Origin of the sequence: Nonomuraea marmarensis, assembly GCF_043197025.1 — a bacterium.
Classification (GTDB): Bacteria; Actinomycetota; Actinomycetes; order Streptosporangiales; family Streptosporangiaceae; genus Nonomuraea; species Nonomuraea marmarensis.
Genome location: NZ_JBICRM010000041.1, coordinates 1 through 56,353, shown reverse-complemented (window position 1 = coordinate 56,353; position 56,353 = coordinate 1). Strand labels below are relative to the sequence as shown.

At 69.2% G+C, this 56,353-nt stretch carries 52 protein-coding genes (1 of these 52 cut by a window edge); 23 read left to right on the top strand and 29 right to left on the bottom strand.

Annotated features, from left to right (window positions below; all coding sequences use genetic code 11):
- Together ACFLIM_RS42900 and ACFLIM_RS42895 are read right to left on the bottom strand one after the other, a co-directional pair.
- Positions 1–279, bottom strand: the 5' portion of a protein-coding gene (locus ACFLIM_RS42900) for a DUF5753 domain-containing protein (protein ID WP_393175279.1). 225 nt of this gene lie to the left of the window's left edge; the window shows 279 of its 504 coding nt (coding positions 1–279); it begins with the start codon at positions 277–279; its stop codon lies off the left edge, out of view.
- A gap of 579 nt (positions 280–858) precedes the next feature.
- A complete protein-coding gene (locus ACFLIM_RS42895) occupies positions 859–2,355 on the bottom strand; it encodes an LCP family protein (protein ID WP_393175216.1) in 1,497 nt (498 codons plus the stop codon).
- Between the two features lie 239 nt (positions 2,356–2,594).
- Between ACFLIM_RS42895 and ACFLIM_RS42890 the strand changes: the two genes are divergently transcribed.
- The 4 genes from ACFLIM_RS42890 (at position 2,595) to ACFLIM_RS42875 (ending at position 7,101) form a co-directional block, all read left to right on the top strand.
- Positions 2,595–3,323, top strand: a complete 729-nt coding sequence (locus ACFLIM_RS42890; protein ID WP_393175214.1) for a hypothetical protein — start codon at positions 2,595–2,597, stop codon at positions 3,321–3,323.
- A gap of 61 nt (positions 3,324–3,384) precedes the next feature.
- Positions 3,385–4,548, top strand: coding sequence for a thiolase family protein (locus tag ACFLIM_RS42885; RefSeq protein ID WP_393175277.1), 1,164 nt, complete (start codon positions 3,385–3,387; stop codon positions 4,546–4,548).
- Positions 4,545–6,632: a 3-hydroxyacyl-CoA dehydrogenase NAD-binding domain-containing protein gene (locus ACFLIM_RS42880; protein ID WP_393175212.1), complete on the top strand. Its 2,088-nt coding sequence runs from the start codon at positions 4,545–4,547 to the stop codon at positions 6,630–6,632. Before ACFLIM_RS42885 ends, ACFLIM_RS42880 begins: the two co-directional genes overlap by 4 nt.
- A gap of 88 nt (positions 6,633–6,720) precedes the next feature.
- Entirely contained in the window at positions 6,721–7,101 is a 381-nt protein-coding gene (locus ACFLIM_RS42875; protein WP_393175210.1) for an SSI family serine proteinase inhibitor, read from the top strand.
- A gap of 34 nt (positions 7,102–7,135) precedes the next feature.
- On the opposite strand, the gene ACFLIM_RS42870 is transcribed toward ACFLIM_RS42875, so the two are convergent.
- Complete coding sequence (locus ACFLIM_RS42870) at positions 7,136–8,593, bottom strand: amino acid permease (RefSeq protein WP_393175208.1); 1,458 nt, start codon at positions 8,591–8,593, stop codon at positions 7,136–7,138.
- A 73-nt stretch (positions 8,594–8,666) separates the two neighbouring features.
- Between ACFLIM_RS42870 and ACFLIM_RS42865 the strand changes: the two genes are divergently transcribed.
- Positions 8,667–9,302: a DedA family protein gene (locus tag ACFLIM_RS42865; protein ID WP_393175206.1), complete on the top strand. Its 636-nt coding sequence runs from the start codon at positions 8,667–8,669 to the stop codon at positions 9,300–9,302.
- On the opposite strand, the gene dxs is transcribed toward ACFLIM_RS42865, so the two are convergent.
- Entirely contained in the window at positions 9,250–11,130 is a 1,881-nt protein-coding gene (dxs, locus tag ACFLIM_RS42860; RefSeq protein ID WP_393175275.1) for a 1-deoxy-D-xylulose-5-phosphate synthase, read from the bottom strand. The two genes, ACFLIM_RS42865 and dxs, sit on opposite strands and share 53 nt — an antisense overlap.
- A 169-nt stretch (positions 11,131–11,299) precedes the next feature.
- Between dxs and ACFLIM_RS42855 the strand changes: the two genes are divergently transcribed.
- Together ACFLIM_RS42855 and ACFLIM_RS42850 are read left to right on the top strand one after the other, a co-directional pair.
- Positions 11,300–12,151, top strand: a complete 852-nt coding sequence (locus tag ACFLIM_RS42855; RefSeq protein ID WP_393175204.1) for a neutral zinc metallopeptidase — start codon at positions 11,300–11,302, stop codon at positions 12,149–12,151.
- 30 nt (positions 12,152–12,181) lie between these two features.
- Positions 12,182–12,925 carry a neutral zinc metallopeptidase gene (locus ACFLIM_RS42850; RefSeq protein ID WP_393175202.1) on the top strand — a complete coding sequence of 248 codons (744 nt, stop codon included), beginning with the start codon at positions 12,182–12,184 and terminating at the stop codon, positions 12,923–12,925.
- On the opposite strand, the gene ACFLIM_RS42845 is transcribed toward ACFLIM_RS42850, so the two are convergent.
- The 5 genes from ACFLIM_RS42845 to ACFLIM_RS42825 all read right to left on the bottom strand — a co-directional run bounded on the left by ACFLIM_RS42845 (position 12,922) and on the right by ACFLIM_RS42825 (position 18,220).
- On the bottom strand, positions 12,922–14,127 hold the full coding sequence (locus ACFLIM_RS42845; RefSeq protein ID WP_393175200.1) for an ROK family transcriptional regulator: 1,206 nt from the start codon (positions 14,125–14,127) through the stop codon (positions 12,922–12,924). The two genes, ACFLIM_RS42850 and ACFLIM_RS42845, sit on opposite strands and share 4 nt — an antisense overlap.
- 35 nt (positions 14,128–14,162) lie before the next feature.
- Positions 14,163–15,425, bottom strand: a complete 1,263-nt coding sequence (locus tag ACFLIM_RS42840) for a sugar ABC transporter permease (protein ID WP_393175198.1) — start codon at positions 15,423–15,425, stop codon at positions 14,163–14,165.
- The gene (locus ACFLIM_RS42835) at positions 15,422–16,186 is read right to left on the bottom strand and encodes an ATP-binding cassette domain-containing protein (RefSeq protein WP_393175196.1); all 765 of its coding nucleotides are present in this window, start codon (positions 16,184–16,186) and stop codon (positions 15,422–15,424) included. Before ACFLIM_RS42835 ends, ACFLIM_RS42840 begins: the two co-directional genes overlap by 4 nt.
- Before the next feature lie 46 nt (positions 16,187–16,232).
- Positions 16,233–17,342, bottom strand: coding sequence for a sugar ABC transporter substrate-binding protein (locus ACFLIM_RS42830; RefSeq protein ID WP_393175194.1), 1,110 nt, complete (start codon positions 17,340–17,342; stop codon positions 16,233–16,235).
- Between the two features lie 149 nt (positions 17,343–17,491).
- Positions 17,492–18,220, bottom strand: coding sequence for a TSUP family transporter (locus tag ACFLIM_RS42825; protein WP_393175192.1), 729 nt, complete (start codon positions 18,218–18,220; stop codon positions 17,492–17,494).
- A gap of 100 nt (positions 18,221–18,320) precedes the next feature.
- Here ACFLIM_RS42825 and ACFLIM_RS42820 point away from each other — a divergent pair, with 100 nt between their 5' ends.
- Together ACFLIM_RS42820 and ACFLIM_RS42815 are read left to right on the top strand one after the other, a co-directional pair.
- Entirely contained in the window at positions 18,321–18,644 is a 324-nt protein-coding gene (locus ACFLIM_RS42820) for a hypothetical protein (protein ID WP_393175190.1), read from the top strand.
- Positions 18,625–18,957, top strand: coding sequence for a type II toxin-antitoxin system PemK/MazF family toxin (locus ACFLIM_RS42815; RefSeq protein ID WP_393175188.1), 333 nt, complete (start codon positions 18,625–18,627; stop codon positions 18,955–18,957). Before ACFLIM_RS42820 ends, ACFLIM_RS42815 begins: the two co-directional genes overlap by 20 nt.
- Positions 18,958–19,288: 331 nt before the next feature.
- Here ACFLIM_RS42815 and acnA read toward each other — a convergent pair whose 3' ends face one another.
- The gene (acnA, locus tag ACFLIM_RS42810) at positions 19,289–22,018 is read right to left on the bottom strand and encodes an aconitate hydratase AcnA (protein WP_393175187.1); all 2,730 of its coding nucleotides are present in this window, start codon (positions 22,016–22,018) and stop codon (positions 19,289–19,291) included.
- Between the two features lie 144 nt (positions 22,019–22,162).
- A complete protein-coding gene (locus ACFLIM_RS42805) occupies positions 22,163–22,891 on the bottom strand; it encodes a metal-dependent hydrolase (protein WP_393175185.1) in 729 nt (242 codons plus the stop codon).
- Between the two features lie 282 nt (positions 22,892–23,173).
- Between ACFLIM_RS42805 and ACFLIM_RS42800 the strand changes: the two genes are divergently transcribed.
- The 3 genes from ACFLIM_RS42800 (at position 23,174) to ACFLIM_RS42790 (ending at position 25,209) form a co-directional block, all read left to right on the top strand.
- On the top strand, positions 23,174–23,905 hold the full coding sequence (locus tag ACFLIM_RS42800) for a PadR family transcriptional regulator (protein ID WP_393175183.1): 732 nt from the start codon (positions 23,174–23,176) through the stop codon (positions 23,903–23,905).
- 52 nt (positions 23,906–23,957) lie between these two features.
- Positions 23,958–24,440, top strand: a complete 483-nt coding sequence (locus ACFLIM_RS42795; RefSeq protein WP_393175181.1) for a DUF1707 SHOCT-like domain-containing protein — start codon at positions 23,958–23,960, stop codon at positions 24,438–24,440.
- Positions 24,441–24,528: 88 nt separating this feature from the next.
- The gene (locus tag ACFLIM_RS42790) at positions 24,529–25,209 is read left to right on the top strand and encodes a DUF6879 family protein (protein ID WP_393175179.1); all 681 of its coding nucleotides are present in this window, start codon (positions 24,529–24,531) and stop codon (positions 25,207–25,209) included.
- Here ACFLIM_RS42790 and ACFLIM_RS42785 read toward each other — a convergent pair.
- The 10 genes from ACFLIM_RS42785 to ACFLIM_RS42740 all read right to left on the bottom strand — a co-directional run bounded on the left by ACFLIM_RS42785 (position 25,199) and on the right by ACFLIM_RS42740 (position 37,279).
- Positions 25,199–27,541: a glycoside hydrolase family 2 protein gene (locus ACFLIM_RS42785; RefSeq protein WP_393175177.1), complete on the bottom strand. Its 2,343-nt coding sequence runs from the start codon at positions 27,539–27,541 to the stop codon at positions 25,199–25,201. The genes ACFLIM_RS42790 and ACFLIM_RS42785 overlap by 11 nt on opposite strands.
- Before the next feature lie 9 nt (positions 27,542–27,550).
- Complete coding sequence (locus ACFLIM_RS42780) at positions 27,551–28,429, bottom strand: ATP-binding cassette domain-containing protein (RefSeq protein ID WP_393175273.1); 879 nt, start codon at positions 28,427–28,429, stop codon at positions 27,551–27,553.
- Complete coding sequence (locus ACFLIM_RS42775) at positions 28,429–29,370, bottom strand: ABC transporter ATP-binding protein (RefSeq protein ID WP_393175175.1); 942 nt, start codon at positions 29,368–29,370, stop codon at positions 28,429–28,431. Before ACFLIM_RS42775 ends, ACFLIM_RS42780 begins: the two co-directional genes overlap by 1 nt.
- Entirely contained in the window at positions 29,367–30,251 is an 885-nt protein-coding gene (locus ACFLIM_RS42770) for an ABC transporter permease (protein ID WP_393175173.1), read from the bottom strand. The genes ACFLIM_RS42775 and ACFLIM_RS42770 overlap by 4 nt, the downstream gene beginning before the upstream one ends.
- Complete coding sequence (locus ACFLIM_RS42765) at positions 30,248–31,243, bottom strand: ABC transporter permease (protein ID WP_393175171.1); 996 nt, start codon at positions 31,241–31,243, stop codon at positions 30,248–30,250. Before ACFLIM_RS42765 ends, ACFLIM_RS42770 begins: the two co-directional genes overlap by 4 nt.
- Before the next feature lie 64 nt (positions 31,244–31,307).
- Positions 31,308–33,065, bottom strand: a complete 1,758-nt coding sequence (locus tag ACFLIM_RS42760; RefSeq protein WP_393175169.1) for an ABC transporter substrate-binding protein — start codon at positions 33,063–33,065, stop codon at positions 31,308–31,310.
- A gap of 365 nt (positions 33,066–33,430) precedes the next feature.
- The gene (locus ACFLIM_RS42755; protein WP_393175271.1) at positions 33,431–34,027 is read right to left on the bottom strand and encodes a response regulator transcription factor; all 597 of its coding nucleotides are present in this window, start codon (positions 34,025–34,027) and stop codon (positions 33,431–33,433) included.
- The gene (locus ACFLIM_RS42750; RefSeq protein ID WP_393175167.1) at positions 34,027–35,124 is read right to left on the bottom strand and encodes a sensor histidine kinase; all 1,098 of its coding nucleotides are present in this window, start codon (positions 35,122–35,124) and stop codon (positions 34,027–34,029) included. Before ACFLIM_RS42750 ends, ACFLIM_RS42755 begins: the two co-directional genes overlap by 1 nt.
- Entirely contained in the window at positions 35,121–36,239 is a 1,119-nt protein-coding gene (locus ACFLIM_RS42745) for a sensor histidine kinase (RefSeq protein WP_393175165.1), read from the bottom strand. The genes ACFLIM_RS42750 and ACFLIM_RS42745 overlap by 4 nt, the downstream gene beginning before the upstream one ends.
- 35 nt (positions 36,240–36,274) lie before the next feature.
- Positions 36,275–37,279: a hypothetical protein gene (locus tag ACFLIM_RS42740; RefSeq protein ID WP_393175163.1), complete on the bottom strand. Its 1,005-nt coding sequence runs from the start codon at positions 37,277–37,279 to the stop codon at positions 36,275–36,277.
- 134 nt (positions 37,280–37,413) lie between these two features.
- Between ACFLIM_RS42740 and ACFLIM_RS42735 the strand changes: the two genes are divergently transcribed.
- The 4 genes from ACFLIM_RS42735 to ACFLIM_RS42720 are packed head-to-tail and all read left to right on the top strand — an operon-like array spanning position 37,414 to position 42,533.
- Positions 37,414–38,328 (top strand): LLM class F420-dependent oxidoreductase, encoded by a 915-nt coding sequence (locus ACFLIM_RS42735; RefSeq protein WP_393175161.1) that lies wholly within the window; start codon positions 37,414–37,416, stop codon positions 38,326–38,328.
- Positions 38,329–38,372: 44 nt separating this feature from the next.
- Positions 38,373–39,854: a 3' terminal RNA ribose 2'-O-methyltransferase Hen1 gene (locus tag ACFLIM_RS42730; protein WP_393175159.1), complete on the top strand. Its 1,482-nt coding sequence runs from the start codon at positions 38,373–38,375 to the stop codon at positions 39,852–39,854.
- Positions 39,838–42,300 carry a polynucleotide kinase-phosphatase gene (locus tag ACFLIM_RS42725; protein WP_393175157.1) on the top strand — a complete coding sequence of 821 codons (2,463 nt, stop codon included), beginning with the start codon at positions 39,838–39,840 and terminating at the stop codon, positions 42,298–42,300. Before ACFLIM_RS42730 ends, ACFLIM_RS42725 begins: the two co-directional genes overlap by 17 nt.
- Before the next feature lie 17 nt (positions 42,301–42,317).
- On the top strand, positions 42,318–42,533 hold the full coding sequence (locus tag ACFLIM_RS42720) for a hypothetical protein (protein WP_393175155.1): 216 nt from the start codon (positions 42,318–42,320) through the stop codon (positions 42,531–42,533).
- On the opposite strand, the gene ACFLIM_RS42715 is transcribed toward ACFLIM_RS42720, so the two are convergent.
- Positions 42,503–43,318: a CAP domain-containing protein gene (locus ACFLIM_RS42715; RefSeq protein ID WP_393175153.1), complete on the bottom strand. Its 816-nt coding sequence runs from the start codon at positions 43,316–43,318 to the stop codon at positions 42,503–42,505. The genes ACFLIM_RS42720 and ACFLIM_RS42715 overlap by 31 nt on opposite strands.
- Positions 43,319–43,587: 269 nt before the next feature.
- A complete protein-coding gene (locus ACFLIM_RS42710; RefSeq protein ID WP_393175151.1) occupies positions 43,588–44,838 on the bottom strand; it encodes a class I SAM-dependent RNA methyltransferase in 1,251 nt (416 codons plus the stop codon).
- 55 nt (positions 44,839–44,893) lie between these two features.
- On the opposite strand from ACFLIM_RS42710, the gene ACFLIM_RS42705 reads away from it, so the two are divergent.
- Complete coding sequence (locus tag ACFLIM_RS42705; RefSeq protein WP_393175149.1) at positions 44,894–46,525, top strand: alpha/beta hydrolase; 1,632 nt, start codon at positions 44,894–44,896, stop codon at positions 46,523–46,525.
- On the opposite strand, the gene ACFLIM_RS42700 is transcribed toward ACFLIM_RS42705, so the two are convergent.
- Positions 46,512–48,557 carry an APC family permease gene (locus ACFLIM_RS42700; protein ID WP_393175147.1) on the bottom strand — a complete coding sequence of 682 codons (2,046 nt, stop codon included), beginning with the start codon at positions 48,555–48,557 and terminating at the stop codon, positions 46,512–46,514. The two genes, ACFLIM_RS42705 and ACFLIM_RS42700, sit on opposite strands and share 14 nt — an antisense overlap.
- A 102-nt stretch (positions 48,558–48,659) precedes the next feature.
- On the opposite strand from ACFLIM_RS42700, the gene ACFLIM_RS42695 reads away from it, so the two are divergent.
- Both ACFLIM_RS42695 and ACFLIM_RS42690 read left to right on the top strand, forming a co-directional pair.
- Positions 48,660–49,325: a potassium channel family protein gene (locus ACFLIM_RS42695; RefSeq protein WP_393175145.1), complete on the top strand. Its 666-nt coding sequence runs from the start codon at positions 48,660–48,662 to the stop codon at positions 49,323–49,325.
- On the top strand, positions 49,325–49,984 hold the full coding sequence (locus tag ACFLIM_RS42690) for a potassium channel family protein (protein ID WP_393175144.1): 660 nt from the start codon (positions 49,325–49,327) through the stop codon (positions 49,982–49,984). The genes ACFLIM_RS42695 and ACFLIM_RS42690 overlap by 1 nt, the downstream gene beginning before the upstream one ends.
- A gap of 177 nt (positions 49,985–50,161) precedes the next feature.
- Here the strand turns inward: ACFLIM_RS42690 and ACFLIM_RS42685 are convergent, their stop codons facing one another.
- Entirely contained in the window at positions 50,162–50,536 is a 375-nt protein-coding gene (locus ACFLIM_RS42685) for a cupin domain-containing protein (protein WP_393175143.1), read from the bottom strand.
- A complete protein-coding gene (locus tag ACFLIM_RS42680) occupies positions 50,530–50,652 on the bottom strand; it encodes a hypothetical protein (RefSeq protein WP_393175141.1) in 123 nt (40 codons plus the stop codon). Before ACFLIM_RS42680 ends, ACFLIM_RS42685 begins: the two co-directional genes overlap by 7 nt.
- Before the next feature lie 148 nt (positions 50,653–50,800).
- Between ACFLIM_RS42680 and ACFLIM_RS42675 the strand changes: the two genes are divergently transcribed.
- The 3 genes from ACFLIM_RS42675 (at position 50,801) to ACFLIM_RS42665 (ending at position 52,873) form a co-directional block, all read left to right on the top strand.
- Positions 50,801–51,391: a DinB family protein gene (locus ACFLIM_RS42675; protein WP_393175139.1), complete on the top strand. Its 591-nt coding sequence runs from the start codon at positions 50,801–50,803 to the stop codon at positions 51,389–51,391.
- A gap of 63 nt (positions 51,392–51,454) precedes the next feature.
- Complete coding sequence (locus ACFLIM_RS42670; protein ID WP_393175137.1) at positions 51,455–51,868, top strand: TIGR03668 family PPOX class F420-dependent oxidoreductase; 414 nt, start codon at positions 51,455–51,457, stop codon at positions 51,866–51,868.
- Positions 51,869–52,873, top strand: a complete 1,005-nt coding sequence (locus tag ACFLIM_RS42665; protein ID WP_393175135.1) for an ABC transporter substrate-binding protein — start codon at positions 51,869–51,871, stop codon at positions 52,871–52,873.
- Between the two features lie 113 nt (positions 52,874–52,986).
- Here ACFLIM_RS42665 and ACFLIM_RS42660 read toward each other — a convergent pair whose 3' ends face one another.
- Together ACFLIM_RS42660 and ACFLIM_RS42655 are read right to left on the bottom strand one after the other, a co-directional pair.
- Complete coding sequence (locus ACFLIM_RS42660) at positions 52,987–53,241, bottom strand: DUF397 domain-containing protein (RefSeq protein WP_393175269.1); 255 nt, start codon at positions 53,239–53,241, stop codon at positions 52,987–52,989.
- Between the two features lie 21 nt (positions 53,242–53,262).
- A complete protein-coding gene (locus ACFLIM_RS42655; RefSeq protein WP_393175133.1) occupies positions 53,263–54,117 on the bottom strand; it encodes a helix-turn-helix domain-containing protein in 855 nt (284 codons plus the stop codon).
- A gap of 255 nt (positions 54,118–54,372) precedes the next feature.
- Between ACFLIM_RS42655 and ACFLIM_RS42650 the strand changes: the two genes are divergently transcribed.
- The gene (locus ACFLIM_RS42650; RefSeq protein WP_393175131.1) at positions 54,373–54,828 is read left to right on the top strand and encodes an ATP-binding protein; all 456 of its coding nucleotides are present in this window, start codon (positions 54,373–54,375) and stop codon (positions 54,826–54,828) included.
- Between the two features lie 394 nt (positions 54,829–55,222).
- On the opposite strand, the gene ACFLIM_RS42645 is transcribed toward ACFLIM_RS42650, so the two are convergent.
- A complete protein-coding gene (locus ACFLIM_RS42645; protein ID WP_393175129.1) occupies positions 55,223–56,173 on the bottom strand; it encodes a hypothetical protein in 951 nt (316 codons plus the stop codon).
- Between the last annotated feature and the right edge of the window lie 180 nt (positions 56,174–56,353).

Here is a 56,353-nt window from a genome sequence, read left to right as displayed (position 1 = left end):
CGATAGGGGGACAACCTGGATCGTGATGTTCGGGTGATCCATCATCGTGAGCAGGTGCGTGAGTTGCTGGTACATGACGGCCTCTCCCCCGACGGGGCGATACAAGATTCCCTCATCCATCACGAATTGCACCATGGGAGGGTTGGGCCGGCCATAAATTGACTGGCGTCGGAGCCGAGCCTTCAGCGCCTCCTCTACTTTCTCCTCCGTCGCGCCCGGTTCCGCGCGTAGGACGGCGCGAGCATATTGCTCCGTCTGGAGTAGGCCGGGGACGAGCAGCGGTTCGACAGGACAATTCCCATTTCTGTTGCGACACGAGCCGCAATTCGGACGCGATCAGGGGCGGTAAACATGCAATCTCGTGAACTGTTAGAGCGGATGGCCGAAACCACACATGCCGGCCTGCTCATGCGACCCCTGCTCTGATGAGTGTGGCGTGGCATCCGATTGGGCCCGGAGCAGCGCATCCACCGACGCGCTGCATTGCCACGCCGCGTGCGGGCGGCCCGGTGACGACTTCCCCGCCGCACCGCACTATCCGGCGCAGGCCGGGCGATTCCTACCGCCAACGCCCAGCCTGCGCCCTTCCCCAACCAATCACGACCCTGTGGAGAAAACGCTTGTGACGACGACCAAGAGGTCCCGGGCTGGGAGATCATGGAAGGCGCCGGAGGCGGCTACATCGCCTTCCGCACCGCCCTGGTGCCGGATCACAGCGGACTCTCCAACGTCACGCTGCGGCGCCAACCTGGACGAACTATTCAGGCACCTGGAACGGGAAATACGCGGTCAGCAGCGGCGGTCTCCGGCAAGCCGATTGCCCGGTGCCGCATGAGGCATCCTGCATGGGCATCCCCGTCAGAGGCAGGGGTTGGTGTTGGTGTCGACGACCTTGTCCTTGAGGGAGTCGGGGATCGCCGAGACCACCCGTACGCCGGGCCAGTCGGTCCCGATGACGACCTGGATGATCGGCCCGTCGGGCACCTGGGTGGCCTTGGACTCGTACGGCTTGGGGTTGACCGGCTTGACCTTGCCCGCCACCGGGGTCCGCTTGTCCTTGGAGAGCCGGGCGGCCACCGCCTCCCCGTACGCGGGGCCGTCCTGGGTGTCGTTCCTGGCGTAGCGGATCGCGGTGGTGGCGGTCGTGGGGGCGTTGCCCACCTGCGTGACCACGAAGCCCTGGGCGGCCAGTTCGTCGGCCACCTTGACGGCCTTGCCCAGCTCGGCGGTGCCGTTGAGGACCTGGAGGCGCACCTGCGCGTTCTCGATCTTGGGCGCGGCGGACTTGCCGGGGGTGGGGCTGGTGGTGACCTCGACGTCGCTGCGTACATTCTCGAAGAAGTCGCCCGCGGCCGGCTGGCTGAACTGCACGCGGTTCTTGTCCGCCGGATAGGGCTCGGTGGGCACCGTGATGCCCTTGAGCTCCTTGGCCGTCAGCCCGCTGACGCTTCTGGCGATCTCCAGCATCCGGTCGAGGGTGAGCCCCTCGTCCACGGTGACGGCGGCGGTGGCGGCCTCCAGGAAGCCGTTCAGCTTGGCGGGGTTGGTCAGCAGGCCGCCGCCGGTGACCTTCTCCAGCACCTTGGTGAGGAAGACCTGCTGGCGCTGGATCCTGCTCAGGTCGCTGCCGTCGCCCAGCGCGTACCTGGTGCGTACGTAGCCCAGCGCCTGCTCCCCGCTGACCACGTGCTTGCCCGCGCCGAGCACCAGCTTGGACTTGGGGTCGTTGACGGGCTTGGGCAGGCAGATCTCGATGCCGCCGATGGCGTCGACGATGCCCTTGAAGCCGGTGAAGTCGACCTTCACGAAGTGGTTGATCTTGATGTTGGTGAGCGATTCGAGGGTCTTGATCGTGCAGTTGATGCCGCCGTCGTTGAAGGCGGAGTTGATCTGGCGCAGGCCGCCGGGGAGCACGCCGCCGGTCCGGCTCTGGCACTCGGGGATCATGACCATGGAGTCGCGGGGGAAGCTGATCATGGTTGCCTTGTCCCGGTTCGGGGAGATGTGCAGCATCATGATCGTGTCGGTACGCTCCCCCAGCCCCTGGGACTTCGCGCCGTACTTCTTGTTATCGCCGTCGCGGGAGTCGGAGCCGACGAGCAGGACGTTGAGCGCCCCGGTCTCCGGCGGGCGGCTCGCGCCGACGTTGATGGCCTCGCGGGGAATGCTGGCCTCGAGGCGCCGGTAATACGCGTACGCTCCGAGACAGGCCGCCACCAGCACGAACGTCAACGCCACGCTCACCCACCCCATGGGCGTCAACGGGTTCCGCCGCGGCCGGGGATCACCCTTCGACCGGCGTGGCGGCGGGGCGACCCGGCGGCCCAGAGCCGCGTCCTCCTGCTGCCCTCTCACGCGGTTCACCCCTTGCGCCATGATCGCGAAGCATAGTCACAAACAGGAACTCACGACATATCCGCTCTTTGCCACGCATGCGGACGGCCCCAGGCTAGTTCGCCGGTCGGTGCCGCGGGAGACTCTGGCTCCGCCGGTACTCCTTCGTCACCCCACGGCGACGGCCACACAGCGAGGGCTCCATCCGAAGAAGGCGAATCCGGGGCGTCACTACGCGCGGTGACGCCATGATGACGTTCATGCTCTTGACCGAGATGGCGCCTCCCCCCGGCGCCGAGGCGGTGGCCGGGCTGCGCGCCAGGGCCAGGACCGCCCGCCGCGGCGCCTTCGTCGCGCTCTCCTCCTCGATCTCCCTCCTTACCACCGCCCAGATGCTCGCCGACCGGGCGCCGACCAGGGAGCAGACGCTCCCGCTCGCCGTACTGTCCCTGGCGGTCTTCGTGGCGGCCCTCCCCACGCTGGCCATCACCCAGTACGTCTGGGGCCGGCGAGCCCGCCTGGCGCGGCGGCGCGAACACGAGCTCTACGCCGCCGCCCCCTCGGGCAGGGCACGCGCCCTGAGCAGGCTGGCCGTCGCCGCGGGCTGGGTGGTGACGCTGCTGCTCGGCTGGACGGCGCCGCGCCAGTTCCGCCAGGCCGCCCTGTACGCCTTCGCCGACGCCCTGAGCTGGGCCGTCGAGGCGCTGGCCGTGCTGAGTTGCGCGGCCGGCGTGTCATTCCTGCTCTGGTGGGCACGGGACGCGCTGGGGATGCTGGCGCGTGCCGGGCGATCGGGCGGATCTCCTGGCGATCCATGGGATCCCGGTCACGGCGCGCGCCCGCGAGGAGGCGCGGCGCTCTGGGCGGGCGCGGCCGTCGCGGTCGCCGCCCTGCTCGGGGCCCGCGCCCACCTGTGGGAGCCCGCCACCGGCGTCGTGTACGCGTTGCTCACGACAGCCCTCGTCTGCGGAGTAGTTACCGACGAGTAGCATAGGCACGGAACCCCATCCAGCAACGAGGAGCGAATCCGTGCCTTCCTCTCGTGACGTCGTGTTCGTCGACGGCGTACGCACGCCTTTCGGCAGGTCAGGGCCGAAAGGACTGTACGCGGAGACCCGCGCCGACGACCTGGTCGTCCGCGTCATCCGCGAGCTCGTCAGGCGCAACCCCGGCCTGCCGCCGGAGCGCGTGGACGAGGTCGCCATCGCCGCGACCACGCAGATCGGCGACCAGGGCCTGACCATCGGCCGTTCGGCGGCGGTGCTGGCCGGGCTGCCCAAGACCGTCCCTGGCTACGCGATCGACCGCATGTGCGCGGGCGCGATGACCGCGGTCACCTCGGTCGCGGGCGGCATCGCGTTCGGCGCGTACGACGTCGCCATCGCGGGCGGCGTCGAGCACATGGGCCGCCACCCGATGGGCGAGGGCGTCGACCCGAACCCGCGGTTCCTGTCCGAGAAGCTCGTCGACCCGAGCGCGCTGGTCATGGGCATGACGGCGGAGAACCTGCACGACCGTTACCCGACGATCACCAAGGACCGCGCGGACGCGTACGCGGTGTTGTCGCAGGAGAAGGCGGCCAAGGCCTACGCCGACGGCAAGATCCAGCTCGACCTGGTGCCGACCGCGATCAGGACGGCCGAGAAGGGCTGGGGCCTGGCGGTCGAGGACGAGGCGCCCCGGCCGGGCACCACGCTGGAGGGGCTGAGCGGGCTCAAGACGCCGTTCAGGCCGCACGGCCACGTCACGGCGGGCAACTCCTCGGGGATCAACGACGGCGCCACCGGCTGCGTGGTGGCCGCCCGGGAAGTCGCCGCCGAGCTGGGGCTGGACGCGAAGATGCGGCTGGTGTCCTACGCGTTCGCGGGTGTGGACCCGGAGGTCATGGGCGTGGGGCCGATCCCGTCCACTGAGCGGGCGTTGCGCCTGGCGGGTCTGGACATTTCGCAGATCGGGTTGTTCGAGATCAACGAGGCGTTCGCCGTACAGGTGCTGGCGTTTCTGGAGCACTTCGGGATCGCCGACGACGACGCCCGCGTGAACCCCTACGGCGGCGCGATCGCCTACGGCCACCCGCTCGCCTCCTCGGGCGTGCGGCTGATGACGCAGCTCGCGCGGCAGTTCGGCGAGCGTCCCGACGTGCGTTACGGCATCACCACGATGTGCGTCGGCATGGGCATGGGCGGCACTGTGATCTGGGAGAACCTGGCATGACGAACCTCGAGACCTGGCGGGCGCTGCTGAGCGAGCGCAACTCCGACGAAGTCGTCACCAAGGCGCTGGTGCGCGATGTCCAGCTGCCCGGCGGCGCGGGCACGATGGCGCTGATCACCCTGGACAACGGGTTCGACCACACCAAGCCGAACACGTTCGGCCCGCACGGCCTGTTCGCGCTCAACGGGGCGTTGTCGGAGATCGCCGCGCGCACCGACCTGGCCGCGGTCGGTGTGACGGGCAAACCGTTCATCTTCGCCGTCGGCGCCGACCTCAAGGGCGCCGCCGCCCTGACCACGCGCGCGGAGGCCTTGGCCATCGGGGCGCTGGGCCACTACGTGTTCCGCCGGTTGGGCGAGCTGCCGATTCCGTCGTTCGCGTTCGTGAACGGCGCGGCCATGGGCGGCGGGCTGGAGCTCGCGCTGCACTGCACGTATCGGACGATCTCCGCGGGCGTGCCAGCGGTGGCGCTGCCGGAGTGCTTCCTCGGCCTGGTGCCGGGCTGGGGCGGCACGCAGTTGCTGCCGCGCCTGATCGGCCCGGCGAACGCGATCAAGCTCGTCATCGAGAACCCGCTGTCGCAGAACCGCATGATCAAGGGCGCGCAGGCGTTCGAGCTGGGTGTGGCGGACGCGATGTTCGAGCCCGCCGACTTCCTGGAGGAGTCGCTGCGCTGGGCCGCCCGGGTGGTCAAGGGCGAGGTCGTCGTGGACCGGCCGGCCCACGACGGCTGGGAGAAGGCGGTCGGCGACGCCCGCTTCCTGGTGGACCTGAAGCTGCGCGGCGCGGCACCCGCCCCCTACCGGGCGCTCGACCTGATCGCCCGGGCCGAGACGGCCACCCGCGACGAGGGCTTCGCCGCCGAGGACGAGGCGCTGGCCGACCTGCTCATGGGCGACGAGCTGCGGGCCGGGCTCTACTCCTTCGACCTGGTGCAGCGCCGCGCCAAGCGGCCCGCGGGCGCGCCGGACCGGGCGCTGGCCCGCAAGGTCACCAAGGTCGGCATCGTGGGCGCGGGCCTGATGGCCTCGCAGCTGGCGCTGCTGTTCGCGCGCCGCCTCGAGGTGCCGGTCGTGCTGACCGACCTCGACCAGGCCAGGCTCGACAAGGGCATCGGGTACGTACACGACGAGGTCGGCAAGCTGCTCGCCAAGGGCCGCATCACCGCGGACCAGGCCAACCGCCTCAGCTCCCTCGTGACCGGCTCGCTGACCAAGGACGCCTTCGCCGGCGCCGACTTCGTGATCGAGGCCGTCTTCGAGGACCTGGCGGTCAAGAAGCAGGTGTTCGGCGAGGTGGAAGCCGTGGTCTCGGCCGACTGCGTGCTGGCCACGAACACCTCCTCGTTGTCCCTCACCGAGATGGGCGCCGGTCTGGAGCACCCCGAGCGGCTGGTCGGGTTCCACTTCTTCAACCCGGTCGCCGTCATGCCGCTACTGGAGATCATCAAGGGCGCGGCGACCGACGACGCCACGCTGGCCACGGCGTTCGCGGTCGGCAAGTCGCTGAAGAAGTCGTCCGTGCTGGTCAAGGACGCTCCGGCGTTCGTGGTCAACCGGCTGCTGACCTGCTTCATGGGCGAGGTCGTGGCGGCCGTGGACGAGGGCACGCCGCTGGAGGTCGCCGAGCACGCGCTCGACGGGCTCGGGTTGCCGATGACGCCGTTCGCGCTGCTGCAGCTCGTCGGCCCGGCCGTCGGCCTGCACGTGGCCGAGACGCTGCACGAGGCGTTCCCGGACCGGTTCGGCGTCTCGGAGAACCTGGCCAAGCTGGTCGCCGGCGGCAAGCCGGGCGTGTACCTCCCGGACTTCACGCTCGACCCGGAGGCGGTGGCCCTGTTCGCGGGCGGCTCCGCACCCTCCACCTCCGAGCAGGTACGCGACCGCGTCCTGACGGCGCTGGCCGAGGAGATCCGCATCATGCTGGACGAGGGCGTCGTCGCGGCGGCCCAGGACATCGACCTGTGCATGATCCTGGGTGCGGGCTGGCCGTTCCATCTGGGCGGGATCACCCCGTACCTGGACAGGACCGGCATCGCCCAGCCGCGCTTCCTCGCCCCCGGGATCGCCTCGCTGCCCGCGTGATTTTAAGGGGGCCCGTACGGCGGGCCTCCTTAACCCGCAATGGCCTCCGTCGTAGCGTTCGGTACTGTCCTACGAACGGAGAGTAACAATGATCAGAGCACTGGGCACGATCGCGCTCTGCGGAGCCTTCATGCTGGGTGCGTCGTCACCTGCGGTGGCCGACCGCCCCAAGGTGCAACTCAAGATCGTCGACGCGGCCAAGGGCGGGGAGACGTCCACGGCCTGGCTCCACTGCGCGCCCGTCGGGGGCACCCATCCCAACGCCGAGGAGGCCTGCCGCCTGCTGGAGGCGGTCGGCGGCAAGCCGGCCAGGCTCAACGTCACCCCCGACGCCTCGTGCACCCGGGAGGTCAAGCCGCACGCCGTGGTGGTCATCGGCCGCTGGTACGGCAAGGCGGTGCACTGGGCCAAGGTCTTCGGCAACGACTGCGAGATGAAGGCCGCGACCGGAGCGGTCCTGTCGCTCTGACCCGGCGCCGGGGGTGGGCCCGCGCCCACCCCCGTCAGCGACTCGCCATCATCCTGCTGTGCCAGTAGCCGAAGGCGCAGTAGACGACCACGCCGACGATCATCCAGATCACGAACCGCAACCACGTCTCCACCGGCAGGTTCACCATCAGGTAGAGGCAGGCCAGCACGGACACGATCGGCAGCACCGGCACGAGCGGCGCCCGGAACGCCCGGGGCAGCTCCGGCCTGGTGCGCCGGAGCACGATCACGCCGACCGAGACGACCACGAAGGCGAAGAGCGTGCCGATGTTCACCAGCTCGGCCAGCTCGCCGAACGACACGAACCCGGCCAGCGCCATCGTCACCAGCCCGATGACGATCGTGAGCCTGGCCGGCGTGCCGTAGCGGGGATGCACCTTCGCCAGCGCGCGGGGCAGCAGCCCGTCGCGGCACATCGCGAAGAGCACCCGCGTCTGGCCCAGCAGGAGCACGAGCACGACGGTGGTCAGCCCGGCGATCGCGCCCACGCTGATGATCGTGGCCAGCCAGGCGTAGCCGACCGCGGTGAACGCGTCCGACAGCGGCGCGGAGGTGCTCAGCTGGGTGTAGCGCTGCATGCCGACGACGACGAGGGAGACGGCGACGTACAGGAACGTGCAGATGGCCAGCGAGCCGAGGATGCCGCGCGGCACGTCGCGCTGCGGCTCGATGGTCTCCTCCGCGGCGGTGGCCACGATGTCGAAGCCGATGAACGCGAAGAACACGATCGCCGCGGCGGAGAAGACGCCGATCACGCCGAACGCGACCGGCGTGACTCCGAACAGGACCTGGATCAGCGGCGCCTTCAGCCCCTCCACGCGGGGCGTGGGGACCGCCTCGGGGATGAACGGCGTGTAGTTGGCGGCTTTGACGAAGAACAGCCCGGCCACGATGACCAGCAGCACCACCGTGATCTTGGTGGTCACCAGGATCAGGTTGACGCGCGATGACAACTTGATCCCGGCGATCAGGATGGCGGTGAGGAGGAGGACGATGAGGATGGCGGGGACGTTCACCACGGGGTCGTCGCCCGCGATGGAGCCGGGCAGGGGGAGGCCGATGGAGGCCAGCAGGGAGGCGAAGTAGCCCGACCAGCCGACGGACACCACGGCCGCGGCCAGCGCCAGCTCCAGCAGCAGGTCCCAGCCGATCACCCAGGCGGGAAACTCGCCCAGGGTGGCGAAGGAGAAGGTGTAGGCGGATCCGGCCACCGGGATCGTGGAGGCGAACTCGGCGTAGCACAGGGCCGCCAGGCCGCAGACGACGGCCGCGACGACGAACGAGATCGCCACCGCCGGACCCGCCACCTCCTTGGCGACCTGCCCCGTGAGCACGAAGATTCCGGTGCCGACGATGACGCCGATGCCGAAGACCGTGAGGTCGGTGGCGGTGAGGCGCTTTCGCAGCTGATGCTCGGGGGCTTCGGTGTCGCGGATGGACTGCTCGACGCTCTTCGTGCGAAAGATATCCACGCCCAGCGGTTCTTCCCCCACCCATAGTGATCATGCGGATTGCGCGCGCCCTACGGGGTAGCAGGCTGAAATCATGCTCAACGACCTGCTCGACACTCTGGCCAGGCAGGACCTCGCCGTGGTGCTGTCACTGCTGCTGGTCTTCCTGACGCTGGACGCCTCGGTCGGGGTCGGCCTGATCACTCCCGGCGACGGCCTGCTGCTGGTCGCGGGCGCCACCGCCGACAGCCTGCCCGAGGCGCTGGCGCTGATCGGCGCGGGCGTGCTGGCGTGCTTCGTCGGCGCCTCAGGCGGTCATTTCCTCGGGCGGCGCTATGGCACCCGGCTGCGGCACGGCAGGCTGGGGCGGCGCATCGGCGAGTCGCGGTGGGTACGGGCCGAGCGGTTGTTCGAGCGCAGCGGATGGGCGCTGGCGCTGGTGTATTTCCTGCCGGTGCTGCACGCGCTGACGCCGGCCGTGGCGGGCACGCTGGGCATGCCCTATCGCAAGTTCATGCCGTGGGCGGTGCTGGGCAGCGTCGCGTGGGTGAGCACGTACGTGGCCCTGGGTGCGGTCGCGGGGAGCGTGGCGCGGCGGCACGCCGGATGGCTGCTGCCGGTGGCGGCCGCGGCGGTGATCGTCGTGCTGGCGATCACCGCCGCGGTCCGCAGGGGGCTCAACGGCGGGCGGGCTCGGCGTGGGAGATCCGCTTCGCGACCGCCTCGGTGATCTGCCGGGCGAGATCCTGCCCGGTCAGGCCGAGCCGGCCCAGGATCGCGGCCCGCTTGGCGTGGCCGAGGAACTCCTGCGGGATCCCGTAGGTCCGTACGGGTACGTCGACGTCGGCGTCGCGCAGCAGGCGGGCCACGGCGTCGCCCACGGCGCCCACGCGGCCGCTGTCCTCCACGACGGCCACCAGCTTGTGCGCGCTCGCCGCCAGGACCAGCGCCTCATCCAGCGGCTTGACCCAGCGCGGGTCGACCACGGTGGCCGCGATGCCCTGGGCGTCGAGCAGCACGGCGGCGTCCATGCAGACGTGCGCCATCGGGCCCACGCCGACCAGCAACACGTCGGGCTCTCCATCGGCGGCGCGCAGCAGGTCCATCTCGCCCAGCTTGCCGACCGGCTCGATCGGCTCGGCGACCGGGCCCTTGGGGAAACGCAGCGCGGTCGGGCCGTCGGCGACCTCCACGGCCTCGCGCAGCAGCTCGGCGAGCCGGTCGCCGTCGCGCGGCACCGCGACCCTGAGCCCGGGCACCACCTGGAGGATCGACAGGTCCCACATGCCGTTGTGGCTGGCACCGTCGTCGCCCGTGACACCCGCCCGGTCGAGCACCACCGTCACGGGCAGTTTGTGCAGGGCGACGTCCATGAGGAGCTGGTCGAAGGCCCGGTTGAGGAACGTGGAGTAGAGGGCCACGACCGGGTGCATGCCGCCGAGGGCGAGCCCGGCGGCGCTGGTCAGCGCGTGCTGCTCGGCGATGCCGACGTCGTAGATGCGGTCGGGGTATTCGTCGGCGAACGCGTTGAGGCCCGTCGGGTGCAGCATGGCCGCGGTGATCGCGACCAGGTCGTCGCGCTCCTTGCCGAGCCTGACGAGCTCCTCGCTGAACACGTTGGTCCAGATACGCGGCTTGGGCTTCTCCGCGCCGGTGGCCCGGTCGAAGGCGCCCGGCGAGTGGAACTGGTCCTCGTCGTGGTTTTCCGCGGGCGTGTAGCCGCGGCCCTTCTGGGTGAGCGCGTGCACGATGACGGGGCCGCGGAAGTCGTGGGCCTGGCGCAGGGCTGCTTCCATGGCCTGCTCGTCGTGCCCGTCGATGGGGCCGACGTATTTCAGCCCGAGGTCCTCGAACATGATCTGCGGCGCCAGCACGTCCTTCACGCCCTTCTTGAAGCCGTGCAGCGCGTCGTAGAGGACCGGGACGTTTCCCAACTTGTCCTTGACGTATTCGAGCATGTCCTCATAGCGGCGGTTGACCCGCAACGAGGACAGGTGGGAGGCCAGGCCGCCGATCGTGGGCGAGTAGGAGCGGCCGTTGTCGTTGACCACGATCACGATCGGCAGGTCCTTGGCGGCGGCGATGTTGTTGAGCGCCTCCCAGGCCATGCCGCCGGTCAGGGCGCCGTCGCCGATCACCGCGACGACCGTGCGGTCGTGCTCGCCCCGCAGTTTGTACGCCTTCGCCAGGCCGTCGGCGTAGGACAGCGCGGTCGAGGCGTGCGAGTTTTCGACGAGGTCGTGCTCCGACTCGGCCTGGCTCGGGTAACCCGACAGGCCGCCCTCCTGCTTGAGCGCCTCGAACCCGGAAGCCCTGCCTGTCAGCAGTTTGTGCACGTAGGACTGGTGGCCGGTGTCCCAGACGACGGGGTCGTGCGGGGAGTCGAAGACGCGGTGGATGGCGATGGTCAGCTCCACCACGCCGAGGTTGGGGCCGAGATGGCCGCCGAATCTGGCGCATGAGTCGACGAGCAGGTCACGGATCTCCCCCGCGAGCCTCGGCAACTCCTCGACAGCGAGCCGTTTGACGTCGTGCGGTCCCTTTACCGAGCCCAGCAACCCGCTCACGGATCCGACTCCCCTCTGCTCTTGTTCGCCGATTCCCCAGATTCTAGTTCGCGGACGCCTCACTGACTCCATCGAGTCAAATCCACCCCCATATGTCCGATCTTGACCTAGTCTTTCGATACCTATGAACTCCGTCCCCATAAGCAAAATCGCGGCCCTTGTGGCAGCTCTGCTGGCTCTTGCCCTGGCAGCGGCTGGTTTGGTGTTCGTGCTGGCGGACGTGGCCACGACGTCGACGGAGCCCGTCAACGGGGCACAGCAGCTCGCCTCCCCGCCCTCCAAGGCCGCCGGGAACGGCAAGCGGGTGCCCGAGCTGGGCAAGGCGCTGGCCACGGCGAACCCGCTGTACCGGACCGGGCGGCTGGCCGACGTCAACTGCTCGCCCGGCGAGCTGCCCGCCGGGAGCATCACCGCGTACCGGCGGTTCCTGACCCGCGTGACCAACTGCCTGAACAAGGCGTGGGCCCTGCAGTTCCGCAAGGCGGGGATGACCTTCGCCAAGCCGCGGCTGCGCATCATCACCAGCAGGGTGCGGACGCCCTGCGGCCCGTGGAACGCCGGCGCCGACGGCGTGTACTGCTCCACCGACCGCACGATGTACCTGATGATCAGCAAGGATCAGCTGGGCAACCCGTTCCCGCTGGGCATCACCCGGCTGATCGCCCACGAGTACGGCCACCACGTCCAGCAGATCTCCGGCATCTGGGGCTACTACTGGGCCGCCAGGACGGGGGCGACCAAGGCCAGGCGGCTGCAGCTCTCGCGCAACTCCGAGTTGCAGGCCGAGTGCTTCTCCTCGGTGTTCATGAGCACGATGAAGGGCACGCCGCTGGTCACCGACGCCGACTGGGCGTACACCGTGGACTGGTTCAGGAAGAACGGAGCCAAGGGCTGGCCGCAGAACGACCACGGCAAGGGACCGACGCAGGCGGCCTGGATGACGCGCGGTTTCAACCGCGGCGGCCCCGGCGCGTGCAACACCTGGGCGGCCGTGCCCCGGAACACCCTCTAATCACCGCGAACTCATCTATGATCCGCGATCGTGCGCATTTCCCTCATAGCGCTGGCTATGGTCGCAGTTCTGCTCGTGCCGGAACCGGCCGCCGCCGCCATGCGGACCGCGCAGACCGGGCTGTCCGGGGCGATGAGCGGCGAGATGTCACCCCAGGAGTGCGAGATCCCCGCGATCCGGCACGGGAGCGTCGCCTCGCTCAAGTCCTTCCACCGCGCGATGGCCGGATGCGCCGACCGGTTCTGGGCCGCCAGGTTCGCGGCCGCCGGCCTGGTCTACAGCCCGCCCGAGGTCACGATCACGACAGGGAGCGACTCGGTCTGCGGGAAGATCACCGGTAACGGCGCCCAGTACTGCCCGGAGCAGCGCGCGATCGTCATCCGCATCATGAAGCAGGATCTGCGTGACCCGTTCAGGATGAACATCGCGCACTCCGTCGCCCACGAGTGGGGGCACCACGTGCAGCAGCTCATCGGCGTGCTGGACGCGCAGAACGCGCTCTTCTGGCCGGCCTCCGGGAGCGCGCGGGCCGTGCTGAGCCACCGGCTGGAGATGCAGGCCGAGTGCTTCGCCGGCGTCTTCTACAGCGCCACGCTGGAGTCGATCGACCCCGGCATCGAGTGGGAGGAGTGGATCGAGGCGATCCGCGCGGCGGACGAGAGCGAGATCCACGGCAAGCCGCGCAACCTGGCCTGGTGGCAGGACCGGGGGTACCGCGGCGGGGCCACGGGCTTCTGCAACACCTGGACGGCGAAGAAGTCGAAGGTCACTTAGGCGTTGGCTCTGGCCAGGACTTCCAGGGGGTCGGCGAGGACGTGCGCGAAGGCCAGCTCGGCCGCGCCCACCAGGGTGGCCGCGTCCCCCAGCGCCGACGTGCGCAGCCGCAGCCGCTCCCGCTGCGGCGCCATGGCGTGCAGGGCCAGCCGGGTACGCACGTGAGCCGCCGAGCCGAGGTAGATCTCCCTCAGCATCCCCCCGAAGATCACCATTTCCGGGTTGAAGACGTTCACCAGGTTCGCCACGCCGAGCCCGAGCCAGTCGCCCACCCTGATGAGCGCCTCCTGCGCCACGATGTCGCCCCGGTCGGCGGCCTCTACCACGGCCCGCACCGCATCTCGGCCGTGCTGCCCCGCGCGAAACCTGCCCGCCGACTCCAGCAGCGCCCGCTCCCCCACCTCCGCCTCCAGGCAGCCGTTCGAGCCGCACCCGCAGGCCCGGCCGCCCGGGTTGACGACCATGTGGCCGACCTCGCCCCCGTAGCCGTCGTGGCCGCCGAGCAGGTGGCCGCCCGCGATGATCCCGCCGCCGATGCCCACGTCGCCGTGCAGGTAGATGAGGTCCCTGACGGCGGCCCCGACGCCCCGGCTGTGCTCGGCGAGCGCGCCCAGGTTGGCGTCGTTGCCCACGCTGACCGGCAGGCCCAGGCCCAGCCTGCGGCCCAGCTCCTCGCCGAACGGCACCTCCTCGGCCATCAGGTTGGGCCCGAACCTGACCACGCCGTCGGCCTTGCGCACGCCCCCCGACACGGCCGCCGCGGCCCCGACGCACACGGTGTCGGCCCTGGTCTTGCGCCGCATCTGCCTGGCGAACCCGGACAACACCCCGGTCAGCTCGTCCAGCTCGAACTTGCCGCGGTCGCGTACCGACTCGCGGCGGTCGAGGATCACCCCGCCCAGCCCGACGCGGGCGACCGCGATCCGGTCGGGGCCGACGTCGAACGCGAACACGTACACCCGCGCCGACTCGGGCCGCACCACGAGCGAGGGCCGACCGGCCCGGCCCGTCTCGCGCGGCAACTCCTCCCGCACCAGCCCGGCGGCGGTGAGGTCGGAGGTCAGGGCCATGATCGTGCTGCGGTTGAGCCCCATCTTCGAGGTCAGCTCGGCACGCGAGATCGGCCCGCCCAGGTGGACATGACGCAACAGCGCACCGAGGTTGTGGCGCCTGATGTCCTCTTGGGAGGGGCCGGCACGCATGGTCTGTGGTTCCTTGAAGGGCTGTGAGTCGCTGATCACCTTAGACCAGCGGCTGCCGCCCGCTTGCGCGCCAGGGCGTCCACACCCGCGGCGAGCAGCAGGACAGACCCGGTGACCAGGTACTTCACGCTCGCGCCGTACCCCATCAGACCCATGCCGTTCTCGATCACGGCGACCACGGCGCCGCCGAGCACGGCGTCGAGCACCCTGCCCTTCCCGCCGAACAGGCTCGTGCCGCCGATCACCGCCGCGCCGACCGCGTACAGCAGGACGGAGCTGCCGCCCGTGTTCGGGTCGACGGAGCTGGCCCTGGACGCGGCCACGATCCCGCCGACCGCGGCCATCGAGGAGCAGATCACGAACGCGCTGATCCTGATCCGGTCCACCCCGATGCCCGCCCTGCGGGCGGCCTCCGCGTTCCCGCCGACCGCATAGATGTGCCGTCCGAACGCGGTACGTCGCAACACCAGCGTCCACACGACCAGCAGCACCAGGATGACGGGGACCACGATCGGCACCCCGGTGAGCGAGACGAGCGCCGGGTTGCGGCTGCGCTCCAGGTTGAGCACGTAGACCGCGACCCCGGCCAGCACCGCCAGCGCGCCGACGCGGGCGCCGATCAGCGACAGGGGGTCGGCCACCAGCCCGCGCTTGGAGCGGTTCCTGGCCCGCAGCAGCTGGACACCGGCGTAGATCGCCACGCAGACCGCGTAGAGCGCCCAGCCGAGCCAGGGCGGCAGGTTCCTGTTCGCGATCGCGACGATCATGCTGTCCCGGATGGAGATGTTCGTGCCCTCGTCGACCAGCACCAGGACCAGGCCCTGGAAGGCGAGGAACGCGGCCAGCGTGACCACGAACGACGGGATGCCGACCTTGGCGACCAGCGTGCCGAGCACCGTGCCGATGACCACGCCGGTGACGATGGCGGCCAGCATGCAGACGTACCAGGGCAGGCCCAGGTTGGTCAGCGTGACGGCGAGCACCGCCGCGCACACGCCGCTGGCGAAGCCGGCCGACAGGTCGATCTCGCCGAGCAGCAGCACGAACACCAGGCCCATCGCGATGAGCGTGATCGCGGCGCCCTGGGTGAAGAGGTTGGCGAAGTTGATCGAGGTGACGAAGGCGGGGCGCGCGACGGCGAAGACCGTGCAGAGCACGACCAGGCCGAGCACGGCGGGCAGCGCGCCCATGTCGCCGCCGCGGACCCGCTCGATGTAGGCGAGGAAGCTGTTCCCGATCGACGGGGACTGCGTCGCGGCGACGATGGCCTCGCCCGGGAGTTCCTTGACCTTGCTCATGGGGTGACCCCGTTCTTGAGGCCCAGTTCGCCGCTGCGGCCGGAGGTGATCAGTTCGACGACCTGCGCGTGCGTCACGTCGGCGGTCCTGACCTGGGCGGCCATCCTGCCGAGGTAGAGCGCCGCGATCCGGTCGGAGACGGCGAACACGTCGTTCATGTTGTGCGAGATGAGCACGACGGCCAGGCCCGTGTCGGCCAGCCGGCGCACCAGCTCCAGCACCTGCGCGGTCTGGGCCACGCCCAGGGCCGCGGTGGGCTCGTCGAGGATGACGACCTTGCTGTTCCACAGCACGGCCTTGGCGATGGCCACGGTCTGCCGCTGCCCTCCGGACAGGCTGGAGACCTGCTGCCTGATGGACTTCACCGTACGCACGGACAGGCTGCTGAGCGTCTGCTCGGCCAGCTCCTCCATGCTGTCCTCGTCCAGCAGGAGGCCGCTCTTGCGCTCCCGGCCGAGGAACATGTTCTGGACGATGTCGAGGTTGTCGCACAGGGCCAGGTCCTGGTACACGATCTCGATCCCGAGTTCGCCCGCGTCGCGGGGGCTGTGCACCGTGACCTGCCGGCCGTCGAAGAGGATCTCGCCCGCGTCGATCGGGTAGATGCCGCCGACGCACTTGACCAGCGTCGACTTGCCCGCACCGTTGTCGCCGACGAGCGCTGTGACCTCGCCGGGGTAGGCGGCGAACTCGACGTCGTGCAGGACCTTCACCGGACCGAAGCTCTTGTCGATCCCGCGCACTTCAAGGAGGGGGGTCATGGGGCTCCCTAAAGGGGGTACGACCGGCAGCCGCACCCCCTTGTTCTTATTGAATTCCTGCCTCGGTGCACTTCTCGGCGAAGTCACCCGTGCACAGTTCCTCCTTGGTCACGTAACCGTCGGCCACCACGTCCTTGACGTTGTCAAGGTAGATGGCCTGCGGCTCCAGGAGCTCGGAGGGCACGTCCTGGTTCGTCTCCGGGTCCTTGACGCTGCCGCTCGCCGTCGGCTTCTCGCCCTTGGCCAGCGCCACCGCGAGCTTGGCAGCGGCGTCGGCCTCCTTCTTGACCGCCTTGTAGACGGTCATGCACTGGTCACCCGAGAGGATGTTCTGCAGGCCCTGGACGGTGGCGTCCTGGCCGGTGACCGGCACCTTGCCGTTGAGGTTGTTCTTCTTCAGCACGGTGATGGCGGCGTTGCCGAGGCCGTCGTTGGCGGCCAGCACGCCGGCGATCTTCGGCTGCTGGGTCAGCATCTGCTCGAAGATCGTGCCGGCCTGGGTGTTGTCCCAGTCGGGCACGGCCTGGTCGGGGCCCTTGACGTACTCACCGGCGTCGAACTTGGGCTTGAGCACCCCGTCGTACCCGCTCTTGAACAGCGTGGCGTTGTTGTCCGTCGGCGAGCCGTTCAGGTAGGCCACGATGGGCTTGTCGGCCTTCTTGTCGGTCAGGCACTTGCTCAGGCCCTCGCCCTGCAGGGTGCCGACCTTGGTGTTGTCGAAGCTGACGTAGTACGCGGCGCCGCCGCCGAGCGTCAGCCGGTCGTAGTCGATGGTGGCCACGCCCTGCGACTTGGCCTTGTCGATGACCGTCTTGCCGGTGCCGCTGTCCAGGTTCACGATCATCAGAACGGTGGCGCCGTTAGTGATCATCTGGTCGGCGATGGTCTGGAACGCCGTCTTGTCGTTCTGGGCGTTCTGGATGTCGTACTGGACGCCGGCGGCCTTGAACGCCTCTTCCAGGTACTTGCGGTCCGCCGTCTCCCACCGGGCCGAGGACTTGCTGTCCGGCAGGATGACGCCGACTTTTCCGGCCTTGGCCGCTGAGGCGGTGGCCGACGAGGTCGACGTGGTCTGACCGCTGTTGCCCCCGCAGGCGGTGAGACCGAGGGCGAGCGCGGCTGCCGTGGCGGTCAGGCTGAGGATCCCCTTGCGCATAGTGCAGGGTCCTTTCTTCCGGAGGGGCCCGGATGAATGTTGTTTGCGGCAACGTATTCCGGGACGGCCTGCTTTGGAAGACCCTGTCGGCCGGGAGTTTGTTGTATCCGGTAACAATCCAGAAACGTCACCTCAACCTGCCCGCTACCTCAGCCCATGATCACGTTCTGCACGACGAGAGCCACGGCGGAGGCGGCGGCCACGACGGGGACGGCCACCCGCACCTTGCCGCCATCGAGATAGCGCCGCACCGGCCCCGACACCAGGAAGCCCAGCACCATGGGCACGATCAGCACCGCCCCGGTCACCAGCGCCTGCGCCGGCAACTCGTCCACGACCGCCAGGACGACCAGCGACTGAGCGGCGCTCAGGAAGAAGAACATCGCCAGCGTCGCCCTGATCTGAGGTCCCTTGGCGTTCTGGTACACGAGCCCGATGGGCGGCCCGCCGATACCCGTGGCGGTCCCGGTGATCCCGGACACGAACCCGGCGGCGGCGAGCGTCGCCCCGTTGCGCGGCACGCTCAGCGCCCTCGCGGTCAGCCCCACGGCGATCAGCACCATGACGGCCACGAAGACGCCTCGCGTGTATATGGAAACGTAGACAACGACGACTGCGCCAACGGCGCTTCCGGGCAGCCTGCCCAGCACCGCGAAGCCGAGCCCGCGCCAGTCCACCCGGCGCCACTCCATGGCCAGCGCGAACAGCGGCAGCGTCATGTTGACGACCTGGATAGCACCCGGCATGAGGTCGGGGGCCAGCATGGTGAGCACGGGTGCCGCCACCAGCCCCAGGCCGAAACCCACACCACCCTGGACGATCGCGCCGACGAACACCGCTAAACCGCCGACAATCAGCGCTAATGCCGTATTAGTCATGCATGAGAGTCAACCATCTTTACTCTCCGTTGCCATTGTTACTTCGAGAGTAACGGCGTTGGTGTAGTGTGCTGCACGACGCGGACATAGCCTGGTGAGTATGAAGATGAAGCATAATGCCGCGACGACGATACGCGTCAGCGTCAAGACCAGGGACCGTCTAGCCGAAATCGCCCGCAAGGAGGGCCGAGCCATGACCGAGGTGCTAAACGACGCCATCGCAGACTACGAACACAAGCAGTTCTGGCAGACGCTCAACGACCAGATCGAAGAGACCCAGCGAGAGGACCCGGAGAGCTGGGCCGACTATCTGGCCGAACGCGAGCTCGTCCTGGGCCGTCGACCGCGCTCCCGCCGCGTAGCACCCGAGTGGGAGGGCCTGATCACATTCCCCGAGGAGAAGGATGAAGCTAACACAAGGTGAGATCTGGTTCACCCGGTTCGGCGACCCGACCGGTCGCGAACAGGGTTACGACCGTCCCGCCCTGATCGTCAGCAACGACTTCCTCAACCAGTCGAGGCTGGGGCTCGTTCTGGCCGCGCCGCTGACCACCCGGGAGCGCGGGTATCTCACTCATATCCGCATCGGCCGTAACGGCACGGGGCTGGCCAAGACGAGCTGGGCGATGATCGAGCAGATCCGCGCGATCTCACCGGACAGGTTCGACTTCTTCGTCGGCAACGCACCCGACGAGGTGGTCACTGAAGCGGTCACCGCACTCAAGCGGATGATATGAATTTGCCGCCCGGCGAAATAGCGCTTCGCCGGGTGGCACTCTCATCGTGCCACAGTCCTCGCACCGCGCACTCCTCGTTAAGCTGCCGACCGTGCACTCCGTCCTGCACTACGAGGAGCCGCAGCCGACCGTCTGCGGGAGTTGAGCGTTCGCCGGCGCCGGGCACCCACCAGCCCTGCAGGGCGACGTCGGGATGTGAGGAGCCGCCCGGCGGGGGTGTCCCGCCGGACGGCTCTTCGTGTGTCGGGTGGTTCCCCCGATACGGGTGCGTGAGGATCGCACCCAACCCCCGGCCCCCGCGTGGCTCATGACCGCGCGCGGGCCCGGGAAGTCACTTCGCGAGCAACGAGCGCAGAACGTACTGCATGATGCCGCCGTGCCGGTAGTAGTCGGCCTCTCCCGGCGTGTCGATGCGGACCACCGCGTCGAACTCCACATCGCCCGCCTTCACGTGCACCGTGCGCGGGATGCCGCCCTTGTTGAGCTCCTCGACGCCCGAGATGTCGAACGTCTCCTCGCCCGTCAGCCCGAGGGACTCCGCAGCGGCGCCCTCGGGGTACTGCAGCGGGAGCACGCCCATGCCGATCAGGTTGGAGCGGTGGATGCGCTCGTACGACTCCGCGATGACCGCGCGTACGCCCAGCAGCGCGGTGCCCTTGGCCGCCCAGTCGCGCGAGGAGCCCGAGCCGTATTCCTTGCCCGCCAGCACCACCAGCGGCGTCCCGGCCGCGGCGTAGTTGACCGAGGCGTCGTAGATGAACGACACGGGGCCGTCGCCCTGGGTGAAGTCGCGGGTGTAGCCGCCCTCGGTGCCCGGCGCGATCTGGTTGCGCAGGCGGATGTTGGCGAACGTGCCCCTGATCATCACCTCGTGGTTGCCGCGCCGCGAGCCGTAGGAGTTGAAGTCCTTGACCTCGACCCCGTTGGCCCGCAGGTATTGCGCGGCCGGGGTGCCGGCCTTGATGGAGCCGGCCGGTGAGATGTGGTCGGTGGTGACCGAGTCGGCGACCTTGACGAGCACGCGGGCGCCGGAAATGTCGGACACGGGCTCGGGCTGGGACGGCATGCCCTCGAAGTACGGGGCCTTACGCACGTACGTCGAGGCCGGGTCCCACTCGAAGGTGTCACCGGTGGGGATCGGCAGCGAGGTCCAGTGGTCGTCGCCCTTGAACACGTCGGCGTAGTCGCGCTCGAACATGTCACGCCCGATCGACGAGTTGACCACCGCCGAGATCTCCTCCGGCGACGGCCAGATGTCCTTCAGGTACACCGGCTCGCCGTCGTCGCCCACGCCGAGGGGCTCGGTGTCGAGGTCGAGGTCCATGGTCCCGGCCAGCGCGTACGCGACCACGAGCGGCGGCGAGGCCAGGTAGTTCATCTTGACGTCGGGGTTGATGCGGCCCTCGAAGTTGCGGTTGCCGGACAACACGGCGGTGACCGCGAGGTCGTTGGCCTGGATGGCGTCGGAGATCTCCGGGAGGAGCGGCCCTGAGTTGCCGATGCAGGTGGTGCAGCCGTAGCCGACGAGGTTGAACCCGATCTTGTCGAGGTACGGCTGCAGCCCCGAGCGCTCGAAGTAGCCCGTGACCACCTGCGAGCCGGGGGCCAGCGAGGTCTTGACCCACGGCTTGCGGGTCAGGCCCTTGTCGACGGCGTTGCGGGCCAGCAGCGCCGCGCCGAGCATGACGTACGGGTTGGAGGTGTTGGTGCACGAGGTGATCGCGGCGATGGAGACGATGCCGTGGTCGATCTCGAACGACGTGCCGTCGGCCAGCGTGACCGGCACCGGCTGGTGCGGCCGGCCGCCGTTGGCGCGGGCGTTGGAGGCGGGCGCGTCGGAGGCGGGGAACGACTCGTCGCCCTCCTCGTCGAGGTCACTGTCGACGTAGTTCTGCACGTCGTGGCGCCAGGTGGACTTGGCGGCCGACAACACGATGCGGTCCTGCGGGCGCTTGGGCCCGGCGATCGACGGGACGACGGTGGCCAGGTCGAGCTCGATGTACTCGGAGAACACCGGCTCGGGCGCGGCCGGGTCGAGCCAGAGGCCCTGGGTCTTGGCGTACGCCTCGACGAGCGCGATCTGCTCCTCGCTGCGCCCGGTCAGCCGCAGGTAGTCGACCGTCTGGCCGTCGATCGGGAAGATCGCGCAGGTGGAGCCGAACTCGGGGCTCATGTTGCCGATCGTGGCCCGGTCGGCCAGCGGCACGGACGAGACGCCCTCGCCGTAGAACTCCACGAACTTGCCCACCACGCCGTGCTTGCGCAGGATCTCGGTGATCGTCAGGACCAGGTCGGTGGCGGTGGCCCCGGCGGGCAGCTGGCCGCTGAGCTTGAAGCCGACCACGCGCGGGATCAGCATGGAGATCGGCTGGCCGAGCATCGCGGCCTCGGCCTCGATGCCGCCGACGCCCCAGCCGAGCACGCCGATGCCGTTCTCCATGGTGGTGTGGCTGTCGGTGCCGACGCAGGTGTCGGGGTACGCCTTGCCGTCGCGAATCATGACGACGCGGGCCAGGTGCTCGATGTTGACCTGGTGCACGATGCCGGTGCCCGGCGGGACGACCTTGAACTCGTCGAAGGCCGTCTGCCCCCAGCGCAGGAACTGGTAGCGCTCGCGGTTGCGCTCGTATTCGCGCTCGACGTTGCGCTGGAACGAGTCCGGGTGGCCGAAGTAGTCGACGATGACCGAGTGGTCGATGACCATCTCGGCCGGCGCGAGCGGGTTGATGCGGGCCGCGTCGCCGCCGAGGTCGCGGACGGCCTCGCGCATGGTGGCCAGGTCGACCACGCACGGGACGCCGGTGAAGTCCTGCATGATGACGCGCGCGGGCGTGAACTGGATCTCCACGCTCGGCGCCGCGTTCGGGTCCCAGCCGCCCAGCGCCCGGATGTGGTCGGCGGTGATGTTGGCGCCGTCCTCGGTGCGGAGAAGGTTTTCCAGCAGGATCTTCAGGCTGTACGGGAGGCGTGCGACGCCCTCGACGGCATCCAGCCGGAAAATCTCGTATGACGCGTCGCCGACGCGTAGCGTGTCACGGCTGCCGAAGCTGTTCGCGGACACGGTGATTCGCCTCCTCCATCAGACAATGGTCTGTCCAAATCCTGCCGCACTCCCAGAACACTGCGTACGTTAGGTGACCCTAACCCGCAGGCGGCGGCGGATGTCTCGACGTCAAGATATCTCTCAAAGTATCTCGACATCAAGTTAAACCGGCGCCAGCCGCCAGAACAGCAGGCCGACGATGGCGATGGACAACACGGGCGCGAGGATCTTCTGCTCGAACGTCTTGCCCGTCTTGATGCCGATCTTCCACGGCAGCACCCATCTGACCGACAGCGGCCAGAGCACGGGACAACCTCTCTCCGTCATGCAGTCGCCCACGACGTGGATCAGGCAGCCGATCCCCACCGCCAGCCCCAGCCAGGCGTAGCCGACCGCCAGAGACATGAAGACGGCGTACAGACCCGCGGTCAGGCCAATGTTGATCAGAGCGGAGCCCATCTTGTTGCCCGGGATTCCGACGCCGACGGCCCGCAGGGCGAGCCCGATGAGCAGCACGACCATGATGTCGCGCCCGATCGGATAGGTGTTGGCCAGCCAGTGCGCCCCGAACCCGAGCGCCACCGCGAACACCAGCGAGTGCGTCGCCCCGCGATGCCCGCCGCTGAGCCAGGCCACGGCCTTGCTGAGCAGCCACGTGACCGGCCCGAACGTCTGCGCGATCGTCGCGCTCGGATGGTCGAGGTCGGGCAACATCGCGGCGCCCGCGCAGATGATCGCCCCGGCGATGAGCTCGGCGGGATTGAGCGCGCCGGCCATGATGCCGGTGTCGACGAACCGGGAGGACTCGTTCACCAGCGGCAGTGCGGCGAGGGCCGGAGCCAGCCCCAGCCAGGCGATGGCCCCGGTCATCGCATGCGTGTGCCCCATCATGATCGGGACTGTACGGCAAAGAAGCCCTTTACGCCGTGCGGCATGCCGTACGTCCCACATGACCGCAAACGCAGACGAGGTCGTCTCCGCGGCGACAGCACCCCCCAGCCCTGCCGACGCGGAACGACCTCGTCTGCTGTGAATAACGGCCCGCCTCCCAATCGTGTTCCCCGATTCCGCAACTTTTTCGTGATGTGCCTCACTCAACCGCCAACCTTGCGAACGACATACTATCGATATATCGTTGACACATCGAGAACAGATCACGATATAGGGGGAAAAATGACTTCCGCACAAGCAGCAGGCGGGCCCTGGCCCGGCGCACACGAGTACAAGAGGGCGGCCCGCGAGGCATTCAAGGCCGTGTCGGACGCCTTCGAGCAGATGGGCATCCATCACCATCATCACCGGGGCGGCCCGCACGAGCACCGGGAGCGCGGCAGGAGAGGCGGGCCCGGCGGCCCGTTCCCGTTCGACTTCGGGCGCGGCCCGTGGGGCGGCGGCCCGGGCGCGCCGTGGGGCGGCGGGCACCGCGGCTGGGGCGGCAGGACTCGCAAGGCCAAGCGGGGCGACGTACGCGCCGCGATCCTGGCCCTGCTCGCCGAGGAGCCGCGCAACGGCTACCAGATCATCCAGGAGATCGCCGAGCGCAGCGAGGGTGGCTGGAAGCCCAGCCCCGGCGCCGTCTACCCGGCGTTGCAGCAGCTCACCGACGAGGGGCTGGTGATCTCCGTGGAGAACGAGGGACGTAAGACCTTCACGCTCACCGAAGAAGGGCGCAACTACATCGAGGCCCACGCGGACGAGGTTCAGGCCCCGTGGGACGAGATGCGGCCGGACATCGACGACAACACTGCTGATCTCTGGCATATCGCCCGACAGTCAGCTTTTGCCATGATGCAGGTTCTACAGACCGGAAACGACGCACAAATCCGCGAAGCGCGTAAGACTCTGGTAGAGACCCGGCGCAAGCTCTACCAGATCCTGGCCGACGGCGAACCGGGCGAGGAGTGACGTGACCGGCGCCGCACCGGATGACCGGTTCGGGGAGAGCGAGGAACCAGGGATGGACCACAACGATCTCCGCATCGGCGACGCCGAGCGCGAGCAGACGATGGCCGCCCTGCGCGAGCACTTCGCGCAGGGCCGCCTGACCCACGAGGAGCTCGACGAGCGGCTCGACCGGGCGCTGGCCTCGAAGACGGCTCGCGACCTCGCCCAGATCACGGCCGACCTGCCGGGGCAGCGACCAGCCTACCGTGAGCCGATCCCCCAGCACGACGGGCACGACTGGCGGGAGGCGATGCACGCGCAGCGGCAGCAGATGCAGGCCATGCGGCACGCGCAGCGGCACATGCACCGCCCCGGACACCCCGGGCATCCGTGGCGGGGGCGCCGGGGGCCGGGGGCGTTTCTGCCCGTGTTGTTCGTGTTCATGATGCTCGGGCTGATCTTCGGCGGGTTCGGCGTCTTCAAGGTGTTGTTCGTGGTGTGGCTGGGGGCCATGATCTTCGGACTGATCCACCGGCGTTTCCACCACCGCGGCTGACGACCCGTCCAGATCGTTTTGGGCCTTGACCCTGCCAGGGGCTCAATTCATGATCTGGGCGGGTCTTCAGAGCGAAGGGGAAAGCCGCATGACCGAGCAGGGCACTCCGGTCCGCCTCACGAACCCGTTCGCCGCCGTCCGCGACGTCGACGGCCACGTCCTGGACGTGCCGGAGTACCAAGCCGGTTTCGACCGCGACCATGCGTTATGCGCGGAGCCGATGTGGAAGCTGGAGCGTGCCCAGGACTTCTACGAGCCGGACGTGGCGAGCTGGCGGGCCATGATGGACGGCGACTGGGCGGGCTCGCTGGAGCTGGCCGACCGCATGGCGGCGCCGGTGGCCGAGTTCTTCCGCCACCGCGTGCCGGTCAGGCGGGTGCGGGTGGTGGAGTTCCCGATCACCGCGTACCTGCAGTGGGAGATGCACGTGCTGGCGCTGCGCGCCCAGGCGGGCTCCCCGTGCCGGGTGCTCCCGGCCGCGCGGGTCGCGGACCTCGACCCCGCGCCGGAGCTGGTGATCTTCTCTCCCTCCTTGATGTACGAGGTCCTGTACGACCGGTACGGCGGCGGCCGGGGCGGCCGGCGGATCAGCGATCCCGAGGTCGTGTCTCCCTGCCTGCGTCTGGTCCAGGAGCTGTTCGCCGAGGGGGAGGACGTGCTCGACTTCCACGAGCGGGAGATCCTGCCGCTGCCGCCGCCGGTCGTGACGGACGAGATGCGGGCCGCGTTGCCCGCCTACGCGCACCGTACCGAGGAGTTCAGGGTCTGACCTCGTTGACGCAGCGCAGGACGGGGAAGCTCGTCAGGGCCCGGGTGTCCAGCTCCCGCGCGGTGGTGACGTGGAAGACGGCGCTCTCGCCCGGCAGCAGCGTGACGAGCTGGTCGTCCACGGACGCGTCCGGGTCGAGCCGGTCGGGGAAGATCGCCAGCTCGCGCAGCACGCCGAGCGCGGTCACGATCACCCGGTAGCCGCCCGACGAGCGCTCGACGTGCGCGTCGTAGGCCGCCGGCGGGAACGCCATCGCGGTGTCCTCGGCGTAGCAGACCAGCGTGCGGGAGTGGTCCAGGCGGGCGGTGAGCAGCTCGCGGGCGGGGTCGTCCGGGATGGCGACGGACTGCGGCAGGGCCACCCTGACCACCGACCTCGGCGCCGCGTGCACCGCGACGACCTCTTTGGCCAGCGGCTCGCCGGTGAGGCTGTGCCGGATCAGGTGCAACTCGCCGGACCACGGCTCGGCGATGCCGTTCACCACGGCCAGTTCGCCGTCCTGGACGGTGAGCAGCCGGTCGGCGTAGGCGCGGCGCAGCGCGTACCAGAGCGGCTTGCGCCGCGCGTCGCCGTCGACCGCCGACCAGGACGTGACGGGCCAGCAGTCGTTGAGCTGCCAGACGATCGTCCCCATGCAGTACGGCATGAGCGACCGGAACCGCTCGACCCCGAACGCCATCGCCCGCGCCTGGTTGAGCTGCGTGTAGTAGTGCCAGTCGTCGAACGTCTCCGGCTGCGGCAGATGCGCGCCGAGCCCGCGCAGCAGCTTGGCCCGGCCGTCGATGGCCTTCTGGTGCGAGGAGTCCGGCGTCAGCGGCTCGTCGGAGGAGGCCCGGCGCAGGGTGGCGTAGGCCGGTGGGCCCTGGAAGCCGAACTCGGCCACGAACCGCGGCCGGTAGGCGGCGTAGCGGGTGTAGTCCTCGCGGTTCCAGACGTCCCAGATGTGGATGGTGCCGCTGGCCGGGTCGTTCGGCGGTGCGTCCGGCGTGCCCGAGTAGGGGCTGCCGGGCCAGTACGGGCGGGCGGGGTCGAGCTCGGCCACGATCGACGGGAGCAGGTCGTGGTAGAAGCCCGCGCCCCAGCTGCGGTGTTCGAGCTCGTCCTGCCAGCCCCAGTCGGCGTGGCCCTCCAGGTTCTCGTTGTTGCCGCACCACAACACCAGGCTCGGGTGCGGGGCCAGCCTGGAGACGTGCTCCCTGGCCTCGGCCTCGACCTCCGAGCGGAACGGCTCCTCCTCCGGGTAGGCGGCGCAGGCGAACGGGAAGTCCTGCCACACCAGCAGGCCCAGCTCGTCGGCCAGGTCGTAGAAGTCGTCGCTCTCGTACCGGCCGCCGCCCCAGACCCGCAGCAGGTTGACCCCGGCGGCCGTGGCCTGCCCGAACCGCTCGGCCAGGCGGTCCCTGGTGATCCGGGTGGGGAAGCAGTCGTCGGGGATCCAGTTGACGCCTTTGACGAAGACCGGGACGCCGTTCACCTTGAGGCCGAACGCCTCGCGGTCCAGCTCGACCGATCTGAATCCGATCTTGCCGTGCCATTCGTCGTCGCCGAGGCGGACAGCCAGGTCGTAAAGGGGCTGGTCACCGTACCCCCGAGGCCACCACAGCTCCGGGTCCGGCACCCGCAGCGGGATGACGGTCGCGCGGCCGTCCAGGCGTGCTTCGACCGTGACTCCCGCGATCTCGGCGGTCAGGGCGAGCGGCTCCTCGGTGCTCCGCTCGACGCGTACGTGCACGTCCACGGTGCCGTCGGCGTGCGCGAGCGGGCGCACCTCGGCCAGGCGGGCGCGGCTCCAGCTCTCCAGCCCGATCGGGCGCCAGATTCCGGCCGTGACCAGCGCGGGCCCCCAGTCCCAGCCGAAATTGCAGGCCATCTTGCGGATGAACGGGTAGGGCTCGTCGTAGGCGCCCGGCCGCTCCCCCAGCGCCGCCCGCCGCTCCTCCGCGTAGGCGTAGGCCGAGCCGAAGTGCACCGTCAGCTCGTTGTCGCCGTCGCGCAGCAGGTGGCGGACCGGGAAGCGGTACGAGCGGTGCTGGTTGGCGGTGCTCGCGAGGCGGATCCCGTTGAGGGTGAGCGTGGCGACCGTGTCCAGCCCTTCGCACACCAGGTCCGTGCGCTCGTGCTCGTCAGGTGACCAGGTGAAAGTGGTGCGGTAGGTCCATTCCGTGCGGCCGATCCAGGCCAGCCGGTCCTCGTTGTCGTCCAGGTAGGGGTCGTCGATGAGCCCGGCGGCGAGCAGATCGGTGTGCACGCAGCCGGGCACGGTCGCGGGTGTAGCTGCGAGGTCGTGCGAGGTGAGGGTCCAGCCGTCGTGCAGCGGACGGTACGAACTCAAGTAGGTCTCCTATGAGCAGGTGCTGAGGTGGGCGCAGGCGACGAAGTGACCGGGTTCGGCCTCCAGCAGGCCGCCGGAGCCCCCGCGCCGGTGGTAGCGGCAGGTGTCCACGGGCGTGGCGTCGTCCCAGGCCTCGTGCAGGCGCGGCACGGCCGACAACAGCTCACGCGTGTAGGGGTGCAGCGGGTCGCCGAAGACCCGGTCCGTCAGCCCCATCTCCACCACGCTCCCCCTGCGCAGCACCACCGTACGCTCGGCCAGGTAGTTGCCCAGGGAAAGATCGTGCGTGATGTAGAGCACACCGAGGCCCCTGGACTTCAGTTCGGCCAGCAGGTTGAGCACGTCGATGCGGGTGGAGGCGTCCAGCATGCTGGTGATCTCGTCGGCCACCAGCAGCTTGATGTCCAGCAGCAGCGCGCGGGCGATGAGCAGCCGCTGCAGCTGGCCGCCGCTGAGCTGGTGCGGGTATTTGCCGAGCACCTGGTCGGGGTTGAGCCGCACGTCGCGCAGCGATGCGGCGACCCGCTCCGCCCACTCTGGCTCCGGGACGGCCGGGTAGTAGGCGTCCTTGATCATCGCGAACACCCGGTCGGCCTTGAACACCGGGTTGAAGGAGCTGAAGGGGTCCTGGAAGATGCCCTGGATGTGGCGGTAGTACTCCCTGCCCGCCTGCACCGGGCGGTCGTTGAAGGTGATCGAGCCGCTGGTGACCGGGTTCAGGCCGAGGATCATCCGGCCGATCGTGCTCTTGCCGCTGCCGCTCTCGCCGATCAGGGAGACGACCTCGCCGGGCACGACCTCGAAGCTGACGTTCTGGACGGCGGTGACGCTCTTGCCGCCGAAGGCGCCGATCCTGAACTCCTTGGTGACGTCGTCGAGTTTGAGCATCATGCCTTCCAGCAGGCGACGTGGTGGCCGGGGGCGAGCTCGGTCACCGGCGGGTCCTCGGCGCACTCGTCCCCCGCGATCGGGCAGCGGTCGCGGAAGCGGCAGCCGGTGGGCGGGTTCAGCAGGGAGGGCGGGCTGCCGGCGATGCCCTCCAGGCGCCGGTCGGCATAGCGCACGCCGACCTCCGGCAGGGAGTCCAGCAACAGCCTGGTGTACGGATGCCGGGGCGCCTTGACGATCACGTCGGCGGGCGCCTTCTCGGCGAGCTTGCCCGCGTACATGACCATGATCGTGTCGGCGATGTGGTGGGTGAGCGCGAGGTCGTGGGTGACGAAGATCATGCTCTTGACGTAGCCGCTGTCGCGGAAGCCGAGCAGGGCGCGGGCCACGGACTTCTGGGTGGAGACGTCGAGCGCCGAGGTGACCTCGTCGGCGATCAGCAGGGACGGGTCGAGCAGGGTGGAGATGACCATCACCATGCGCTGCTTCATGCCGCCGGACAACTCGATCGGGTAGCGGTCGAGCACCTCGCGGGGCAGGCCGACCTGGTCCATCCGGCGCTCCAGCTCGGCGGTGTCCACGGTCACGCCCCTGGATTTGAGGAGTTCGGTGACCATCCGGCGGAGCTTGCGGGTCGGGTTGAGCGCGCTCATGGCGTACTGCGGGATGAGGGAGACCTTGCGGAAGCGGTAGTCGTTCATGCGGCGGTCGTCGTCGATGGGCAGCTCCTCGCCGTCGAGCACGACCGTGCCGCCGACGTGGCGCATGCGGCCGTCCATGCGGATGAGGCTCTTGCCCAGCGTGCTCTTGCCGCAGCCGGACTCGCCGACCAGGCCGAGGATCTCGCCGTCGGTCAGCTCGAAGGACATGCCGTCGAGCGCGCGCACCTCGCCCTTGAGCGTCCTGTAGTACACCCTCAGCTCGCTGACCTGCAGACTCATGTCTCCCTCAGTTTCGGGTTGAAGACCTCGTCGAGCCCGACGTTGGCCACGTACAGGGCGCCCACGATGGCGGTGATGGCCGCCCCTGGAGGCACGAACCACCACCACAGGCCGAGCTGGAGGGCACTCCACTGGTTGGCGTTCTGCAACATCAGGCCGAGCGAGACGCCCTCGGTGGGGCCGAGGCCGATGAAGTCCAGCGAGGACGCGATGAGGATCGAGCCGCCGAACAGCAGGATGAAGGTCATGAACAGGTAGGAGCTCATGTTCGGCGCGATCTCCCTGGTGATGATCCTCCAGGTGCCCGCGCCGCTCATCCTGGCCAGGTCCACGAACTCCCTGGTACGCAGCGAGAACGTCTGCGCCCTGATCGCCCGCGCCGCCCACGGCCACTGCGTCAGCCCGATGAACAGGCCCTGCACGGCCACGCTCCTGATCCCCAGGTACGCGTTGATGATCAGCAGCACGGCCAGGGTGGGGATGACCAGGATGACGTTGGTCAGCATGTTGAGGATCTCGTCGACCACGCCGCCCCGGTAACCGGCCACGAAACCGACGACCATGCCGATGGCCGCCGCGATGCCGCCGCCGATCACGCCCACGGCGAACGTGCTGCGCAGCCCGTGCACGAACTGCAGGAAGATGTCCTGGCCGAAGGTGGTGGTGCCGAACCAGTGCTCGCCCGAGGGCGGGCTCATGGGGCGGGTGCCGTACTCGTTGGGGGTGCCGCCGGCCAGCACGGGCCCGATCAGGCCGAGCAGGAGCAGCACGATCACGATGCCGAACCCGGTCACCAGCTTGCCGTTGCGCACCGCGAAGTAGAGCGCCTCGCGCCGCACCCCGGCCCGCTCGCGCGGGGCGACTTCCTGGAGTGCCGTCATGCCTGCGCACCCGCCATTCCCGCCCGCGTGCGCGGATCGACCACAACGTAGACGATGTCGATGATGAAGTTGGCGATCAGCACGCCGAGCACGATGAACAGGAACGTGCCCTGCAGGAGGAAGAAGTCCTTGTTCTGGATGGCCTTGAGGATGAGGCTGCCGAGCCCGGGATAGGCGAAGACGATCTCGGTGACCAGCGCCCCCGCCACCAGCACGCCCAGTTGCAGGGCCAGACCGGTGATCTGGGGCAGGACGGCGTTGCGGAAGGCATACCTGCGGATGAGCCTGGCGGGGGCGCCGAGCGCGGCCAGGTAGTTGGAGTAGTCGGACTCCAGCTCGTAGATGATCATGTTCCGCATGCCGATGGCCCATCCGCCCAGCGCCACCAGGAAGAGCGACAGGAACGGCAGCGTCCAGTGGTGCACCAGGTCCAGCAGGAACGTCCACGACCAGTTGGGCCGCATCGAGAAGCTGTAGCCGCCGGCCACCGGGAAGAGCCCGGCGATCACGCCCAGCGCCCAGGCCAGGAGCACCGCCAGCCACATATACGGCATCGCCGTCAGCACGTACCCGATCGGCAGCACGGTGTTGTCGAGGAGCTTGCGCCGGGCGGCGTACGCGCCGAACTGGTTGCCCACCACCCAGCTCAGCAGCACCGACGGGATGATCAACCCCAGCGTGTACGGCACCGCGCCCGTGATCACGGTGCTGACCGGTGTCGGGAACAACCAGATGCTGAGCCCGAAGTCGCCCCTGAACAGCGCACCCCAGAAGTTGACGTACTGCTGCCACAGCGGCTGGTCGAAGCCGAAGAGGCTGGTGTAGTAGCTGCGCATCGCCTCGACGGCCGCCGGATTGGCGACGTTGGCCCGGGCGACCATGCTGGCGACCGGGTCGCCCGGCATGAAGCGCGGGATCATCCAGTTGACCGTGACGGCGACGAAGAAGGTCAGTCCGTATATGAGGAGTTTCCTACCGAAATAACGACGCACGCGAGTCTCTCCGTGAAGGCCCTCCGCCCCTTTGGCCGCGGGGCGGAGGGAGAGGTTCGTCCGGTCAGGAGCCGGAGGGCTGGAGCTGGGTGAGCGTCTCGAAGCCGCCCAGTTCGAGCCAGTTGCGCCACATGACGGCGCCGGTCTTGGGGGCGCTGCCGGTCGAGGCCGGCCAGTTCTTCCACACGCTGGTGCTGGCCTGCGCCCACAGGCCGTTGTACCAGAGCGGGATGATCGGCATGTCGTCGAGATGGATCTGCTGGAGCTGGGAGGTGAGCTTCTTCATGCTCTCGACGTCGTCGGTCTTGACCTGGTCGAGCTGCTGGACGAGGTCCCACGCCTGCTTGTTCTCGTACCGGGCGAAGTTGACCGTGTTCTGCTGCTTCTGGACCGGGAGCTGGAACATGTACTCGTAGTAGGTGTACGGCGAGTTGGACAGCTGGCGCTCGTTGTTGATGACCAGGTCGAAGTCGCCCTTGGCGCGCTTCTCCACCAGCGCGTTGAAGTCGGGGAAGTCGGGGGTGATCTGGATGCCGGCGGTCTTGGCGCTGGCCGAGATGGACCTGGCGGACTCCATCCAGTCGGTCCAGCCGGACGGCACGATGAGGGTCAGGCTGATCTTGGAGCCGTCCTTGTTCTCGACGTACCCGTCGCCGTCCCCGTCCTTGTACCCGGCGTCGGCCAGCAGCTTCTTGGCCTTGGCCGCGTCGAACGCGAACCCGGACTTTCCGACGACGTTCTGGTCCACGAACTGGTCCCACTGCGGCAGCAGGCCGGTCGGGCTGGAGGCCTTGACGAGGTTCCCGTACACGCCTTCGACGATCTTCTTGACGTCGATCGACGAGGCCAGCGCCTTGCGGAACGCCGCGTCGTCCATCGGCTTCTTGGTCGTGTTGGGCACCAGCCACGCGGTGTTGGCCGACAACATGTACGGCGGCTCGTTGTAGTACGTCGTCAGCCCGAAGTTCCCCTGCACCAGGTTGGCCACGCCGGGCAGGAAGTTGTTGCTCAGGTCGAGGCCCTTCTGCAGCAGCAGGCCCATCGCGACCTCGTTGCTCGGGGTGGCGATGTCGACGATGTAGCGGGGCTTGGGCTCCATGTTGAGCGCCGCCTTGCCCCACCAGTCGTCGCGCCGCTGCAGGACCACGCGGTCCTGGTCCTTGCTCATGAACGTGTACGCGCCCGTGCCCACCGGGTTCTCGTTGACGCCGTCGAGCACGTCCTTCTCCGAGCGGCCCTTCCAGATGTGCTCGGGCACGATCGAACGGCTGTAGAGCATGAAGTCCCACTCCTGGTAGTTGGCCTTGGAGAAGGTGAACTTCACGGTCTGGTCGTCGGTGGCCTCCGCGCTCTTCAGCCAGTTCCACAGGTTGTGGTACGGGATCGTCTCCATCTTGCCGAGCTCGAAGGAGAAGACGACGTCCTTGGCGGTGAACGGCTGGCCGTCGGCCCATTTGACGCCCGGTCGGAGCTTGACCTCATAGGTGGTGTCGTCGACCCACGTGCCGCTGGCGGCCAGCCACGGCGTGAGCTTGGCCGCGTTCGGGTCGTAGTGGAACATCGTCTCGTACACCAGGCCCTTGGTGCCCACGGCCGAGTCCCATTCCCTGATCGGGTTGAAGTTGGGCGGCGGGCCCCACTGGGTGCCTGTCGTGTACAGCGTCTCGTTGCGGGGCAGCGAGTCGGGATTGGCACTGGCCACCGCGCCCTGGCTCTGCGCTTGGGAGGCCGGCGGGGTCGGCGTGGACCCGCCGCCGGTGCAGGCCGCGGCGAGCAGGCCCGCCGCCACGAGCGGGATCATGATCCGAGCCCGGTTACGCATCGCTTCTCTCCTTCCTCCGCGCCCGGCGCGAAGGTTCGCACGTCTGCTAGACACCCCGATGGGCCGGCTTTCCGGCGGGCCTGCGCCGCTGTCTCTGGGAGCGCTCCCATGCAGAACGCGACACGCTCCCGCCATTGGGACCGGTGAGCGATCACTCTTCAGTACTGGTGCTGAACCGGATAAGTACCGCGAACGTAAATTCCGCATGTCCGTGCCGTCAATAGCCGTGACGCTTTCGAGACGTGCGCTCGCAAACGCTCCCACGGCCGAGGATGCGCGCGTCCAGGCACGATACGCCGAGACCGGGTGCGGCCTGGCTAACCGGTTCAACCGGCTGGCACCCCAGGGCCTGCGCCGGGGTGGCGTCAGAGCCAGCCCATGCGCTGGGCGGTGCGGATGGCCTCCAGCCGGTTCTGCGCGTTGAGCTTGGTCATGGCGCTCGACAGGTAGTTGCGTACGGTGCCCTCGGTCAGGTGCAGCTCGCCCGCGATCCTGGAGATCGGGGCCCCGTCGCCGGCCAGCCGCAGCGCGTCCCGCTCCCGCTCGGTCAGGGGGCTGTCGCCCGCCGCCATCGCCGCGGCGGCCAGCTCCGCGTCCAGGTAGCGGCCGCCCGCCTGGACCTTGCGGATCGCCGTCGCCAGCTCCTCCGCCGGGGCGTCCTTGCCGAGGAACCCGCTCACCCCCGCAGCCATGGCCCTGCGCAGGTAGCCGGGGCGGCCCAGGCTGGTCAGGATGACGATCTTGCACTGGGAGCTGATCCGCTCGGCCGCGCTCAGGCCGTCCATGCCGGGCATCTCGATGTCGAGCACGGCCACGTCGGGCCGGTGCTCGGCCACCGCGGCCACGACCTCGTCGCCCCTGCCCACCTGGGCAATGACCTCGATGCCGTCCTCCAGGTCCAGCAGGGCCGCGATGGCGCCCCTGATCAGGTGCTCGTCGTCGGCGAGCAGCACCCGGATGATCATGCGGGCACCGCCGCCCGCAGCAGGTAGCGGCCTTCGCGCGTCGGCTCCCCCTCCAGGGTGCCGCCCGCCGCCCGCACCCGCTGGGCCAGCCCTGCCAGACCGTTCGGCGCGTGCTCGCCCACCGGCCCGCTCACCCCGTCGTTGGACATCTCCAGCACCCCATCCTCGATCGTGATCGTGCAGCGTTCGGCCTTGCTGTGCTTGAGCACGTTGGTGGCGCCCTCGCGCACGACCGTGGCCAGCAGCGTGCGGGTCTCCGGCGTCAGCGAGCCCGTCTCCGCGCGTACGGTGCAGCGTACGTCCGCCGCCTCCAGCACCGCCCGCACGCTGGCGAGCACCTCGTCCAGGTCGATGGCCCGGTAGCTCTGCACGACGGTGCGCACCTCGCGCAACGACCGCCTGGCCAGGTCGCGTACCTCGAACATCTCCTCGGCGGCCGCCTCAGCGCCCGTCCGCAGCGTCGCCTCCGCGCCGGCCGTCCTGGCCGAGATGTCGGTGAGGCTCTGCCCGAGCAGGTCGTTGAGGTCACGGGCGAAGCGCAGCCGCTCCTCCGAGACCGCCAGCCTGGCCCGCGCCTCCTGCCCTTCGTAGGCCTCCTTGGCCACCCGCCACAACCACAGGTTCGCCCGCACGCCGCCCACGGTGATTACGGTGAGCACCGTCTGCACCAGGAGCAGTTGCAGCACCAGCCCGCCGAACAACCCCACGTAGAGGTTGACGGCCACGATCGACCCGACCGACAGCACGATGACGGTACGCCTGCGGACGAACGGCGCCAGCGTCCCCAGCCACACCGGGACCACCCACATGATCGGGAAGACGGACAGGAGCAGGACGGGGACCCCGGTCACCGCCAGGATCGCCGTGGGGCGCCGGCCCCCTCTGATGGCGACCCTGAACGGCCGCGTCGCCAGCACGTTGAAGACCAGCAACAGGGCGGCACCGCCCACGGCCAGCGGCCACGGCAACCCGAGCTGCCGGCGGACGTACAGGTCGTAGTAGCCGACGAGGGAGTACACCTGGATGAAGTCGGTGGAGTAGACGATCAGCCAGCGGACCTTGTCCAGCTTCGTCGCCCGGGAGAGCCGGCTCATGCGGGCACCGCCGCGCGCAGCAGGAACTCGCCTGCCGGAGTGGGCGCCGCGGAGAACGAGCCGCCCGCCGTGGCCAGCCGCTCGGACAGGCCGCGCAGGCCGTTGCCCGGAGCGGACGGTCGCGCGGTCACGCCGTCGTTGAGCATCTCGAGCACGCCGCCGTCGATCGTGATCGCGCAGCGCGTGGCCGTGCTGTGCTTCAGGACGTTCGTGGCCCCTTCGCGCACCGCCCACGCCAGCAGCGTCCTGGCGGCGGGCGAGAGACCGTCGGCCCTGGCGTCGATCACACAGCGAGCGCCCGCCGCCTCCAGCGCGGCCCGCACTCCGGCCAGCTCCTCGTCCAGGTCGAGCGCCTGGTAGCCGTGCACCGCCCGCTGCACCCTGGCCAGCGAGTCGCCGGCGAGCTGGCCTACCTCGGCCATCTCCGCCGCCGCCCGCCCGGCGTCCTTGGTCGCCAGCTTGGCGGCCAGCTCGCTCTTCAGCGTGATGACCGACAGGCTGTGCCCGAGCAGGTCGTGCAGGTCACGGGCGAAGCGCAGCCGCTCTTCCGACACCGCCAGCCTGGCCTTGGCCTCCTTGCTGTCGTGGGCGTCCCTGATCGTCCACCAGAGCCAGCGCCAGAGCAGCATGGCCCCGGTCAGGGCGACTGCGCTGACCGCCTCCGGGATCAGCACGCCCGGCCACGCCTCGCCGGTGATGACCACGACGTAACCGCTGACCAGGCCGACCACGACCGCTCCGAGGCAGGCGGTCACGGCCAGGGGCACGTAGAGGGCGGCGGCGGACAGCCACAGGATGCCGACCTCCAGCCAGGTGGCCGTGCCATCCATCGGCTGGGACGGCAGGAGCAGCACCGCGCCCACCGCCAACAGCCCCGCGATCATCAGCTTCGGCGTCGGCCGCGGGCGGGACTCGTAGGCATCTCTGAGCAGGAAGGGGAAGATCCCGAAGAATCCGAGCAGGCACACGATGACGATCGCCGCGTTCGGGGCGGAGATCCGGCCGTTCGCCGCGTGCAGGGCGGTGAGCGTCAGGAAAATGACGCCCATGAGGGCCACCATGGCGTCCATCCAGTAGAGCAGGATCTTCCGCGCCGTCTCCGGCCGCGTCGCCATCACGCCTCCCCCGGGTGAGTAAGGAAATCCTATAGTCATGGCGGAGCCCGCCAAAGAATTCGCGACACGCGGGGCGGGGGCGCGACGCCGCGCAGTGACAACCAGGCCAGCCCGTGGCGGGCGGCGTAGGCGGCCAGCTTGCGGGCGTCGAGCTCGCTCAGGTCGCCCTCGCGCGCCAGCACCGGGGTCAGCGCGACGCGCCGCCACGCCTCGTCCGGGTCCGCCAGGCCCTGGGCCCGCGCGATCTGGTCCCTGGCCGCGCGCACGGCCGCCGCCACCCTGTGCAGGCGGCCGTCGGACGCGGCGCGCGGCTCGATGGCGGCCAGCAGGTTGACGGTGCCGACCTCGGCGCCCGCCCGCCGGGTGGCCCGCAACATCGCGACGTCGCCCGCACCCAGCCCGTACGACTTCAGCGGCAGCGTGAAGCTCACCCGCAGCCGTCGCTCGTGCTGCATGGCCTGGATGGCCCTGGCCCTGCGCAGCACCGCGGCCCTGTCCTTGCTGTCGCGGACCTCGAAGTCGATGGAACCCGCGTCGAACGCCCCGACCACCCTGCGGTAGGCGGTGGCGAGACCGCCCGGCCGGACGCAGGTGACGGCCAGCTCCCTGCCGCCGGGGCCGCCGAAGACGGGAGCGGCGTCGCCGCCCAGCGCCCTGAGCCGGCCGATCCCGTTGGCCACCGGGTTCCTGCCGGGATCCAGGGTGCCCGCCCATTTGGGGGCGCAACCGTCGCCGCCCGCGACCAGGTGGCCCAGGGCGTACCTGCGGACTCCGGTGCGGCGCGACTCTTTGGGCAGGTCGAAGCCGGGCTCCCGGGCGATGTCGACGAACCCGACGAACCCGGAGAACGCGGCGGCCGGAGATGCCACCGGTGACGAGGCGGTAGGGGAGTGCCTCGCCACCGGCGGCGGCTTGGGCGGGGGCGCGGCGCCCGCGGGAAGCAGGCGGACCGCGACGCCCGTGGCGCCGGTGAGCGCGAGCGCGCCCAGGATCGCGAGAGGGCGCGGGAGCAGGCCGGGCTCCCTCTTGTGCCGTGGCATAGGCCACCCCCAATGAGAGCAGCATGTGATCGGTCGGCTACGTACGGCGCTTGGCGTCGTGAACGCTAGCAAGCACGTACGGCGTGGCGCGGGCCTTTTCCGGTACGCGTCCGTTGTGTGCGGATAATGTGGGCATGAAGCTGCGGATCTTCACCGAGCCCCAGCAGGGCGCGACATATGACGACCTGCTCGCCGTCGCCCAGGCCACCGAACGGCTGGGTTTTGACGCTTTCTTCCGTTCCGACCACTACCAACGCATCGGCTCCGGCGATGCGGGCCCCGGCTCGACCGACGCGTGGGTGACTCTTGCGGCCCTGGCCAGGGAGACGTCCCGGATCCGGCTGGGCACCCTGGTGTCGCCGGCCACGTTCCGGCTGCCCGGGCCGCTGGCGATCAGCGTCGCCCAGGTGGACCAGATGAGCGGCGGCCGGATCGAGCTGGGCTTCGGCACCGGCTGGTTCGACGGGGAGCACTCCGCGTATGGCATCCCGTTCCCGCCGGTGGGCGAGCGGTTCGGCCGTTTCGAGGAGCAACTGGAGATCATCACCGGATTGTGGACGGCGGAGAAGAGCTACTCCTTCGACGGCCGCTACTACCGGCTCGTCGATTCGCCCGCGCTGCCCAAGCCTGTCCAGCAGCCCAGGCCGCCGATCATCATCGGCGGCTTCGGGACCAGGCGCACACCACGGCTGGCGGCGGCGTACGCGGACGAGTACAACGTGCCGTTCCGTACGGTGGCCGACACCGCTGAGGCGTTCGAGCGGGTACGCGAGGCGTGTGCGGAGACCGGGCGTACCGTGCGGTTCTCGGTGGCGCAGACCACCGTCGTGGGCGCCGACCGCGCGGAGGTCGAGCGGCGCGTGGCCGCCATCGGCGAGAACCCCGGCAACCTGGGCGAGGCCGGCCTGGCCGGCACCCCGGCCGAGGTGCTGGCGAAGATCGGGAAGTTCGCCGAGCTGGGGGCCGAGCGGGTCTACCTGCAGATCATGGACCTGGCCGACCTGGAACACCTCGAGTTGATCGCGGCCGAGGTGCTCCCGCACGTGTAGTAATCGGATGGCGGCGCTTCTCGGGGTTACGGCAGACTTGGGACGTGCTGCTGACGATCACGACCACCGCGAGGCCCGCCACCGACCTGGGGTTTCTCCTGCACAAGCATCCCGAGCGGGTGCAGGAGTTCGGCCAGTCGTTCGGCACGGCCACGGTGTTCTACCCGGAGGCGGGCGAGGACCGTTGCACGGTGGCGCTCATGCTCGAAGTCGACCCGATCGCGCTGGTCAGGTCGCGGGGCAGGAACTCGCCCGACTTCAGCCTGTCGCAGTACGTCAACGACCGCCCCTATGCGGCCTCCTCGCTGCTGGCCGTGGCGCTGGCCGACGTGTTCCGCACGGCGCGGGCAGGCCGGTGCAAGGCCAGGCCCGAGCTGCCGGGCTCGGCGCTGCCGCTGGAGCTGCGGCTGCCCGCGCTGCCCTGCCGCGGCGGGCCGGAGCTGGCGCGGCGGCTGTTCGAGCCGCTCGGGTGGGAGGTGGACGCGCAGGCGTTACCGCTCGACGAGGGCTTTCCCGAGTGGGGCGAGTCGCGATATGTCCGGATCGCTCTCCGCGGCACCGCCCGGCTGGCAGACGCGCTCAACCACCTCTACGTGCTGCTGCCGGTGCTCGACGACGGCAAGCACTACTGGATCGCGCCCGACGAGGTCGACAAGCTGATCAGGGCCGGTGAGGGATGGCTGCACGGGCATCCGGAGCGCGGGCTGATCACCCGGCGCTACCTAGGACGGCGCTGGGCCCTGGCCCGCACGGCGCTGGCCCGGCTAGCCGAGCTGGGAGACGAGACGGAGGAGCAGCTGGAGCCCGCGGTCGAGGAGGAGCCGCCCGCTGAGGAGACGGCGTCCGGCGAACCGGCCGCCGCCGAGGCCGACGCGCCTGACGTGCAGGCGCCCGAGCCCGAGCCCGAGCCCGCCAAGCCCAAGGCGCTCAACGTACGCCGCCGCGAAGCCGTGCTCGCCAAGCTGGCAGAGCTGGGCGCGGTCAGCGTGATCGACCTGGGTTGCGGCCAGGGTGAGCTGGTCGGCGCGCTGCTGGCCAGGCCCAGGTTCGCCAGGGTCGGCGGCATGGACGTCTCGTCGATGGCGCTCACCATCGCCGCCCGCAAGCTGCGCCTCGACCGCATGCCCGACACCAAGCGCGCCAGGCTCACCCTGTTCCAGGGCGCGCTCACGTACACCGACAAGCGCCTGTCCGGCTACGACGCCGCAGTGCTCATGGAGGTCGTCGAGCACGTCGACCCGCCGCGCCTGGAGGCGCTCGAACGCGTCGTGTTCGGCCACGCCAAGCCCCAGCACGTGCTCGTCACCACCCCCAACATCGAGCACAACGTCCGCTACGAGTTCCTGACCGGGCTGCGCCACCCCGACCACCGCTTCGAGTGGACCCGCGCCGAGTTCACCGCGTGGGCGTCGAAGGTGGCCACGCGATACGGCTACAGCGTCGCGTTCGAGCCGGTAGGCGACGAAGACCCGGAGGTCGGCCCGCCGACCCAGATGGGAGTGTTCACCCGTGATCAGCGTTCCTGAGCTCTCCCTCGTGGTGCTCGTCGGCGTGTCGGGCAGCGGCAAGTCCACGTTCGCGGCGAAGCACTTCAAGCCCACGCAGGTCATCTCCTCCGACTTCTGCCGCGGCCTGGTCTCCGACGACGAGAACGACCAGTCGGCCACCCCCGCGGCGTTCGACCTGCTGCACCACATCGTCGGCGTGCGCCTGGCCAGGGGCCTGTTCACCGTGGTCGACGCCACCAACGTCCAGTACGCCGCCCGCCGGAGCCTGCTCGACCTGGCCAAGCGGCACGACGTGCTGGCCGACGCGATCGTCCTCGACGTGCCCGAAGAGGTGGCCATCGAGCGCAACGCCACCCGCCCCGACCGCGACTTCGGCCCCGGCGTGGTGATCCGGCAGCGCAAGGACCTGCGCCGCTCGCTCGGCAAGATCTCCAACGACGGGTTCAGGCGGGTCCACGTGCTGCGCGGCCTCGACGAGGTCGAGAGCGCCGCGATCACGTACGAGAAGGCGTGGTCCGACAAGACGGAGCTGACCGGTCCGTTCGACCTCATCGGCGATGTGCACGGCTGCCGTTCGGAGCTGGAGACCCTGCTGCGCGCGCTCGGCTGGCAGGGCCTGACGCATCCCGAGGGCCGTACCGCCGTGTTCGTCGGCGACCTGGTGGACCGCGGCCCCGACACACCCGGGGTGCTGCGGCTGGTCATGGACATGGTCGAGGCCGGCACCGCGATCTGCGTGGCCGGCAACCACGAGCAGAAGCTGGTACGCGCGCTCAACGGCCGCAAGGTCACGGTCGCGCACGGCCTGCAGGAGTCGCTCGACCAGCTCGCCGCGCAGCCGCCCGAGTTCGTGGAGCAGGCCAGGACGTTCATGGACGGCCTGCTCAGCCACTACCGGCTCGACGGCGGCCGGCTCGTCGTCGCGCACGCCGGGCTCAAGGAGTCCTACCACGGCCGCGCCTCCGGCCGCGTCCGATCCTTCGCTCTCTACGGCGACACGACCGGCGAGACCGACGAGTACGGCCTGCCGGTCCGCTACCCGTGGGCCGACGACTACCGCGGCCGGGCCATGGTCGTCTACGGCCACACGCCCACGATCAGGCCCGAGTGGGTCAACAACACGATCTGCCTCGACACCGGCTGCGTGTTCGGCGGCCACCTGACCGCCCTGCGCTACCCGGAACGCCAGATCGTCCAGGTCCCGGCGGAGAAGGTCTGGTACGAGCCGGCCAAGCCGCTCGGCGACGCCCATGGCCGCGACCCGGGCATGCTGGCCATCACCGACGTGATCGGCACCCGCTATGTCGAGACCAGGTTCGGCCCCAGGGTCAAGGTCATGGAGGAGAACTCCGCCGCGGCCCTGGAGGTCATGAGCAGGTTCGCGGTGGACCCGCGCTGGCTGGTCTACCTGCCGCCCACCATGGCCCCGCCGGAGACCTCCCGGCTCGACGGCTACCTGGAGCACCCGCACGAGGCGTTCGAGGAGTTCGCCGCCGCCGGGGTGCGCGAGGTCGTGTGCGAGGAGAAGCACATGGGCTCGCGGGCCGTGGCTGTGCTGGCCAGGACGCCCGAGGTGGCCGCGGCCAGGTTCGGCGTGGCGGACGGCAGCACCGGCGCCGTCTACACCCGCACCGGGCGGCCGTTCTTCAACGACATGACGCCGCTGGTCACGCGGCTGCGCGAGGCGTGCGAACCGCTGTGGGCCGAGCTCGGCTCCGACTGGGTGGTGCTCGACTGCGAGCTGCTGCCCTGGTCGGCGAAGGCCGGCGAGCTGATCAGGTCGCAGTACGCCTCCGTCGGGGCGGCCGCCCGCGCCGCGCTGCCCGAGGCGGTCTCGGCCCTGGAGGCGGCGGCCGGGCGCGGACTGGATGTGGGCGATCTGCTGACCCGCACCCGGCGCCGCTCCGGTAACGCTGCCCTGTTCCGCGACGCGTACGCACGCTATTGCTGGCCGGTCGACGGTCTCGAAGGCGTCAGGCTGGCGCCGTTCCAGATCCTGGCCTGCGAGGGGCGGGCCACGGCGCTGGAGCCGCACGCCTGGCACCTGAACACGCTGGCGCTGCTCGACTCGCCGCTGATCACCAGGACCGAGCACGTCTTCGTCACCCTCGACTCGCCCGAGTCCAGGGCCGCGGCGACCGCCTGGTGGGAGTCCCTGACGGCGGCGGGCGGCGAGGGCATGGTGGTCAAGCCCGCCAGCCACGTGCCTGGGCGGGTGCAGCCGGGGGTCAAGGTCCGGGGCCGCGAATACCTGCGGATCATCTACGGCCCCGACTACACCGAGTCGCTCGACGTGCTGCGCCGGCGGTTCCTGGGCAAGAAGCGCTCGATGGCGCTGCGCGAGCACGCGCTCGGCCTGGAGGCGCTGTCGCGGCTGGCGGACGGCGAGGCGGGCTGGCGCGTGCACGAGCCGGTCTTCGCCGTGCTGGCCCTGGAGTCGGAGCCCGTCGACCCCCGGCTTTGACGGCGTGGCCTGCGGGTATGTACCCGCATGGCTACTCACCGAGAGCGTACCGGGCGGCCTACGAGCGGCCCAAGGCCCGCATCGGACCACAAGACGAGCCGGTCGGTGGGGCCAGGGTTTGGGTGTTGCCCAATCCCAGCGGACTGAACGCCCATTGGACCCTGGCCACCATCGCCGGCGAGCTGCGCCGCCTGCGTGCGTCCTATCTGGCCGCGAAATCCTGGGACCAGTAGATCCGGCCCTGGGGGTTCCTGGCCGCGCCGACACCGATGAGGTTGTAGGCGCAGTTCATGATGTTGGCCCGGTGACCTGGACTGTTCATCCAGCCCTGGACCACCGAGGCCGGAGACGGCTGGCCGAAGGCGATGTTCTCGGCGAAGGCCGTTCCGCCGGTGAAGCCGCTGGCCTTGATGCGGTCCATGAAGCTGCGGCCGTCCTTGGAGGCGTGGTCGAAGTAGTTCTGCTTCGCCATGTCGTCGGAGTGGCCGAAGGCGGCGGTGCGGAGTTGCGGGTCGTGCTTGAGCGGCCGGCAGCCGCCCTGGGCCCGCGCGACGTTGGTCAGCCTGAGGACCTCGTTCTCCTCGGGCGTGCCCACTGTCCCTGACGCTGGGGGCGGCGTGGTGGGGGTGGGCGTGGGCGTGCTTGCGGGGGTGCAGGACAGTTTGACCGCCCTGGACTTGACGCTGTGGCCGCGATAGTCGGTGGCGGTCGCGTAGTACGTGCCGGGGCGGCACCGGAGCGCCAGGGTGATGCGGCCCTTCCTGGTGGCCCCGCTCTTGACGACGGGGTCGCGGCCCGGCACGGCGCGCTTGATGCGGATGCGCATTAACGCGGGACCGAAGCAGCCGCGGCGGGTGGCGAATGACTGGATCTTGAGGGTGGTGCTGAGACGGGGCTTCGCCACACTCACGCGGCACGCGGCCGCCTCTGACGCTGTCGCGGCCTGCGCGGCGCCGAGCGGCGTGCAGATCGCCGCCAGGCTGACGAGCCCGGCGAATGCCCCAAGGGGTCTACGCATAGGGGGTCTCCTCCAGTTGCGGTAGACGCTGGATGGCTCCGCATTCTGTCGGGACCGTAACCAATTTGTCATGAAATTTCGGATATTCCTCTGAGACTCAGGTAAACCAAAGTGATCTCTGAAGCGTCTGGACGCCCTGTCTCAGACCCTCCAGTCCATGGTCGAATCCCTCCCGGCGGAGGCGTCTGACAGTGGGTACGCAAACGCCCCGCCACCGGTTCGGTGGCGGGGCGTCGCATGATCGTGCGTCATGCCGGTCAGGGCATGATCTACCCCCTGACCAGCAGCGCCACGCACTCCACGTGATGGGTCATCGGAAAGGCGTCGAAGGCCCGCAGGTCAGCCAGGGCGTAACCGCGTTCCGCCAGCCAGGACAGGTCGCGGGCCAGGGTGGCCGGGTCGCAGGAGACGTACACGATCCGGAGGGCCTCAAGCCCGGCGATCCGGTTCACCACCTCGCGCCCCAGCCCCGCCCGGGGCGGGTCCACCACCACGATGTCGGCGCGCTCGATCTGGAAGCGGTCGAGGGCCTCCTCCACCCGCCCCCGCTCCACCCGCGCCTGGGGCAGGTCGCGGAGGTTGGCGTGGGCGTCGCGGACGGCGGACGCCTCCGACTCCAGCCCGAACACCGCCCCGGACGGCCCCACGGCCTCCGCCAGCCCCGCCGCGAACAGCCCCACCCCGCAGTAGAGGTCGAGCGCCCACTCCCCCGGCTCCGGCGCCGCGTAGGCCAGCACCGCGTCCAGCAGCGTCTCGGCGGCCCCCGGGTGCACCTGCCAGAAGCCGCTGCCCGCCACCCGGAACTCGCGGTCGCCCACCTGCTCGCGCAGCACCCCCGACCCGCGCCGCGGCACCGTGCGGCCCTTGCCCTCGTCGAGCAGGATCGAGGCGGGCGCGTCGAGGTCGGGCACGGTGACGCTGCGTCGCGGCCTGGGCGTGACCACCACGGCCCGGTCGCCGACCGAGGAGGCGATGACCTCGACGCCGGAGGCCCCCGGCCAGGACTGTCCCTCCGCCCCGACCGCCTCCACCTCGGGATGGGCGATCAGGCAGGCGTCCACCACCTCGATCTCGTGCGAACGGTGCCTGCGGAAGCCCAGCTCGCCGGAGGGAAGGGCGGCGAACTGCACCCGCGTACGCCAGCCGAGCCCGTCCTTGGCCCCCGGCACCTCCTCGACCACGACCTCACGCTCGATGCCCGCGAGCCGGTGCAACTGCTCGGCCACGACCTGCGCCTTGAGCCGCCGCTGCGCCTCCGGGGTGGCGTGCTGCCAGTCGCACCCGCCGCAACGGCCGGGCCCCGCGTAGGGGCAGGGCGGCACGACCCGGTCGGGCGACGCCTCGAGGATCTCGACCGCGTCGGCCCGCAGGAACCGGGTCGTCTCCTCGGTGACGTCGGCGATGACGCGTTCGCCGGGCAGGGCGTGCCGCACGAAGACCACGCGCCCTTCGTGTCGTGCCACACACCAGCCGCCGTGTGCGACCGGACCTACCGTAAGCTCGAGAGATGCCTGTTCCACACCAACACCCTATCTGTGGCCTGGACGACGGCTTGATCCACTACTCTGGGTGACCGTGGACAGGGTGGTACTCAGGCGTCTCGGCTTCGGTGGGACGCTGCTGGCCACGTTGTTCGCCTGCGCGTCGCTGACGCCGTCGCTGCTGCCCCGCACGTGGCTGTACCAGGGGGTGATGTGCGCGGTCACCGGCATTCTCGGCTACGCCCTGGGCGCGGCGGCGGGCGCACTGGGCCGGATGGTGATCCGATACCGGCTGCCCGAGCGGGGGCGGCGGATCGCCTGGCAGGTGATGAGCGGCGGGTGCGCGGGGCTGGCGGTGGCGGCGCTCGCGTACAGCATCGAGTGGCAGCGCGACCTGCGCGCGCTCATGGGCATGGATACGCGGCTCACGTGGTTCCCGCCGCTGATCGTCGCCGTCGCCGTCACCCTTTTCACGACAAGTCTCATTATTTCCAGACTTGTACGCCTAGGCGGCCGCAAACTGATCACCTGGCTGGACCGGTACGTCCCCTTCTACATCGGCCACACCATCGGCGTGCTGCTCATCGCCCTCCTGGTGGCGGTGTTCGCCAACGACGTGCTGTTCGCGGCGTTCGTGGCCCGGGTGAGCGACATCTCTTCGGTCACCAACCAGGGCACCCAGCCGGGCGTGCGCAGGCCCACGTCGAGCAACCTGTCAGGCGCCCCCGGCTCCCTGGTGAGCTGGGACTCGCTGGGCAGGGAGGGCCGCCGCTTCACCGGCACCGCCGCCACCCCGGCCAGGCTCACCGCCTTCTCGGGACGCCCGGCCGCCCGGCCCATCAGAGTCTACGTCGGCCTCGAGGGCACCACCTCGCCGCAGGCCCAGGCGGCGCTGGCGGTACGCGAGCTGGAGCGCACCGGCGCGTTCGGCCGCCCGGTGCTCGCCGTGCTCGGCACCACCGGCACCGGCTGGGTGGACCCGCACATAGCGGACACGCTGGAGTACATGTACAACGGCCGCTCCGCCATGGTCGCGCTGCAGTACTCCTACCTGCCGAGCTGGGTGTCGTTCCTGGTCGACCGGGACAAGGCGGCGGCCACGGGGCGGGCGCTGTTCGAGGCGGTGCACGACAGGCTGGCCAGGATGCCGGTCAAGAGCCGGCCGCGGCTGGTGTTGTCGGGCGAGAGCCTGGGCTCGTACGAGCTGGAGGAGGCCTTCAGCGACCTGGACGACCTGGCGGCGCGGGCGGACGGGGCGATGTTCGTCGGCCCGCCGAACGCCAACCCCATCTGGCACCACCTCACGACCGAGCGCGAACGCGGCAGCCCGGTCTGGCGGCCCGTCTACGACGAGGGCAGGACGGCCAGGTTCGCCCAGCAGCCCGCCGACCTGAAGAATCCACCGGCGCCCTGGCCGCACCCGCGCGTGGTCTACCTGCAGAACACCTCGGACCCGGTCGTGTGGTGGTCGCCCGCGCTCGCCTACCGCAGGCCGGCCTGGCTGGAGGGCCCGCGGGGGCCGGGCATCAACCCGCAGATGAACTGGTTCCCGCTGGTGACGTTCTGGCAGGTGCTGGTGGACATGACGGCCGCGCTGTCCGTACCTGCCGGGCACGGGCACCGGTACGCCGCCAACATCGTGGACGGCTGGGCCGCCGTCGCCGCCCCGCCGGGCTGGAGCGCGGACGACACCCAGCGGCTGCGCACCTTGATCAGCTCGTCTTGAGCCGCTCCTCGTCCTTGACCGCCTTGTCCCAAGGACGGCGCACGGACCCGGGCGCGAACGGCTCAGGCCGGCCCAGGAGCCGGTCGGAGGAGTGCAGCTGCCAGGGCACGCTCGTCACCATCACACCCGGCTTGAACAACAACCGCGCCTTCAGCCGCAACGCGCTCTGGTTGTGCAGCAGGTGCTCCCACCAGTGGCCGACCACGTATTCGGGGATGAACACGGTCACCACGTCCCGCGGCGAGCGCCTGCGCAGCGTCTTGACGTAGTCGAGGATCGGCTGCGTGATCTCCCGGTACGGCGAGTCGAGCATCTTGAGCGGCACCGGGATGCCCCGGCGTTCCCACTCCTCCTGCAGCTTGAGCGCCTCCTCGCCCTCGACGCCCACGGTGATGGCCTCCAGCGTGGACGGCCTGGTGGCGCGGGCGTACGCGAGCGCGCGCATGGTCGGCTTGTGCAGCTTCGAGACGAGCACGATCGTGTGGTTGCGCGCGGGCAACATGGCCGGCTCGTAGTCCTCGCTGATCTCCAGCTCGGCCGCCACGTTGTCGTAGTGGCGCCTGATGCCCTTCATCATGAGGAACAGGATCGGCATCGCGATGCACACGATCCACGCCCCGACCAGGAACTTCGTCAGCAGCACGACCACCAGCACCAGCCCCGTCATGATCCCGCCGAAGAAGTTGATCACGCGGGAGCGGTGCATCTGGTGGCGTACCTTGGGGTCGGTCTCGGTCTTCAGGTGGCGGGTCCAGTGGATGACCATGCCGGTCTGGCTGAGCGTGAAGGAGACGAAGACGCCGACGATGTAGAGGTTCAGCAGGCGGCTGACGTCGGCCTGGAACCCCCACAGCAGCAGGCACGCGCCGAGCGCCAGGATGACGATGCCGTTGGAGAAGGCCAGCCGGTCGCCGCGAGTGTGCAGCTGGCGCGGCAGGTAACGGTCCTGCGCCAGAATCGAGCCGAGTACGGGGAAGCCGTTGAACGCCGTGTTGGCCGCCAGGAAGAGGATCAGCGCGGTCACCGCCGAGATCACCACGAACGGCACCGACCCGCCCCCGAACACCGCGTCGGCCACCTGGGCGATGATCGGCTGCTGGTAGTAGCCGGGGCCGACGGGCGTGCCGTCCGCCCTGAGCAGGTCCTCGGCGACCACGGTGGGCTCGGCCACCTTCACCCCGGACGCCAGCCCGAGCGCGATGATGCCGCCGAACATGGTGACCGCGACCAGGCCCATCATGAGCAGCGTGGTGGCGGCGTTCTTGCTCTTGGGTTTCCGGAACGCGGGCACGCCGTTGCTGATGGCCTCGACCCCGGTCAGCGCCGCGCAGCCGGAGGAGAACGCGCGCAGGATCAGGAACGCGGCGGCGAAGGAGGCCAGCTCGGTCTGCTCGGGCTGGATGGTGAAATCGGCGCTCGGGGCCCTGAGCTCGTCCCCCAGCACCAGCAGCCGGAACCCGCCCCAGGCGACCAGCCCCAGCACGGCGATCATGAACGCGTACGTGGGCACGGCGAAGGCGGCCCCGGACTCGCGGATGCCGCGCAGGTTGACCACGGTGAGCAGGATCACGATGGCGATCGCGATGGCGGGCCGGTGCTGGCCCACGAACGGGATCGTGGCGCCCACGTAGTCGACGCCGTTGGCGACGGACACCGCGACGGTCAGCACGTAGTCGACCATGAGGGCGCTGGCCACGGTGAGCCCGGCGTTCTTGCCGAGGTTGGTGGTCGCCACCTCGTAGTCGCCGCCGCCGCTGGGGTAGGCATGGACATTCTGCCGGTACGACGCCACGACCGTGAGCATCACGACCACGACGGCTATCGCGACCCAGGGGCTGTAGGCGTAGAAGGACACTCCGGCCAGCGACAGGATGACCAGGATCTCCTGGGGGGCGTACGCCACCGAGGAGAGCGCATCGCTGGCGAAGACGGGCAGGGCGATGCGTTTGGGCAGGAGTTGCTCGTGAAGCTGCCCGCTTCGCAGGGCACGCCCCACGAGCACGCGTTTGACAAGATCCGTTACCTTCGCCACGTAACGAGATGCTAGCCCCATGCCGAGGCCCTAAACGCGGCGCTCCCCCCTCGGGCCATACTGGTGTCCAGCAACCGGCCGACCGCGAGCATGCGGGGGGAAATGCATATAGTGATCATGGGGTGTGGCCGGGTGGGTTCGACCCTCGCGCACATCCTCGAAGACAGCGGCCATTCCGTCGCCATCATCGACCGCGATCCGCAGGCGTTCCGCCGGCTGCGCGCCGGGTTCCGAGGGCGGCGGGTGACGGGCGTGGGCTTCGATCGCGACGTGCTCATCGAGGCCGGCGTCGAGTCCGCGGCCGCCTTCGTGGCGGTCTCCAGCGGCGACAACTCCAACATCATCTCCGCCCGCGTGGCCCGCGAGACGTTCGGCGTCGACAATGTGGTGGCCCGCATCTACGACCCTCGCAGGGCCGAGGTCTACCAGCGGCTGGGCATCCCGACGGTGGCGACCGTGCGCTGGACCGCCGACCAGATCCTGCGCCGCATCCTCCCGGAGGGGGCCGAGCCGCTCTGGCGCGACCCCACGGGCACGGTCGTGCTGGCCGAGGTCACCGTACATTCCACGTGGATCGGCACCCGCGTCGTCGACCTCGAACACCGCGTCAGGACGCGCGTCGCCTTCCTCAACCGCATGGGCGAGGCCCTGACCGTCACGGAGGACACCGTGGTGCAGGAGGGCGACGTGCTGCACGTCATCGCCGCGGAGAACGACATGGACCGGATCAACAAGGTGCTCGCCGCGGCACCGGAAGAGGACGAGTGATGCGCGTCGCCATCGCCGGAGCGGGCGCCGTCGGCCGTTCCATCGCGGCCGAGCTCCTGGAGAACGGCCACGAGGTCCTGCTCATCGACGTCGACCCCCGGGCCATCAAGATCGACAGCGTCCCCCGGGCCGAGTGGCTCCTGGCGGACGCCTGCGAGATCGCCTCCCTGGACGAGGCCGGCCTCAACAACTGCCACGTCGTGGTGGCCTCATCGGGCGACGACAAGGTGAACCTGGTGGTGTCCCTGCTGGCCAAGACCGAGTACGGCGTACCGCGCGTGGTGGCCCGGATCAACCACCCGAACAACGAGTGGCTCTTCAACGAGTCATGGGGCGTGGACGTGGCCGTCTCCACTCCCCGTCTGCTGAGCGCGCTGGTGGAGGAGGCGGTCAGCGTCGGCGACCTGGTGCGCTTGATGACGTTCCGCCAGGGCCAGGCGAACCTGGTGGAGCTCACACTTGCCGAGGACGCGCCTGTGGTGGGGCAACGAGCAGGCTCGGTGCCCTGGCCGGTGGACGCGGCACTGGTGGCGATCCTCCGGGAGGGCCGGGTGCTGGTGCCGACCGCGGACGATCCTTTGGAGGCCGGCGACGAGCTGTTGTTCGTCGCCAATCAGGAGGTGGAGCAGGAGCTGGCCCACCTCCTCTCCCAGCACTAGACGGTACGAGGGTCACCAGGGGACCGGCGTACCGTCCCATGAGAAGAACTGCCCGGTGGGCCCGTCGTCCGGCAGCAGCGCCAGCCGGACCGCGCCCGCCGCGGCCTCGGCCGGGTCGCCGTCGCTGGCGGCGGCGGCGGCGTTGAGGTGCGGAAACTGCGGCCCGGTAGCCCCAGGTCAGGCCGGTGCGCCCCCGTGGTCCCGTTCCCAGGCGACCGGGTCGACGACCTCCGTCTGGTACTTGGCCATGAGTCCGGCGGAGATCCGCCCCCGTGCCTCGTCGCTGACCCCGTCCATCGCCCGGCTCAGCTCGTCGAAGTAGCCGAGGTAGAAGTTGGGGGTCATGACGGCGATGAAGCGGGCCGGGACGCCGCCGGCGTTGCTGAAGGTGTGCGGCACCCCGATCGGCACGAGCACCCAGCCGCCCGGCCCGACCCGGGTCACGCGGGTGCCGGAGGTGAACTCGATCTCGCCGTCCAGCACGAACCACGCCTCCTCGTGCCCGTTGTGCAGGTGCTGGAGCGGCGCGGCGAAGTCGGGCTGGATCACCATTTCGGCCACCATGAGATTTCCCGGGTACGGGAGCCGTCCTCCTTGACCGTCAGCATGGCGTTGCCGCCCAGCGGCACGGCCCGCCCTTCGCCGGGCGCCACGACGTTCATGTCCATGAGACCTCCTCCGGATTCGGCGAGGGTGGTGACGGGTCGACTGCCCGTCTGTCAGGGACTATCACAACGTGCGCGGTCATGTAGGTGACGAGCAGCAGCGTGGGAGCATCGCTCCCTCGTTGTCAGAGGCGGATGCAAGGATGTCCGCATGACCGGATGGGAACCGAAATCGGATCTTCACCATTACCTGCAGACCGCCCGTGAAGCCCTGCTGTGGAAGCTGGACGGGCTTTCGGAGTACGACATCCGCCGTCCGCTGACGCCTACCGGCACCAACCTGTTGGGGCTGATCAAACACGTCGCCGGCGTGGAGTTGGGGTATTTCGGTGACACCTTCGGACGGCCGTTCGCCGAGCCGTTGCGGTGGATGGAGGACGGGGCCGAGCTCAACGCGGACATGTGGGCGACCGCCGACGAGCCGCGCGAAGAGATCGTCGGGCTCTACCACCGGGCGTGGGCGCACTCGGACGCAACGATCGACGCGCTGGCGTTGGACGCGATCGGACAGGTGCCGTGGTGGCCGGACGATCGGCGTCGGGTAACGCTGCACCGGATCCTGGTACACGTGATCGCTGAGACCAATCGGCACGCCGGGCACGCCGATATCGTCCGGGAACTCATCGACGGCGCCGCCGGGCTGCGGGAGGGCAACGACAATCTGGCGCCGGGCGACCAGGCGTGGTGGGACACCTATCGGAGCCGGCTGGAGCGGGTAGCGAGGGAAGCCGGCCAGAACTGAAAGGTCAAGCCAGAGCCCTTAATCTAAGGCTGTACAGGCGAAAGGTCGTAAGGAAACGGGACGATGGACACGACCCAGCTGAGGACGAAGTTCGGCGAAGCACGCGTAGCCCGCCTCGCGACGGTCGATGCCGGCGGCACGCCGCATCTGGTGCCCGTGACCTTCGCTGTCCAAGGGGATGTCATAGTGACCGCGGTAGATCACAAGCCGAAGAAGACGACCAATCTGCAGAGGCTCCGTAACATCCGGCACAACCCGCGGGTGAGCATCCTCGTCGATCACTACGACGACGACTGGACACAGCTGTGGTGGGTTCGGGGGGACGGCACGGCGGTCGTACACGATGACGGACCAGCGCGAGAGGACGCCATCAGCGCCCTCACCCGCAAGTACCGGCAATATCAGCAGCACACACCCGAGGGGCCGGCCATCGTGATCACGATCAGCCGGTGGTCCGGCTGGGCGTACGAGGGTTAGATGACTCCGCCATCTGAGAGCGGTCGGCTGAGCCTCGGAGTCCCCCTGTCGCTGTCCGGCAAGTTCGCCCGCTTCGGCAAGCAGGCGCGGCTGGGCCTCGAGGTGTGGCACTCCTTTCAGGATGCCGTGGATCTGGTCATTGAAGATGATCAGAGCAATCCGAACACGCTGGAAGACGTTCTCCGCCGTCTGTCGCAGCGTTGTGACCTCCTGCTGGGGCCCTATTCGACGCGGCTGATGCGGCGGGCGGGTGACGTCGCCGCCGCGATTGATCGGCTGCTCTGGAACCACGGCGGCTCAGGCGACGACGTCGAGGAGGCGCACCCCCATCACGTCGTCTCGGTCCTCACGCCGACGAGCCGGTACGCGGAACCCTTCATCCGGCACCTGGGCGACTCCCCCGAGCCCCTTCACCTCTGGATCGTCCAGGGAAAGGGCAGCTTCGGGCGCCAGGTGGCAGCCGGGGCCGAGGCGTTGGCGCGGTCGGTTGGGCTGCCCTGCACTCGCCTGGCGACGCTGCCGCCGGAGGTCCCTGAGCCGTGGAGCCTGTTCTGCGCCGGAGCCTTTGAGGAAGACGTCGAGGTGGTCAAGCAGGCCCAAGCGATGGAAACGCCGCCGACGGAGATCTGCGCGGTGGCGGCGGGTGTTCGCGAGTTCGGCGAGGCGGTTGACGACCCTGAAGGGATCTACGGAGTCGGGCAGTGGGCTCCCGGCGCCGGACACACGGCGGAAATCGGCATCTCGGAGCACGACTTCTTGGCTTGCTACGAAGGTCACGCGCTTCCGGACTATCCGGCCGTACAGGCAGCGGCAGCCGCGACCATCGCGACCCATTGCGCAAGGCTGGCGGGCAGCACCGAACGGGACGCGCTCTGGTCAGCAGCCTCGGCTCTCGAAACGGTCACCCTCTTCGGCCCTTTCAAGATCGATACCCGCACAGGCGTACAGATTGGCCATCAAGCGGTGCTGACACGATGGGCCGCCGACGGCCCTACGGCCGTTTGAAGCGTCCGATCAATCTGGAACCCCTCGCGACGACACCCGTCTGTGAGCCTGGATCCGCGAGTTCGTTACGGCGCTGGCCAGAGGATTGATGCATGTCTGAACAGCGGAAACGGCTACGTTAGATCGTCGAACTCCCCGTCCTTGACCCCTCCAAAGAACGCCTCAAGCTCCGGGCGGGTAAAGGCCAGGATGGGTCCGGTCGGGTTCTCGCTGTCGCGAAACAGCACCAGAGGTCCTCGGTTGGCCTTGTGGGGGGTGTCGGCCGGTGCGGCATCGGCGAGGGCGACTTCCACACAGCCGTTGCCTCCGTCGCTTCGCCGGCTCTTCCGCCAAGTGAGGGTGGAGGGGTCGATTGGACTTGGGTGCATGACTTGCTGGTCCTCTTCCATCTATAGGCGTCCGACCACTTCTGTGATCAACTCTGCAGAGTCGTCCGGGCTGAGCGCCATTGCACGCATTTGGTCGAAGGCGAGGCTATAGCGGTGAACCTCACTGTCGTCCTCAATCCACAGGCTACTCGTCATGGTCTCGATATAGACCACGTCAGGGTCGTACACCTCGGGGAACGACAAGATGGAGAACGGGGTGTTGGCCCCGGGATGGGCGCCAACGGAGCTGGCGAGGACCTGGATCGTGACGTTGGGCAGCTCGGACAGTTGGATCAGGGACTCGCACTGGGCTTTCATGATCTTCGAGCCCCCGACCAGGCGCTTGAGTGCCGCTTCGTCGAGAACCATCCAGATGCTGAGCGGATTGTCCCGATGAAGGATCTTCTGTCGAGTCATGCGGATCTCTACGCGGCGGTCAATCTCGGAGGCGGGCGTGAACGGCATCAATGCCGCCCTGATGACGGCACGTGCGTAGTCTTCGGTTTGCAGGAGGCCGTGGATGAGGGTTTGTGAGAAGCACCGGATGGAGGTGGCCTCGGATTCGAGGCCGATGTAATTGGCGTAGTCCGTCGAGATCGTCTCGTACGTGTCCCACCACCCACGCTGCATGGCGGTCCGTGCAAGGTCCTTGAGAGCTTCGCGTTTGGTGTCTGATACCTCGTAGAGATCGCAGAGCGCCGTAAGGTCGGGGGTTCGCACGCCGACTTGCGCCGTTTCGATGCGGCTGACCTTGCTGACGGACCACCCGAGCCGCTCCCCTGCCTGCTCCCCTGTGAGTCCGGAGCGCTCGCGCAGAATGCGGAGTTCTCCCGCGAGCCTGCGTCGGCGGAGAGTGGGACCTCGCCCACCAGCCATTAGTCGAACCCCCTTCGCTGCGTGGCTCCCAGTGTTCCGCACAGCCTCCGCATCTGTACTACGGTCACAGACAGAGAATACAACGGCAAATTTGCAGTTTCACTTGCGGCGCATAGTCTGAATGAGTCAAGCTGCAGTTACAGCGAGTGAGGGCTGCGGGACGCGACAGCGCTGGATCTGCACACAGGCCCGAAGTCGCCATCAGTGGGTGGATGCGCCTGACCGGCGCACCCCCGGACGGGTCTGGGAGGTGGCGTGAAGAGCGAAGAGTTCCTGGCCGAGTTGGTACTTCCGGGCAACCGGCGTTCGGTGTCAGTGGCCCGTCACTGTGTCGGGAACGTTCTGAAGGCAGCGGGGCATCTGAGCGCGGACAGCGCGCTGCTCGTGGTCAGCGAACTGGTCGCGAATGCCGTGCTGCACACCGTCTCGGGACTGGCGGGCGGGTTGGTCACGGTGGTCGTCCGGGAGATCGGTGACGCCATTGCCCGTATTGACGTGATTGACCAGGGAGCGCGGACCGTTCCCCGGATGCGTGAGTCCAGTGAAACGGACTGCTCGGGGCGAGGCCTGCGGATAGTCGGAGAAACAGCGATCCGCTGGGGCGTCAGCGACGACGCGCTCGGCGGCTGGGCCGTGTGGGCGGAAGTGCTCACCACGGAAGACGCCTCAGCCGCCGTCACGGATACCTCGCTCACTGAGGTGGATGCCTGATGCCCCGTCCCCGACGTGTGCCGGGGACGGGGCGGAGCGCAGCCCGTTCGACAGCTCGCATGGGTGTTTCAGCCCGCACGTGCGGTCGCCTACGGCTGAAATGGACCGCTCCAAGAAGGGGCGTCGAACCGCGCGTCTTGCTGTGGACATGCGCCTGCCGTCGCGGGTTCTACGAGCTGTGCCAGGCGGGAGGCGAACAGTTCCCATCCGCTGGACGCAAGCGGAGCCGGACGACGAGGTGATCAACGAGAGCGATCGGTGGCCCGACGTCAAAGCGCGTGTGGGATTCCCCGCGGCGTGGACACTGTTGCTGCAGCCCTGGCAAGGCCGGTCACCTGTGCAACGCCATCGCGGAAACCACCGCGTCGCGCAGGCCGCCGGAGGATGAAAGAGTTCACTGATCCAGTTTGGGGGTCTGCCGCCTCCGCCGCCGCTCCTTGTATGGAAGTACCTGTAGCCGACCTTCTCGGCGGAGGCGACGGAAGACGACATTGATGTAGGCCGGCATGACGATGAAGCAACCAAGGAACCAGCCGAAGATGTACGGACTGCTGTCCAAGCGGGTCAGTTGATACGGCCACACCACAAAAAGGATTGTCCAGACGCCTGCCGCGATGGTGTGGAAGGTCAGCGGACGGCTGAGTTTGAAGGCGCGCCGTATCTGGCCTAGGCCGCTCCACCAGCACATCCACCCAGCGAGTCCACTGGCCACGAGAATCGACCACACTCGAATGATGAGCGTCGGATCGTTCTCGGCGCCGATCAGCACCGTTGGGGTCAGCATGAGGATGGGAAGCCCTGGCAGGAACGTCGCGAACTGAGCGGCCTGGAGCCGTACGTTCTGCTCGTCGAGAGAGGCTGCCGTTGTACGGGCCAGGTCACGGTGCTGGAGAAACGCTGTGCGGGCACCCGGTCCGTAACGCTCTGCCTTGATCGCCTTCCAGAGTAAGCCGAGTAGGAGTCCGGCTCCTACGACGATCATGAGTCCCAGCAGTGAATGCCCATCGTCGCTCGGCCCTCTCAAATCCAACCCCTCGGCAACCTCGTCGCCAAGGAACTCCATCACCCAAACGATCGCCATCTTGACCAGCACAACCGCCACGATCGCCAGGAGGCCCAAGCCGACGACACGTACGCATCCCCCGGGCTTCTCCGCCCCTTCCTGGCCGGGATGTCTGTCGAGCAGTGCTGCGATCTCATTCGCGAGCGCCGACAGTTCTTCATCCAGCGACGCCTTGCGAGCTCGGGCAAGGTCTGTTTGACCAGCGCGGACGTTCCCCTGGTGGGCATAGATCAGCGCGCTAAGGAGGAGTGCCTCCGGATCATCCGGGCGTTCTGCCAGCATGCGCCCGACGTAGGAGCGCGCCCAGGGAAAGCTGCGCTCATCGCACAATCGCTGTAAGCAATCAGAAGGATCTGTGACGTTGCGTGATACGAGCTGATCAGGCGTCGAGTGCGACGGGCGGCATCCACAGGTTGCCGGTGAAGGCGCGGTGGATCGCGTCGAAGGCCGACAGGCCGTGCT

Bases quoted from the DNA above. Each gene is read 5' to 3' on its own strand.
- ACFLIM_RS42845 (WP_393175200.1), bottom strand. From the start codon at position 14,127: ATGCGTGCCGGCCCCTCCCAAGAGGACATCAGGCGCCACAACCTCGGT.
- ACFLIM_RS42740 (WP_393175163.1), bottom strand. From the start codon at position 37,279: ATGCCACGGCACAAGAGGGAGCCCGGCCTGCTCCCGCGCCCTCTCGCG.
- ACFLIM_RS42715 (WP_393175153.1), bottom strand. From the start codon at position 43,318: ATGCGTAGACCCCTTGGGGCATTCGCCGGGCTCGTCAGCCTGGCGGCG.
- ACFLIM_RS42745 (WP_393175165.1), bottom strand. From the start codon at position 36,239: ATGGCGACGCGGCCGGAGACGGCGCGGAAGATCCTGCTCTACTGGATG.
- ACFLIM_RS42840 (WP_393175198.1), bottom strand. From the start codon at position 15,425: ATGAGCAAGGTCAAGGAACTCCCGGGCGAGGCCATCGTCGCCGCGACG.
- ACFLIM_RS42670 (WP_393175137.1), top strand. From the start codon at position 51,455: ATGGACACGACCCAGCTGAGGACGAAGTTCGGCGAAGCACGCGTAGCC.
- ACFLIM_RS42770 (WP_393175173.1), bottom strand. From the start codon at position 30,251: ATGACGGCACTCCAGGAAGTCGCCCCGCGCGAGCGGGCCGGGGTGCGG.
- ACFLIM_RS42875 (WP_393175210.1), top strand. From the start codon at position 6,721: ATGATCAGAGCACTGGGCACGATCGCGCTCTGCGGAGCCTTCATGCTG.
- ACFLIM_RS42675 (WP_393175139.1), top strand. From the start codon at position 50,801: ATGACCGGATGGGAACCGAAATCGGATCTTCACCATTACCTGCAGACC.
- ACFLIM_RS42790 (WP_393175179.1), top strand. From the start codon at position 24,529: ATGACCGAGCAGGGCACTCCGGTCCGCCTCACGAACCCGTTCGCCGCC.
- ACFLIM_RS42690 (WP_393175144.1), top strand. From the start codon at position 49,325: ATGCGCGTCGCCATCGCCGGAGCGGGCGCCGTCGGCCGTTCCATCGCG.
- ACFLIM_RS42805 (WP_393175185.1), bottom strand. From the start codon at position 22,891: ATGATGGGGCACACGCATGCGATGACCGGGGCCATCGCCTGGCTGGGG.
- ACFLIM_RS42800 (WP_393175183.1), top strand. From the start codon at position 23,174: ATGACTTCCGCACAAGCAGCAGGCGGGCCCTGGCCCGGCGCACACGAG.
- ACFLIM_RS42890 (WP_393175214.1), top strand. From the start codon at position 2,595: ATGCTCTTGACCGAGATGGCGCCTCCCCCCGGCGCCGAGGCGGTGGCC.
- ACFLIM_RS42720 (WP_393175155.1), top strand. From the start codon at position 42,318: ATGTACCCGCATGGCTACTCACCGAGAGCGTACCGGGCGGCCTACGAG.
- ACFLIM_RS42680 (WP_393175141.1), bottom strand. From the start codon at position 50,652: ATGGACATGAACGTCGTGGCGCCCGGCGAAGGGCGGGCCGTGCCGCTG.
- ACFLIM_RS42695 (WP_393175145.1), top strand. From the start codon at position 48,660: ATGCATATAGTGATCATGGGGTGTGGCCGGGTGGGTTCGACCCTCGCG.
- ACFLIM_RS42665 (WP_393175135.1), top strand. From the start codon at position 51,869: ATGACTCCGCCATCTGAGAGCGGTCGGCTGAGCCTCGGAGTCCCCCTG.
- ACFLIM_RS42735 (WP_393175161.1), top strand. From the start codon at position 37,414: ATGAAGCTGCGGATCTTCACCGAGCCCCAGCAGGGCGCGACATATGAC.
- ACFLIM_RS42685 (WP_393175143.1), bottom strand. From the start codon at position 50,536: ATGGTGATCCAGCCCGACTTCGCCGCGCCGCTCCAGCACCTGCACAAC.
- ACFLIM_RS42815 (WP_393175188.1), top strand. From the start codon at position 18,625: ATGAAGCTAACACAAGGTGAGATCTGGTTCACCCGGTTCGGCGACCCG.
- ACFLIM_RS42645 (WP_393175129.1), bottom strand. From the start codon at position 56,173: ATGCTGGCAGAACGCCCGGATGATCCGGAGGCACTCCTCCTTAGCGCG.
- ACFLIM_RS42835 (WP_393175196.1), bottom strand. From the start codon at position 16,186: ATGACCCCCCTCCTTGAAGTGCGCGGGATCGACAAGAGCTTCGGTCCG.
- ACFLIM_RS42760 (WP_393175169.1), bottom strand. From the start codon at position 33,065: ATGCGTAACCGGGCTCGGATCATGATCCCGCTCGTGGCGGCGGGCCTG.
- ACFLIM_RS42750 (WP_393175167.1), bottom strand. From the start codon at position 35,124: ATGAGCCGGCTCTCCCGGGCGACGAAGCTGGACAAGGTCCGCTGGCTG.
- ACFLIM_RS42655 (WP_393175133.1), bottom strand. From the start codon at position 54,117: ATGGCTGGTGGGCGAGGTCCCACTCTCCGCCGACGCAGGCTCGCGGGA.
- ACFLIM_RS42865 (WP_393175206.1), top strand. From the start codon at position 8,667: ATGCTCAACGACCTGCTCGACACTCTGGCCAGGCAGGACCTCGCCGTG.
- ACFLIM_RS42830 (WP_393175194.1), bottom strand. From the start codon at position 17,342: ATGCGCAAGGGGATCCTCAGCCTGACCGCCACGGCAGCCGCGCTCGCC.
- ACFLIM_RS42780 (WP_393175273.1), bottom strand. From the start codon at position 28,429: ATGCTCAAACTCGACGACGTCACCAAGGAGTTCAGGATCGGCGCCTTC.
- ACFLIM_RS42775 (WP_393175175.1), bottom strand. From the start codon at position 29,370: ATGAGTCTGCAGGTCAGCGAGCTGAGGGTGTACTACAGGACGCTCAAG.
- ACFLIM_RS42825 (WP_393175192.1), bottom strand. From the start codon at position 18,220: ATGACTAATACGGCATTAGCGCTGATTGTCGGCGGTTTAGCGGTGTTC.
- ACFLIM_RS42795 (WP_393175181.1), top strand. From the start codon at position 23,958: ATGGACCACAACGATCTCCGCATCGGCGACGCCGAGCGCGAGCAGACG.
- ACFLIM_RS42880 (WP_393175212.1), top strand. From the start codon at position 4,545: ATGACGAACCTCGAGACCTGGCGGGCGCTGCTGAGCGAGCGCAACTCC.
- ACFLIM_RS42660 (WP_393175269.1), bottom strand. From the start codon at position 53,241: ATGCACCCAAGTCCAATCGACCCCTCCACCCTCACTTGGCGGAAGAGC.
- ACFLIM_RS42820 (WP_393175190.1), top strand. From the start codon at position 18,321: ATGAAGATGAAGCATAATGCCGCGACGACGATACGCGTCAGCGTCAAG.